Consider the following 56557-nt stretch of genomic DNA (forward strand, 5'->3'; position numbering starts at 1 on the left):
CTCTTCCGCTGCGCGCAGGATGCCGGTGATCATTTCGGAAGCAAAACGAGTCACGGTAACTTGATCAGAGATGAACCCCAGGGTGCGCGTCTTCCCGCTTCGCAAGGATTGGGCTGCCGCATTTGGCCGGTAACCCAGTTTCTTGGCGGCCGCGCGCACTCGTTCCGTGGCTTCGGCGGACAGTCGCGTGCCCGGCTTATTGTTCAGGATCATGCTGACGGCAGCCTTGGACATCCCCGAAGCTTCTGAAACGTCAGCAATTGTTATCCGCTTGGCTTTAGGCGATTCCACATTTCCCTCTTGAGACAGTTCGAATGCAATTATTCGACCCTAGCCTATTGCAGTGATTCGGCCACGCTGTTAGAGTCTTGTGCTAAATCCATTTAGCCAACTCATATCGAAGGATGGCAGCGTTGCCCGAAACTCAACAGGTCGCGGTGAAGCGACCACAGCTACATTTCACTGCGAAGAAAAACTGGATCAATGACCCCAATGGATTGTTCTTTGACGGAAAGCAATACCACCTGTACTTCCAGCACAATCCTCACGGCGTAGGCCACGGATTCATGTCTTGGGGCCACGCGGTCAGCACCGATCTGGTGAACTGGGAAGAACTTCCTATCGCGATTCTGCACGGCGACATGGCTGATATCTTCTCCGGCTCCATCGTGGTGGACCACGAAAATACCAGCGGCTTCGGCGACGGCACGGTTGCGCCGGTCGTTGCCATCTACACCGCGGCAGCCAAGGATGAGACCAACCAGTCCCAAGCCATCGCCTACTCGCTGGATGGTGGAATCACTTTCACCAAATACGGGCAGAATCCAGTTCTGGATCGAGGGTCCAAGGACTTCCGCGACCCAAAGGTCATCCGATACGAATCCGAGCAGGGTTCCTTCTGGGTCATGGTTGCTGTTGAAGCCATTGATCGCCGAGTGATGATCTACCGTTCTGAGAACCTCAAGGACTGGACCGAGCTCTCCAGCTTCGGACCCCAGGCTGCTGTTGCCGGAATCTGGGAATGCCCAGATCTATTCCAGCTACCAGTTGCCGGCACAGACCAGCTGAAGTGGGTTCTAATTGTTTCGCTGAACCCAGGCGGCGTGGCCGGCGGCTCAGGTACCCAGTACTTCATTGGTGAATTCAACGGCACCACCTTCACTCCTGATGAGACTCAGGAAACTTGGGATAGCTTCGGATACGAATCCTTGAAGCAGGGCGACTGGCTGGACTGGGGACGCGACTTCTATGCAGGTGTCAGCTTCCACGGCTTGCCACTAGACGAGCAAACTCTCATTGCCTGGATGAGCAACTGGGACTACGCCCGCGAGCTCCCCCACGACGGATGGCGCGGATCCATGAGCGCCGCACGCCGGCTGGATTTGGTGAAAGACTCCAACGGCAAGTTGGACATTCGCCAGCGCATTCTCGGATTGCCAAAAGCCGACGTTGCATCAAGCAAGGCCAACGCTGGCGAAAATCGTATTGAGCTGGGCTCCCCCGCTCTGGTTGAACTGACGTTTGCTACCAGCCCAACCGAACCAGCAGTCCTTTCCTTATTCCGCGCCGATGACACTCTTATCAGCGAACTCACCGTTGAATCCGCATTGATTCAGCACCGCCGCGAAGCAGGCAAGGTAGACCACGAGCTCTACGCCTCCAACCAGCGCATGCCTCTGCCCGCTGGTTCGGATGAACTAGATGTGAAAGTTCTCGTGGATCACGGATCTATCGAAATCCTAGCTGCTGGTGGTCGACGTTCCCTTACGGATCAGCTCACCGGTGAGGCAGCGCTGGCCTACGCGACCTTGCGCGTCGCAACTGGTGCGAATGCGTCTTTCAAAGTTCAAGAACTCTCTGATAACGCACTGGAGCCCAAGGCATGAGCCGCATTAGCGTAATGGGCGAATCCCTCGTCGACGTTGTTGAAGAAACTGCGCATCCTGGCGGATCACCGCTGAATGTCGCCGTCGGGCTTGCCCGGCTGGGACATGATGTTCAGTTCTATACGGAATTCGGTCAGGATTCCTACGGCATTCAAATTGCGGAGCACCTGGATCAGGCGGGAGTGCATGTTGCCGCCGGCTCAGTAACTGGGCATCCCACGTCCGTAGCCCAGGTAGTGATGGATGAGCACTTCAATGCTCGTTACACCTTCGACATCCACCAGCAGATTCCTGCTGTCCCCGCTGATGATTCCAGCGAATTGCTGCACACCGGTTCCATCGCTGCTTGGATTGAACCCTCGGGTCAAATCATTGTCGATGCTTTCAAGAATGCATCAGACGATTCACTTCGAAGCTATGACCCTAACCTCCGTCCGGATCTTGTCGAGGACAGGGACTCGGCTTTGCAACGCATTGAGCTGCTGATGGGCCTGAGCCACATCGTGAAGCTCAGCGACGTTGATGGTCAGTGGCTATACCCAGGCCTAGAGCCATGGGAGGTTCTGAAGCACGTAGCCAGCCTCGGCCCAGCCTTGGCGGTGATGACTCAGGGCGGCGATGGTTGCGTGGCGCTTTCCTCGGGACGGCAATTTGATGTCGCTGCCTCTCCCACCAATCTTGTGGACACCATAGGTGCCGGGGACGCCTTCATGTCCGGGCTGCTCTTTGGAGTGCTGGCTAATCCAGAATTCGCTCAAGCTCTTCGTCACGGCGCAACGGCTAAGTCTCAAGATGTTGAAGAGGCACTTCGTCAGGCCTTAACCTCAGCTGCACTGACAGTGGCACAAGCCGGAGCCAATCCCCCGTGGATTAAAGACTTCTCCCTCGCAATCGCTCAGTAACTACGCTTCGCAGCGTTCACGAAAGAATCCAGGACAAAGATGGCTGGCATTACGACTACTTACAAGAATCCTATTTACCTCCAGAGTTCCTTCTCGATGCTCCTGTTCTTCGCATCGTGGGGCATCTGGTGGTCCTTCTTCCAGATCTGGCTCACCAGCGAATCAGCAGGTCTAGGGCTCACCGGGGCACAGGTCGGCACGCTCTACTCGGTAAACTCGCTGGCAACGCTGATCCTGATGTTTGCCTACGGGACCATTCAGGATCGGCTTGGCGACAGAAAGCATCTGGCCACCATTCTTGCCTCGGTGACCGCCCTGATCGGGCCATTCTGCACGTGGGTCTACCAGCCACTATTGCAGTCCCAGTTCATGGCCGGCGTGCTCATTGGCGCCATTGTCTTGTCAACTGGTTTCCTAGCCGGAGTTGGGCTATTTGAAGCCTTGACCGAACGCTACAGTCGCCGTTTCAACTTTGAATACGGGCAGGCCCGCATGTGGGGGTCCTTTGGCTACGCTCTGGTCGCATTGGCGGCCGGCTTCCTGTTCACTATCAACCCCATGCTGAACTTCTGGATCGGGTCCGTTCTGGGCCTGGCCCATCTCCTGCTGCTGGTGCTGGGCCGTACCAATAGACAGCCAGTGATCGCCGCCGGTTCCGGCAGGAAAATTCTTTCCCCCGCAACTACACCGACAATTCGTGAAATGTTCAGGCTATTCCGGCTGCCGAGTCTCTGGCTGATCATCTTGTTCGTCATGCTATCTTGGACGTTCTACACCGTCTTCGACCAGCAGATGTTCCCCGAGTTCTACACCGGCCTATTTGAATCACCCGAGACCGGACAGCGGGTATACGGAATCTTGAACTCAGTTCAGGTGTTCGTTGAAGCGGCCATGCTTGGCATCATCCCCCTGGTCATGCGCCGGATAGGCATTCGTTCAGCATTGCTACTGGGAGTGGCCATCATGTTTGTCCGCATCATCGGCTGCGCTCTGGTTGACGATCCGGTGCTGGTCTCGGCAATCAAGATGTTGCATGCCATTGAGACACCGCTATTCATCTTGCCGATCTTCCGTTACTTCACGCTGCACTTCAATCCGGCACTGTCGGCAACCCTATACATGGTTGGGTTCCAAGTATCGGCACAGATTGGCAACGTCATTCTGTCCACTCCCCTCGGTGCGCTCCATGACCGTATGGGCTACCAGCAGACCTTCATCGTGATTTCTCTAGTTGTGCTATTAGCTGGGATCTACGGATTCTTCGCTCTCAAAAAAGATGATCAGCAGGTAGATGGTGACCCGTTCATGCGTCATTCAAAAGCTGCCATGAACTCATAGCTGACTATTAGGCGAAGCGGGGTGGGATGTTGTCGAATTCGACGACATCCCACCCCGCTCTCGTTTGAGTAAGGAATGTCAAAAATGCGCAACTTCTGCATTGGGTTTATTTATGTTGCACACCTATTGTCGATGACTTAATTTCATCATTTCGTCACTCTGGATTCCTACGATCTAAACATTGTCGCCACGATAATTACACGGCGAATCACAGAATCATTTTGAAAGGTCTCCATGAAAACATCGTCTTCTGTTCCACGTCGCGGGATATTGGTTGCCGGCACCGCAGCCGCTATCACCGGACTCTTCGCCGCCAACAGCGCCACTGCATCCCCAGCACCGGCTGAGAATCCGGGAACGGCTCCCAGGCCAAAACTGAAATTCGCGGCAGATGGCAAGTTCAAGATCGTTCAGTTCAATGACACCCAGGATGGACCGCGCACCGATCGTCGCACCATTGAGCTGATGGAGAAGGTTCTGGATGCCGAGAAGCCCGGCTTCGCCCTGATCAACGGCGATGTAATCAATGGCTCCTCTCAAACAGTTACCGAAGTCAAGCAGGCTATCAACAACGTCGTGCAGCCGATGGAGTCCCGCGGTATCCCTTGGGCACTTACCTTCGGCAATCACGATGAAGATTCAATGCCCAATGGCACAGGCATGGACGAGGCAAAGATCCTGAACTTCATTCGAGGCTATGAGTTCAATGCCAACTCGAAGAATGACAAGATTGTTGGCGAATCGAATTCCCAGTTGCTGATCGCTTCCTCGAAGACCGCCAAACCTGTCTTTGGCATCTGGCTGCTTGATTCGAACCGCTACGCTCCAAAGACTGTTGGCGGCCAGGACTTCGAGGGCCTCATGTCCTACGACTGGATCCGTCCCGAGCAGATCGCTTGGTATCGCGAGGCTTCCATAGCCACCGAAAACCGCTACGGCAAGGTTCAGTCGCTAATGTTCTTCCACATACCACTGTGGGAGCACAACCACATGTGGTACGGCGCCCAGTTCACCTCGAACGACGCTGACCACGAGAAGGCCATCAAGAAGCACTCTATCGTCGGAGTGAAGAACGAGGGCGTCTACACCGGCGCATTCAATTCCGGCATGTTCGCCGCGCTGCAGGAACGCGGAGATGTCCGGGGCGTGTACTGCGGCCACGACCACATCAACACCTACATGGGTGACTACTACGGCATCGAGCTCGGCTACGGTCCAGGTACCGGTTTCGGCACCTACGGCCTCGGTGGGACCGAGAACCATCACCTACGCGGCGCCCGGGTCTTCGAACTCGACGAGAACAAGAACAGCGTTTACGCCGGAACCCGCACCGTGTTCGCCAAGGATCTGGGTATCGACATGGGTACTCAGGGACAACCGATCGAAGGGCCACTGCCGCTTCCATAGCCAAGACAAGTTCTGAGCAAGACGAAACCGACCGACGAATGAGCGATTTCGTCTTGCCCAGACTTTTTTTACCGCAGCGAAACTGGTAACGGCAAATTATCGAACAGCTGGAAACCATGGCCGGCGTATTTGTAAAGCGTTCCAGACCTTCTACGAAGACGCCTCCATCCACGAGGAATCCAACCCGGCATCATCTTCGACATGATCATGAAACCGGACTCGATGGGGAGCTACAGCGACAAGGACGTGGACCAGGTCGCCACGAAGTGGGTAGCCCAACACAACCACAAGGGCTCGGACTCACACCTGCAACCTCCCATCGACGTATTCCACGACCGCCGCAGGAATGCCACGCAGGATAACAACACTCTGGAACCGGAACAACCAGTCGAATTCCGCAAAACCGCGGGCGCCTTCAACAAGTCCTACGACTTCTTCTCGCAGGTCATCGACTACGGCAGCACCCGAATCGAGAAATTCGCGATCTACCTGAAGCTACTGGCCAAGGCACTGCAGACCACAGCCGCCGGCAACAGCTTGGACCTTTCCGATGCGGCGCTCACCCACTATGCCCTGAGGTGCAAGAAGCACAGGACCTGGAGCTAGTGGGTGGGCAAGGCAAGGGAATCGAGAGGTGACTGCAGCCGATTCGGGCGTTGTGCGGGAGACGACCCTACGCACTTTCGACGGACAGATTAAGCAGATCAACGAGCTATTCGAAGACACCGGAATCAGCGACGACGACCAAATCAATGCCGTCGAATCGATCATGCGCACGCCGAACCACACGAGCAGTTACAACGTGAAGCGATTGCAAATGGACCGATAGATTTCAGTTCATCGCCAAGTCTTCCCGAGACTATTGACAAGATCACCTACACCTCGGGAGAAGGACGCAAAAGGCAATCAATGCCTAGCTAGAGGTGGATGCCCCGGACGAGATAGTTCATTTTCTTCTTGCGACTGGTTTGCAAGATCGGGCTAGGAAGCCTTCGCAACGTGATGCTATGACGAATCATTACCCTGAGACACATAGACGTACATAGGTGCAAGAGGTCTTGCTGTTCGCTTTTCCACTCAGTGGCTCATGACCCCGTTAGGAGTTTTGTTTAGTCTTGGACCGACAGATCTTGACTACGAATGCCGATTAGGATGGACAACCCTAGAAATTAGTTTGGGGTCCACCGCCTGTACGTGGTGGCCCCAAACTGAGGTTGCTCAGGTGTCTAGCTTCGAGAATTCAAAACGATGTTCGTTACCGGCTGCGAAGAGTCGGTTGCGAATTCCAGCCCAGACGGAGAAACGCCATCAGCAACCAGCTGCGCGCCGAGAGCTGCAACCATTCCGCCGTTGTCCGTGCACAAGCTAAACGGAGGAACCACCAAGGCTATGCCCGCAGAAGCACATCGGGCCGCCAGAAGTTCACGCAGTCGAGTATTCGCCGCCACTCCCCCGCCCAGAAGCAGAGTCTTCAGTCCCTGTTCCTGCATCGCCCGGACTGCCTTCGACGTGATCACGTCTACGACAGCTTCCTGGAATGAAGCGGCAATGTCAGCAACTGGGATCTCTCCGCCGTTGGCCTCGAAGTGCTCGACGCAACGGGCTACAGCAGTCTTCAGTCCTGAGAACGAGAAGTTGTTGCGGTGCTTGCCAGGATTCTCGGCACTGCCCACGAACTTCGGCAGCGACAAGCCGCGAGGGAATCGGAATGCCTTTCGGTCTCCATCCTTAGCCGCCTTGTCGATAGCCGGACCACCTGGATACCCGAGACCCAGCAAACGAGCAGTCTTGTCATAGGCTTCACCGGCTGCATCATCAATCGTGGAGCCCAACAGCTGCACGTCGTTAGTCAGCGAAGTGACCTTCAAGATTTCGGTGTGCCCCCCTGAGACCAGCAGTGCCCCGAAAGTTGGCGGCAATACGGTTCCTTCGAGAACGCCAACACCTACGTGAGCAACCAAGTGGTTGATCCCGTACAACGGCTTCCCTGTAGCCAACGCCAGAGCCTTGGCTGCCGAAACTCCAACCATCAGAGCACCGGCCAGGCCTGGACCGCTGGTCACGGCAATGGCGTCAATGTCATCAAGAGTCAGTTCCGCGGTGTCCAGAGCTGACTGCAGGGTGGGCACAAAGGCTTCCAAGTGAGCTCGCGCAGCGATCTCGGGAATCACTCCTCCAAAGCGTACGTGCTCATCCATGGAACTGGAGACAGCGTTAGCAAGCAGCCTATTGCCGCGCACGATGCCCACGCCGGTTTCATCGCAGGAAGACTCGATGCCCAGTACTACGGGTTCTGTGTTGCTCATGCGTTGCGTTCTTCCTCTTGTCCTTGCTGGACATCCAGCGGCAGTCTCATAATAAGCGCGTCTACCCCGCCCTTGTAGTAGCCCTTGCGACGGTGAATGGTAGTGAATCCCATGGATTCATACAGACCAATGGCACCGGGGTTATCAAAGCGAACTTCGAGCATCACATCCAATGCATTCTTCTCGCCTGCGGTCTGGATGAGCAATGCCAAAAGCTTGCGTCCCAAGCCTCGCCCTTGGTAGTCCGGGTGCATGGCAATAGTTTGCACATCGGCAATCGGCAAGACCACGCACAGGCCGGCATAGCCGATAACTCGACCAGAGTCTTCATAGACCCAGTAGGTGCGGGTGTCGCGCTGCGCTAGCTCGGATTCGAAACCAGCCAGTGGCCATGCATCCTCGGGAAACAGCTGCTGTTCCAGCTCGTGGACGGCCAGCAGATCCTCGGCAACCATGGGACGCAGGATGACCTGGTTCGCCTCGTTCATCACTTAGCCTGCTTCATGAACGCCGGAACCTGTGCATCGGATTCACGCAGGTACTGCGGCGAAGTGTCAGACAGATCCTTGCCCGCAGCCAGATCGCTTATGCCTCGGCGGACGAGGTAGCCAGCGTTTGCAATCCATTCAAAGGACTCAGGCATGGGCTTGGCCCCGGCTTCTTCCAATTGCTCGGCATAGATTCCGGCGCCAATGCCGTAGACCGGGAATGCAGGAAGGGCTGAAGCAGCTGAAACATGCGGGCCATCAACCATGGCTCCGTCCTGGTCGTAGCGAGCCCAGTACACTTCTTTGCGGCGCGCATCGGAAGCCACAATGAACTGTGCCGGAGCCTCGCCTGCATCCAGCACCTGTTCGGCGAGCGCATGCAAGGACATCACACCATGCACGGGTACCTGCCATACGAAGCCGAAGGTACGCGCGGCAACCAAGCCAACGCGCAGGCCGGTGAACGGGCCCGGCCCTACGCCAACGATAATGCCAGCAAGGTCTTGGCCTTTCTGTCCATGAGCGTCCAAGAGTTCCTTGACGTATGCCGACAGGGTTTCGGTCTGGTCGTTCCCCTTGGATGAAACCCGCTGGTCGACAACTAAACCGGTGGCATTGTCAACCAGTGCCACCGATGCGTTGGCGGAGGTGTCGATAGCTAAGTAGTTAGGCATGCTTCTCTTCCGTGTGCTGCGCAGTTACTGCAGACAGCAAAGTGTCTTTCAACTGGGCAAAGGTGTCCTCGTCCCAGCGCGGGCCGATCCCCTTCAGGCTAAACAACCGCGGCTCGTCCAGCTCTTCCTCCGATTCTTCCCACGGGTTGGCACTCGGTGCGGCCAGGGCTTCGCGGTCCAGCTGGATTTCCAGACGCGAGTCCGTGAGATGTTCCACCTTGCCCAGCCCCCACTCCACAACGGTGACTGAATCAGCCAGCGTTGATTCGAGATCCAGGGTGTCCACGTCGTCGTGGCCCTTCAAGCGGTAGGCATCCACGTGGATCAGTCCGGGGCCATCGCCTAGCGCCGGGTGCTGGCGGGCCAAAACGAATGTAGGCGAGATGATTCCCTCGCGTACATTCAGTCCCACGCCCAGTGACTGAGTCAGGGTCGTCTTACCAGCGCCCAAGGCCCCGGTAAGAATCACCAAGTCTCCGGCTTTGAGCTGGGCACCAAGAGCTTCCCCCAGCGCTTCGGTAACAGTGAGGTCATCTAGTTGGCAGGAGAATTCCCGCACCGGGTTACTCACCGGCTTCACCCCAGCTGCCTTCGATGTAGTAGCGGGGCACGCGCGGAGAAATGCGGGTTACCACTTCGTAGTTGATGGTGTTCGCCGCATAGGCCCAAGTGTTCACCGACTGCCCGCCTTTACCGAAGATAATCGCCTCGGCGCCGAGGAAGTCCTCAGGCTTGATGTCCGCGCCCAGATCAATGACGCACTGGTCCATGGCGATGCGTCCGCGTACCGGGTAGGTGCGTCCGTTAACTGTTACCGGCGCACCTGTTGCGATGCGCGGCAAACCGTCTGCATAGCCCATGGGGATCAGCCCGAGGTAGGTCTCCGCTTCAGTCTTGTAATTCAGGCCGTAGGACACGCCCTGCCCCGGATGGACCTTCTTGACGTTAGCCACGCGGGTCTTCACTGTCATGGCTGGACGCAGGCCGAAACTTTCTGGCGAGTCGGTTTCAAAGGGGCTCAGGCCATACAAGCCCAACCCCAAGCGCACCATGTCGTGGTGCGAATCAGGTCGCGAAAGGATACCCGGCGTATTGGCGATATGGCGCACTTCAAGATCGAAGCCGGCTGCTTCTACCAGTTCTATGGCCTTGTTGAAGATTTCCAGCTGCTCGTCCGTTTCGGGCCGCTCTGGCTCATCTGCGACCGCGAGGTGGGAGAAGATGCCAACTACGCGCAGCAGTCCTTCTTCTTGGAAGTCGCTGGCGCGGTTCAACAGATCAGGCAGGGCATCCATAGTTGAGCCATTGCGGCCAAGTCCTGTGTCCACCTTGATGTGGATACGTGCCGGTGTCTGCACGGCACGTGCTGCGGCGGCAACGTATTCCAGCTCCCAGCCTGAGACTCCCAGATCAAGACCGGCATCAATGGCGGCCTCGAATGGGGTGTCCTCGGTGTGCAGCCAGGCCATCATGGGAGCATCGATGCCCGCTTCACGCAGGGCGAGAGCTTCCGTGGCATGGGCACACCCGATCCAGCGGGCGCCGCCCTCCAAGGCGGCCTTGGCTACGGGGATAGCTCCATGGCCGTAGGCGTCTGCTTTGACGACGGCCATAACTGCAGCTGGGGCTACAACATCAGAAATCTGCTTGACGTTGTTGCGGATGGCCGACAAGTCAATGACTGCACGACGTTCAAATCCGATAGCCTGTGCACCGCTGGTGCTCTTTGTCAGGTTGCTTTCTTCAAGCGCTTCAGAGTTCACCTATTCATCTTCGCACTTTTCGGTTCCGCTTGCCTTGTTCACCCGTGCGCAGTTCGGCACATAGTGCGAGTTAAAGTCGGAAGGGGCGGACCCAAGCAACTGTGTTGCTGGGTCCGCCCCTTTGAGACGGATGTTTGTCAGGGCTTAGCGCAGAGTCTTCAGCTCGTCGCGGATCTGGGCGAGCAGCTCCAGCTGTGGATCTACTTCTTCCTCTGGCTCTTCTGCACCGGCAGCACGGCGTGCAGCCAGTCGCTCGTTGAGCTTGGTCATTGGCAGAACCAGCGCGAAGTAGACAGCTGCAGCAATCAGCAGGAAGTTGACCAGTGCAGTCAGGAAGACACCGAACTTGATGTCAACGCCGTCAATGGTTAGCAACAAGAAGCTGTCGAAGTTTGGAGATCCAACCAGGGCGGCGATCAATGGCATCAGCACATTATCGACCAAGGCGGTGACTACAGCGCCGAAGGCAGCGCCGATAACAACAGCAACGGCCAGATCGACAACGTTGCCCTTCATAATAAAATCGCGGAAACCTTTTAGCATGGTTAGAGCATACACAGGAAAATCACAGCACGACTACGAATTTTGGCTCCGATCTGTAATAGTTCGGCAAACTCACAGAAATCGTTTGCTTAAATATCAGCTGAAGAAGCCTAGATTTTCCTCAATAGCATCCTGCGCACCGAGTGATCCGCCGCCTTGCGCAGTACTAATTGCGCCCGCCCACGCGTAGGCAAGACGTTTTCCCTGAGGTTCGGCTCGTTAATGCGCTTCCAGATACCGTGAGCAGTTTCCCGTGCCTCGACATCAGTGAGCTGGGCATAGCGGTGGAAGTAGCTGGCAGGGTCGGAGAAGGCACCGGAGCGCAGACGCATGAACCGCTTGATGTACCACTCTTCGATATCCGCGGTACGCGCATCCACGTAGACGGAGAAGTCGAAGAAGTCGCTCAGGGCCAGGCCCACGGTCCCATCGGAACGGGTTCGAGCAGGCTGCAATACGTTCAGTCCCTCGACAATCAATACCTGCGGTGAGCGGATTACGTTGCGCTCCCCCGGGATGATGTCGTAGGTCAGGTGCGAGTAGACCGGAGCGCTTACTTCTGGGGCACCGGACTTTACCGCCGAGACAAAGCGCAGCAGCGCCCGCCGGTCATAGGATTCGGGGAACCCCTTGCGGTGCATGATCCCGCGGCGCTCGAGCTCGGCATTCGGGTACAAGAAGCCATCAGTGGTTATGAGCTGGACATCAGGCGTATGCGGCCAGCGGCGCAGCATTTCCTGCAGTACACGGGCAGTTGTGGACTTCCCCACGGCAACCGAGCCGGCGACGCCGATGACAAAAGGCGTGCGGCTGGTCTGCTCGCCCAAGAAGGTAGTGGTTGCCTGATGCGTCGCGCCGGCACCCTCGACATAAAGCGACAGCAGGCGGCTCAGTGGCAGGTAGACGTCCCGGACCTCTTGCAAGTCCAGCTGGTCGCCGAGGCCGCGTAGCCGCTCAATGTCCGAGTAGTTCAGCGGCTGTTCCATTTGATTGGACAGGCGCGCCCATGTCTCGCGCTCCAGTTCAACGAAAGGCGAGATAGGCGTTTCAAGTGTTCCGTGTGGTTCCACGAGGGTAAATTCTGCCAAGAATATGCTCCACATCCCAATTAACAACATCAACAAGGCAATTGGATTAGTCAAAAAACGGCCGACTGGTGATCTAAGACATAGGTAATTTTGAGTGCTCCGACACGATTATTCCCATCGATGGGCATTGAACCGGTAGGATTTTTCCCATGTGCGGAATTGTTGGATATGCAGGAACCTCGAGCCAGGTCGCCGATCATGGCGCCCTCGACGTTCTAATTGAAGGTTTGCGTCGGTTGGAATACCGCGGCTACGACTCGGCTGGTGTCGCTGTTGTTGCCGATGGCGCCATTCATTCTCGTAAGAAGGCCGGCAAGCTGGTCAATCTGGAAAATGAAATTGCCGAGTCCCCATTGCCTAAGTCGATGACCGGCATTGGGCATACCCGTTGGGCAACCCACGGTGGTCCGAGCGATCAGAACGCTCACCCACACCTGGCCGATGGTGGCAAGCTTGCCATGATCCACAACGGAATTATTGAAAACTTCGCCGGCATCAAGGCCGGCTTGGCAGCCGAGAGCGTTGAATTCCTCTCGGATACCGATACCGAGGTTGCCGCAGCTCTGCTGGGCAAGCTCTACAGCTCCGAGGCCGAAGGCGATTTGACCCGCGCCATGCAGCTTGCTGTTCAGCAGCTCGAAGGTGCTTTCACCCTCTTGGCAGTTCACCAGGACCACCCAGGTGTTGTCGTTGCGGCTCGCCGCAACTCCCCTCTGGTTCTCGGTCTGGGCGATGGCGAAAACTTCCTGGGTTCGGATGTCTCCGGCTTCATCGACTTCACCCGTCGTGCCGTAGAACTGGGCCAGGACCAGATCGTAACCATCACCCCGGATAACCATTCCATCACCGACTTCGACGGCAACCCGGCCGAAGGCAAGGAATTCACCGTTGACTGGGATGCAGCCAGCGCTGAAAAGGGCGGCTTCCCATCCTTCATGGAGAAGGAAATCTTCGACCAGCCTGCAGCTGTTGCCGACACCCTGCTGGGCCGCTCGGACGCTGATGGCCGACTGACCCTGGACGAACTGCGTATCGCTCCAGAGGAACTGGCCGAAATCTCCAAGATTGTTGTTCTTGCTTGCGGCACCTCGGCATATGCCGGCTCCGTGGCCAAGTACGCTATCGAGTCCTGGTGCCGTATCCCGGTAGAAGTTGAGCTCTCCCACGAGTTCCGCTACCGCGAGCCAATCGTGGACGAAAAGACCCTGATCGTTTCGATCTCCCAGTCCGGCGAAACCATGGACACCTTGATGGCTGTGCGTTACGCCAAGGAGCAGGGCGCCAAGACCATGTCGATCTGCAACACCAACGGATCGACCATCCCACGCGAATCGGATGCGGTGCTGTACACCCACGCTGGTCCGGAAATTGCTGTGGCTTCCACCAAGGCATTCCTGGCACAGATCACCGCAACCTACCTGCTGGGCCTGTATCTGGCGCAGCTGCGCGGCAACCTGTTCCAGGGCCAGATCAAGGACATCCTTGCCGACCTGGGCAAGATCCCTTCCAAGATCCAGGACGTCTTGGACCGCGCGGAAGAGATCAAGGATCTGGCACGCAACATGTCAGATGCCAACTCCGTGCTGTTCCTGGGCCGCCACGTAGGCTACCCGGTAGCAATGGAAGGCGCCTTGAAGCTCAAGGAAATCGCCTACATCCATGCTGAAGGCTTCGCCGCTGGCGAGCTGAAGCACGGCCCTATCGCCCTGATCGACGATGGCCAGCCAGTGTTCGTCGTAGTTCCTTCCCCTCGTGGTCGCGACTCGCTGCACTCCAAGGTTGTCTCCAATATCCAGGAAGTGCGCGCCCGTGGCGCTAAGACCCTGGTTATTGCCGAAGATGGCGATGCTGCGGTCAAGGACTTCTCCGAGTGGGTCTTCTACGTGCCAGAAACCCCAACCCTGCTGATGCCTCTGCTGGCCACCGTGCCACTGCAGATCTTCGCTTGCGAACTGGCATCCGCCAAGGGCTTCGATGTCGACCAGCCACGCAACTTGGCCAAGTCGGTGACCGTGGAGTAATCCACCGAGCACCAGAATTGCGGGCATTCCCTTTCCGGGAATGCCCGCAATTTTTATGCCCTGCAAGCACTGGATAAACTGATAGGCATGATTGCAGGAATTGGAGTGGACATCGTTGATGTGCCGCGTTTTGGCCGCCAGCTCGAGAAGACTCCACGCTTGCGTGAACGGCTCTTCACCGAAGAAGAGCGGGGCCTGCCCCTGCGATCCCTGGCGGCCCGCTTCGCGGCCAAGGAAGCCATCGCCAAGGCGCTGGGAGCTCCTGCGGGCATGAACTGGCAGGACTGCACTATCCGCAAAGATGAAGCCGGTGATCCCCAGGTTCACAACACTGGTTCAGTGGCCGCTGCCAGCGAGCTGCGTGGCATCAAATCATGGCATCTGACCATGTCCCACGATGGAGATATGGCTATCGCAATGGTGGTTGCAGAACGCTAGGCACCAACGCCACGACGAAAGAATAACGACACGCATCTCATTAAATAGGGCATCGCACAGGTGCCTTGAGTATTGTTTGTCTTATGATTCCTGTCTACAGTGTTGCGCAAATTCGTGCGGTTGAAGCCCAGGAGAACTCCAAGCGGGGCGAGACCAGCTTAATGAAGCAAGCAGCCGCCCATTTGGCTTCAACGGCAGTCGCCATGCTGACCGAGAATTCCAGCGCCGATCCGGCTTTCGTGGTGGCGCTTATCGGCCCGGGCAACAACGGTGGAGATGGCTTGTATGCACTGGCAGAGCTCCAACTGCAGAAGATTTCCACTCTGGCTCTGCAGTGCCACGAACAGATCCATGCCGAAGGTGCTGCAGCATATCAAGCTGCCGGCGGTACCGTGCTGGACCTCTCCGACGGTCAAGGCGAATTAGCTAATGCCTCGCTCATTATTGACGCCATCTACGGCCTTGGATACCGTGCCGGCTCTGATTTGCCGAAGCTTCCTGCTGGCGCACGGGTGCTGGCCTGCGATATTCCTTCAGGCCTGGATCCTGAAACGGGCGTTGCGCAGGACTCTGTTCTTCGCGCAGAACGCACGGTAACTTTCGGTGCCATGAAATCCGGTCTTCTGTCTGTAGACGGACCGCTGGTTACCGGTGACATTACCGTGGCAGATCTCGAATTCGACTTTTCTTCCGTCCAAGCTGGAACGCAGCTTGTGGACGAGGTGGCCACTCGCGAGCTGCTGGACCAGCACCGCTCTTGGCGGGATGCCGGACGGCACAAGTACCAGCGTGGAGTCCTGGGACTCATCGCCGGTTCCGGCCTTTATCCCGGAGCTGCTCAGCTGACCGCCAAGGCCGCTGTAGCCTGCGGCGTCGGATTGCTTCGCACCCACGTGCCAGAATCCATTCAGCCGCTCATGGCCGTCGCCGTGCCGGAGTCCGTGCCACTGGATGATGAGCAGATCAAGGAAGCGCTGTCTTCCTCCCGCCGTCAGATTCACGGCAAGGGCGCCAAGATCAAGGCTTGGGCCATTGGCCCGGGCTTGGATGGACGCACTCCCCCGACTGGCGCCATCGCTGATGTCTTTGCCAGCCCGCAGCCGGCCGTCATTGACGCGTCCGGATTGGAAGTCGTTCCTGCCGGCCCAAGCGAGCAGCCTCGCGTGCTGACGCCTCATGCCAAGGAACTGCGCATGCTGCTCAGCCGCGCTGGAGTGAAGATCACTCCCGATGAGATTTCCCAGGACCCGATTCGCTGGACCCGGTGGGCCGCCCTGGCATACAACGCCGTGGTCCTGCTCAAGGGACCAACCAGCTACATTGTGGCCCCCAATGGCGACAGCCTGATGGTGAGCCACTCGGCACCAGAATTGGCCACTGCAGGCAGCGGCGATGTCCTGACCGGCATCCTGGGCTACATGCTCTCCGACAGCTCGCTCACGGGCACCGAAGGCCTGCGAACCGTGCCTAACCGCCGCATGATGGAACTGACCGCGTGTGCCGCTTACATTCATGGCCACCTGGGCCGGGTGACCGCTTCAGAGGGAACTGTCAATGCTTCGCGCCTGATCGAGAACCTGCCTAAGGTCATGAAGCAGTTCGGCTTCTAGGCTCTGGGTCCCTCTAGAGGCCGCCAGAAACTTTGAGAACGCTGCCGGTGGTGTAGGCGGCTTCGCTAGACAATAGCCAAGCCACCGCACCGGCTACTTCTGTCGGCTTGCCTGCGCGTCCCATCGGGATCGTCTCGGCGATTTGCGCAGGGCGCTGTGGATCCTTATGGAATTCAGTCCAAAGCGTTCCCGGGCTAACCGCATTCACTCGGATGCCGTCCTTAGCCAGTTCCTTGGACAGTCCCACTGTCAAGGCTTCTACTCCGGCCTTGGCTGCAGCGTAATGCACGTACGTGAAGGGGCTTCCGGATTCAGCCGCCACCGATGAAATGTTCACGATTGCACCACCGCCATGTGACCGGAGCAGGGGCAGCGCATATTTAATGCAGGTAATTGGGCCCAGAAGGTTCACGTTCAGATCCGCGGCGATATCGGTCAACTCGTTGTCTGCCAGATTTCCGATGGCCGTCGCTGATCCCGCGTTGTTTACCAGTCCTTCAAGTTCCCCAATGTCCTTCACTCGGGCGAAGAACCTTGCCACTGATTCTTCATTGGCGCAGTCGATCTGCAGGACATGGCAAATCGCGCCGAGCTCACGGACTTTATCTGCCACTGCCTGCGCCGATTTCTCATCCTGCCTGTAGCCGATGATCAAGTTGCGGTCGGTGGCTAGACGCAGCGCAATCGCGGCTCCTAACCCACGACCACCGCCGGTGACCACAGTGTATGCCATGCGGCTCCCCCTCTCTTGCAGTTGCGGTCGCGTACCGCAGCTAGCTTCAGGAAGCCTGTACCGGAATCGAGGTAGTTGCCGGAGCCATGTTGCCCAGCTCGAAGTATTCACCCGGACCGGTAACAGTCCAGCCCTGATTCCGCCATTCAGGGCGGTCCAGGACGTTGCGCCCGTCAATCAGCTGCTTGTTGGCCACTAGATCCGCCAGATCCGACGGATTCAGTTCGCGGAATTCATTCCATTCGGTCAGCACCAAGGTCAGGTCCGCATCCTTCGCCGCTTCCTTGAAGGAATCAACGTAGTTCAAGCGCGGGAAACGGCCGGCAGCGTTGGCGTTGCCTTCTGGGTCGTAGACCGAGACTTCAGCGCCCTCGTTGTACAGGCGGACGGCTATATCCAGTGCTGGCGAGTCCCGCACATCATCGCTGTTCGGCTTGAAAGTCACGCCGAGTACGCAGACATGCTTGCCTGCCAGCTCATTGCCCAGCATGTGCGAGGCCAGCGAGACCACGCGGTCACGGCGTCGCAAATTGATCTGGTCGACTTCAGCCAAGAAGCCCATGGTCTGGCTCAGGCCAAGTTCGCTGACGCGTGCTTGGAGGGCTCGAATGTCCTTGGGCAGGCAACCGCCACCGAAGCCCACTCCAGCGTTCAGGAAACGGCGTCCAATGCGCTTATCGTGGCCAATGGCGTCGGCAAGGACCTTAATGTCGCCGCCTACGGTTTCAGTCACCTCCGCAAAGGCGTTGATGAAAGAAATCTTGGTAGCCAGGAAGGCGTTGGCTGCAACCTTGACCAGTTCTGCAGTCTCCAGGTCCGTGGCGATCTCCGGAGTATCCAAGGCAAGGATCGGTGCATAGACTTTGCGCAGCAGTTCCAGTCCGTGTTCATGCTCCAGGCCGTAGACCAGGCGATCGGGGCGCAGGGTATCCTGGACGGCGAAGCCTTCTCGAAGGAACTCCGGATTCCATGCCAGCGCGATGCTGCTTCCGTTCTTGGCGTCTTGGGCAATTTTCTCGCTCAGCCGGCGTGCGGTGCCTACCGGCACGGTGGACTTCCCGACAATCAGCGCTTCGCCGGTGATGTGCTCCAGCAGCGAATCCACAGCACCGTCTACGTAGGACATGTCTGCGGATTGCGAGTCGGCGCGCTGCGGGGTGCCCACGGTGATGAAGTGGATATCCGCGCCGGCAGCGACTTCTGCGTAGCTGTCGGTGAAGCGCAGGCGTCCGGAGGCCACATGCTTGCGCAGCAGTTCTGGCAGGCCTGGCTCGTGGAAGGGCAGAACGCCAGCGGCCAGTGCTTCCAGCTTGGCTTTGTCTACGTCCAGTCCAATGACTTCATAGCCCAGTTCAGCCATGCAGGCGGCATGGGTTGCACCGAGGTAGCCGGTGCCGATCACGCTGATGCGTAAAGTCACGAAAGTCCTTCTCTCCGAGAACGCGAACCGATATCAGTTTCTATTAGTTAGCATGCCACACCCCCGCAGCGTGTTCCGGCGTGGAACGCGCTGCGGGGGTGTGAGTTTTCTTGATATTTACGTGTTGGTTGCTGGGAAGCTACTGGGCCTAGAGGGCCAGATGCTCCTTGACCGATCCTGCCAGAGCTTCGGCTTCGGCCTGGGCCTGCTCGTGGGTAGCTGCCTCGACCATGACGCGAACTACTGGCTCGGTCCCCGATGGACGCAGCAGCACACGGCCGGTGGTGCCCAAGCGTGCCTCAGCAGCGGCAATTGCCCGCTGCAGCGGTTCGCATTCTGGAACGCTGGCCTTGTCTACGCCGCGTACGTTGATCAGCACCTGTGGCAGGACGGTCAGCACGGCAGCAAGTTCCTTCAGGGTCTTGCCGGTAGCCTTCACGCGGGCCGCGATCATCAGGCCGGTCAGCACGCCGTCGCCGGTGGTGGCGTGCTTGGAGAAGATCACGTGGCCGGATTGCTCGCCACCCAGGGAGTAATCGCCTTCGCGCATGCCTTCGAGCACGTAGCGGTCACCCACGCCGGTCTGCTTAACAGTGATGCCTGCTGCTTCCATGGCCAGGGTCAGGCCGAGGTTGCTCATCACGGTGGCAACCAGGGTGTTGTCCTTGAGTTCGCCGCGGTCCTTCATGTCCAGTGCCATGACGGCCATGATCTGGTCACCGTCGACGACGGTGCCTTCATGGTCTACTGCGAGACAGCGGTCAGCGTCGCCGTCGTGCGCGATGCCCAGGTCCGCGCCGTGCTCCAGCACAGCGGCCTGCAGCTTCTCCAGGTGGGTGGAGCCGTAGCCGTCATTGATGTTGATGCCGTCTGGATCTGCGCCAATCACGACGATCTCTGCGCCGGCAGCCTTGAACACCTCTGGGGAGCAGCCCGAAGCAGCGCCGTGGGCGCAGTCCAGAACTACCTTCATGCCATCCAGCCGGTTGGGCAGGGCCTGCAGCAGGTGCATGATGTAGCGGTCCTCAGCGTCGGCGAAACGCGAGACTCGACCTACCTCACCGCCGGTTGGACGTGGCTTTGGCATCTTCAAGCAGGCTTCGATGGCATCTTCCAGCGCATCGTCCAGCTTTTTGCCGCCACGGGCCAAGAACTTAATACCGTTATCCGGAGCCGCGTTGTGCGAAGCGGAGATCATGACACCGAAATCGGCGTTCAGGTCCCCTACCAGGAATGCCGCCGCAGGAGTCGGCAGCGTGCCGGCATCCATGACGTCTACGCCGGAGGCGGCCAGGCCGGCCTCAATTGCGGCAGACAGGAAGTCACCACTGATGCGCGGGTCCTTGGCAACCACAGCGACCGGCTTGTAGCCGTCCTCTGGCTGGCTCAAGCCCAGCACCACCGATGCCGCCTGCGCCAGTTCCAGCGCGAGCTCGGGAGTTAACAGTTCGTTTGCTTTTCCTCGGACCCCATCGGTCCCAAATAACCTTGCCATCGCCTTCAATCATATGCCCTCTGCATTGATTTATACGGCTTAAAGTCCCGCATTGGCAGTGAGATGAGAAAAGATTAATGGGATCTTGCAGTCTTCGGCGTTAAAAGTCCAAAGGCCCCGGCGTCCTTTGCAGGATGCCAGGGCCTTTGGAAAGACCTTGAAGCAAGGTTTAGCGCTTCGAGAACTGCGAAGCCTTACGTGCCTTCTTCAGACCAGCCTTCTTGCGCTCGATGACGCGTGCGTCACGAGTCAAGTAGCCAGCCTTCTTCAGGGTAGCGCGGTTTGCATCGCGATCGATCTCGTTCAGCGAGCGAGCGATACCCAAACGCAGTGCACCGGCCTGGCCGGAAATGCCGCCACCGTTGATACGAGCGATAACGTCGTAAGCACCCTCAAGACCAAGGATCTTGAAAGGCTCGTTGACGTCCTGCTGGTGCAGCTTGTTAGGGAAGAAGTTCTCCAGGGTGCGACCGTTAACGGTCCACTTGCCGGTGCCTGGTACCAGGCGAACGCGGGCGATAGCCTGCTTGCGACGGCCAACTGCTGCACCTGGAACGGTCAGCGGAGCGCGCTCGGTTTCGGCAACTACAGCCGAAGCAGAGGTCTCGGTGGTGTAAGTCGAAGGGGTCTCGCCTTCGAATTCAGTGGTTTCTTCAGCGTTCTGAGCCACGATAATCTCCTATTAAGTATTTCTTCTCGGGGCCAGGACTACTGAGCGACCTGGGTGATTTCCAGTGCCTTTGGCGACTGAGCAGCGTGTGGGTGCTCGGCGCCGCGGTAGACCTTCAGCTTCGACAGCTGGGCATCGGAAAGCTTGTTCTTAGGCAGCATGCCCTTGATGGCCTTCTCAACAGCCAGTACTGGGTTCTTTTCCAGCAAGTCTGCGTAGTTGATGCTCTTCAGGCCACCTGGGAAACCGGAGTGGCGGTAAGCGCGCTTGTTCAGCAGCTTCTTACCGGTCAGTGCAACCTTGTCTGCATTGATGATGATGACATGGTCGCCCATGTCCATGTGTGCAGCATAGGTTGGCTTGTGCTTGCCGCGCAGCAGGGTTGCGGCCTGGACGGCGAGACGGCCGAGTACTACGTCGGTGGCGTCAATGACAAACCACTGACGAGTCTGGTCAGCCGGCTTTGGGGTGTACGTACGCACAGTAATTGCCTTACGTTGATTCGTTTCTGGTCAAACAGTCGCTTGGCTGAAGGCGGTGAGATCCCCCAGTGACAGGCACTGTCGTGTTGTTCTTGTGTTTAGACCAGTACGCCAGGTGAGGACTGATGATAACCGGCCGTCCATATATTGTTCGCACACCCAGCAGACCAGCGACTATGCAACTAAGCCGTCACGCTTGGGCGTGTAGTGTCGAACGTGGACATACACAACTCATAAAAGTTTAGCGGATTAAAGTGTTTCCGGCCAAAAAAGCATGTACGTCGTGAGCAACAACACCCTTAAGATCCCGGGGATTATCGGTTAATCAGCTTTCCATGCAGGCTTCGTCAACTTCGGCTTCGGTTCGCCGTGCGCGGGTCAGAAGTGCTCGTTCTGCCAGTTCTTCAGCCTCTGGGTAGTAGACCTCTTCGAGGACCAGAGCCCGCGGGTGCGAAAGCTTGGTCTTGGAGTCGCGGACCATCTGTTCCAGCCGCTGGGCCAGGAACCCCGGTTGCTCACGCCCATCCCCCACCATCATCGCGGCACCGATTAGCGCACGGACCATGTTGTGGCAGAAGGCATCGGCCTTCAAATGGGCCAGCACCAAGCCGTCGGCTCCGCGGGTGAAGGTGAATTCCTGCAGGGTACGAATGGTCGTGGCATGCGGACGGGGCTTGCAGTAGGTCAAGAAGTCGTGGCGGCCCAGCACGCTTTGCGCCTCGCGATTCATCGCCTCGACATCCAGCTCTTCACGGTGCCACGTGGTCAGGTGGCGGGTCAGTGGATCCCAGCGCTGCTGCCCATCGGCAATCCGGTAGGAGTAGCGGCGGGCCAGCGCAGAGAAGCGGGCATCGAAGCCTTCTGGTGCGCGTTCGGCTTCATGCACCCAAACGGCACCATCTTGACGGCCAAGGATGCCGTTGATGCGGCGTACGAGCGCAGGACCGGGAGCCAAGGGCGCCTTGCGTGGCAGTCCCGCGTATTCTTCCTCGGTCAAATCGAAGTGCACCACCTGGTGGCGGGCATGCACACCTGCATCGGTGCGTCCGGCAACAACCACGCGCACGCGGCGCCGGATCATCATTTCCAGGGCCTCTTCAACCAGCTGCTGCACGCCCAAGACATTGGGCTGGCGAGCCCAACCGCTATAGGCGGCACCGTCGTATCCGAGCACCATGCGCATGCGGATCCATGCTGGTGCTGCAGTGGCCCCCAATGCGGTGGTGCCCATTGGATCGATGCTTTCTGGCTGAGTACTCATGTATTCAATTATGCGTAAGCAGACGCGCAACCGTCGAATCAAGTGCCCGCCTTCACGCCGTTATCCACAGGCGCCAAAACGAGAGCTGCTGCCGGGAGTAGCCTATGTGCATTCCACGGACCTGCCGCGCAGGCGGCTGGTTCACTAGCAACGTTCTAAGGACTCGCCATGTTCAGGAATGCAGTTAGCTTTATCGCGATATCAGTTGCTGTCCCGCTCTGCTTAAGCGGCTGCAGTTCGGGACAGCTGAGCACAAAGCAATCATGCGCCCTCATTAATGAACTGGCCGTAGAACATTCCATCGAGGAAAAGTGGGCCCTGGCATATATGGGAATTCTTGCGCAGAATTCACAACCTGCGATTGAGGCTATGGAAACAGCCATCGGCATCCACCGGGAAGTCTCCGAGCAAACTGGCAATAGGCACTTGCGCACTGCATTGCGGTCCGAAATCGAAAACTACCAAGACTTCATTGACCTCATTGCCAATCGCTACTTTGACGATCCAACGCTCGCGTCAGACGTTGAGGCAACCGAGGGCGGACTGCAAGATCAATACACCGACTATGTGCGTGAAACGTGCCCAGCTTCCGCTTCTGAACCTGATCCGTCCGCTTCTTAGGAACCCGCTGCTTGCCGATCCGCTCATGTCATACACTGCCTGCAATAACTCCTGATTATAGAATAAACAGGTACTTATCGGTGCCTCACGTGCTGGGCCATCGGATCATCATCGTCTAAGGATCTCCATGTTGAAAAAGTTCGCGGCATCTTCCGCTGCGCTCACCCTTGCATCTGTCATGCTCACTGGTTGCAGTGCAGGCAAAATGTCCACCGAGGAAACCTGCGTTTACATCAACGACCAGGTGGCTGAACGCGAACTGCAGAAGAAGGCGGAGGACTCCAGCGCTGAGCTCTTGGCTGGCGATACATCGGCTTATGCCGAGATCATGAACGAGTTTGATTCCATCCTGGGCGAAGCCGCTGAGAACACGAAGGACAACAAGCTTGCCACGTCCTTGAATGCGGCATCGGAGCAGACCAAGAAAATGGCTGGCCTGATGGCTGAGGGCAACAGCAGCAACATGATGGAAATTTCGCAGAAGATCGCCGAACTGGATACGACTGAAGCTTCCGAGGCTACCGAATACCTGAATACGGCTTGCCCGGACATGGATTCGTTCAGCTAGGCAATTCCAAGATGCGGATGCCCCTGCCCTCCAACTGACGGGCAAAATCACCCGCGTCTTCACGCAAACAGGCATAAAAAAGATTCCCGTTGGTTCCTTGCGGATCCAACGGGAATCTTTTTCGGCTTTGCAGGCAGAGAGCATTAGCTCGAAGGGGCTTAGGCCTCTTCGGTCTCAGCAGCCTTCTCGGCAGCCTTGGTGGCTTCCTTGACGACAGCCTGCTTTGGCGAAACTGGCTCCATCACGAGCTCGATAACAGCCATAGGAGCGTTGTCGCCCTTGCGGTTACCGATCTTGGTGATGCGGGTGTAGCCACCCTCGCGGTTTGCCATTGCTGGTGCGATGTTCTCGAACAGTTCGTGAACGATCGACTTGTTGGTGCGCGAACGCGAAGCGATGACGGCCTGGACGCGGCGACGCGAAGCCAGGTCTCCGCGCTTAGCGAAGGTGATCAGGCGCTCTGCGTGTGGACGCAGACGCTTGGCACGGGTCAGGGTGGTGGTGATCTTCTTGTTCTCGAAGAGCTGTGCCGACATGTTAGCGAAAATCAATCGCTCATGTGCTGCACTGCCGCCGAGACGCGGACCCTTGGTAGGGGTAGGCATTGTGGTTCTCCTAGATGAATAACCCGTACTGGACGAATATTTCGTTCAGTCGGATGAAGTAGTGTGTCGCTAGACGCGGGTCTTACAGACCTTCGTCGTATTCGTCGCCATCGTCGATGGCGCTACGAGCGGCCAGATCGAAGCCTGGAGGGGAATCCTTCAGGGCCAGACCCAGTTCAACCAGCTTGGCCTTGACTTCGTCAATGGACTTCGCACCGAAGTTGCGGATGTCCATCAAGTCGGCCTCGGAGCGGGTTACGAGTTCACCCACAGAGTGGATGCCCTCACGCTTCAAGCAGTTGTACGAACGAACGGTGAGTTCCAGATCCTCGATCGGCAGCGCCATGTCAGCAGCCATAGCTGCATCGGTTGGCGATGGACCGATTTCGATACCTTCAGCCTGAGTGTTCAGTTCGCGGAACAAACCGAACAGCTCAACCAGGGTGGTACCTGCGGATGCAACTGCATCGCGCGGGGTGATCGATTCCTTGGTCTCCACGTCAACGATCAAACGATCGAAGTCGGTGCGCTGCTCGACACGGGTTGCTTCCACGCGGAAGGTCACCTTCAACACTGGGGAGTAGATCGAATCAACTGGGATTCGACCGATCTCGCCATCAATGTTCTTGTTCTGAGCGGCAGACACATAGCCACGGCCGCGCTCAATGGTCAGTTCCATGTCGAACTTGCCATTGGCGTTGAGGGTGGCGATGTGCAGATCAGGGTTGTGGAACTCCACACCTGCTGGAGGGGTGATGTCCGCTGCAGTAACGATGCCCGGGCCCTGCTTGCGCAGGTAGGCAACGACTGGCTCGTCGTGCTCGGAAGATACCGACAGGTTCTTGATGTTCAAGACCAGTTCGGTGACATCTTCCTTGACACCGGCTACGGTGGTGAACTCGTGCAGTACACCGTCAATTCGAACACTGGTGACAGAAGCACCAGGAATCGAAGAGAGCAGAGTACGGCGGAGCGAGTTACCAAGGGTGTAGCCAAAGCCTGGCTCCAGTGGTTCGATAACGAACCGGGAGCGGTTTTCGGCAACTACTTCTTCGGTCAGGGTTGGGCGCTGCGTAATGAGCACTTACATTTCCTTTCAGCGAGCGTCCGCTATATGACGCCTCACGGGGGTGGAAACGACGGTAGCCTGAGGTGGCCGTTCGTCTTTTTGCAGGCTAATAAGTCCAAGATAGTCACCGGAGCACCCACGAGTGAATGCTTCGGTGACTTCTTAGGCTAAGCCTAGCGAATCAATTAGACGCGGCGACGCTTCGATGGGCGGCAACCGTTGTGAGCGCTTGGGGAAACATCCTGGATGGATCCAACCTCAAGGCCAGCAGCCTGCAGCGAACGGATCGCGGTTTCGCGTCCCGAGCCTGGGCCCTTGACGAAAACGTCAACCTTGCGCATGCCGTGCTCTTGAGCGCGCTTTGCAGCGGACTCAGCAGCCATCTGGGCAGCGTATGGGGTCGACTTGCGCGAACCCTTCATGCCTACCTCGCCGGCCGAAGCCCACGAGATAACAGCGCCAGTCGGATCGGTGATCGATACGATGGTGTTGTTGAAGGTGCTCTTGATATGCGCCTGTCCCTGCGCAATATTCTTTTTGTCCTTGCGACGCGGCTTACGTACCGCTCCACGAGTCTTTGGGGGCATTTCTTCTCCTACGAAAAAAGTATTTGAACTAGATCGCTAAGATTTAGCGAGTCTTCTTCTTACCTGCGACGGTACGCTTCGGGCCCTTACGGGTACGTGCGTTGGTCTTGGTGCGCTGACCGCGGACCGGCAGGCCCTTACGGTGACGAATACCTTCGTAGGATCCGATCTCAACCTTGCGGCGAATGTCAGCCTGAACCTCACGGCGCAGGTCACCTTCAACCTTGTAGGTGCCTTCGACGAAGTCGCGCAGCTGCACGAGCTGGTCATCGGTGAGATCCTTGACGCGAGTGTCCGGGCTGATGCCGGTCGCTGCGATGGTCTCTTCTGCACGGGTCTTGCCCACGCCGTAGATGTAAGTCAGCGCGATAATTACGCGCTTCTCGCGTGGAATGTCCACGCCTGCTAAACGAGCCAAGTGGCTACCTTTCAACGAACGGAGGTCTGGAGCAGTACCTTCCGTGATTGCTCACGGCCCCGGCCTCCGAATCCGGGGGTACACCAGGACTTTCGTCCTAGCTGATACTGCCTAATTGACTACGCGTGGGAATCCCGTAAAAACGGAATTAGCCCTGACGCTGCTTGTGGCGTGGGTTCTCGCAGATCACCATGACCACGCCGTTACGACGGATCACCTTGCACTTGTCGCAGATCGGCTTCACGCTAGGGTTAACCTTCAAGGCTTTGTCCTTTTGCGGTTGCAGTTAAATGTGGAGCAGTAAAAAGCTTTGTCCAAGAACATCCTTCAGCGGCCGTAGCACAAGATTGCGCTTCGCACGCTGGGAAAGTCTTGGATTCTGCAGATTTACTTGTAGCGGTAAACGATGCGACCTCGGTTGAGGTCGTATGGGCTCATTTCAACCTGCACTCGGTCCTCTGGGAGGATTCGAATGTAGTGCTGACGCATCTTACCCGAGATAGTGGCGAGCACTACGTGTCCATTCGGCAGCTCCACGCGGAACATCGCGTTCGGCAGTGCTTCCGAGACGGTGCCCTCTACCTGGATGACGCCTTCCTTCTTGCCCATTTTCCCCGCTAACTTTTTTTGTTGGCAATTTCCACCAACAAGTAATTGGTTCTGGTCCTTGATCCCTGTACCGAAAACCCGAGGGTTTTAGGCGCAATTAAATCAGGAACCAACAAACAACGATACGGCATTAGTCCACACAGTGCCAATCGTTCATTGACATTTAAAATGTTAGATCCAGCACGCCACAGCCATGTGGCGTACTGGATCCGATGATTTCCAGGCTGGTGCTAGCCCTGGATCGGCGATGGGGTGACGCCGAATGGGGCCAGCCCGGCCGCTCCCCCATCGTGCGCGGTCAATACCCAGATGCCGCCCATGTGGAATGCCACGGTGTGCTCCCACTGCGAGGCGTTGGACTTGTCGTTGGTGACAACAGTCCAGTCGTCTTCCAGCACGGAGGTTTCGATACCACCGCGAACCAGCATTGGCTCGATGGCCAAGCACATGCCCGGCTTGATGCGCGGGCCTCGGTGCCCGGAGTTGTAGTTCAGCACATCCGGTGCCATGTGCATCTGCGAACCGATGCCATGGCCGCAGTAATCCTCGAGGATGCCCAGCTCGTCGCCTGGCTGGCTGGTGACGAAGTCATCGATGGCCTGGCCGATCTGGCCGATGAAGCGTGCGTTGGCCGCCGCGGCGATGCCGGCCCACATGGCCTGCTCGGTGATGTCGCTCAGGCGCTGGTCAGCTGGGTCGATGTTCTCGCCCACCAGCACGGTGCGTGCCGAGTCGGAGTGCCAGCCGTCGATGATGGCGCCGCCATCGATCTTCAGCACGTCGCCGTCCTTCAGCTCGTAGTCCGATGGGAAGCCGTGGACTACCTCGTGATTGACCGAAGCGCAGATGTTCGCTGGGAAGCCATGGTAGCCAAGGAAGTTGCTGGTCGCGTTGTGGCGTTCGAGCACCTTGCCAAAGGCCTGGTTGATCTCTTCGGTCCGCACCCCGGGCCGAGCCATCGCAACGGCTTCGTCCAGCGCTTCAGCCAGCACCAATCCGGCCTGGCGCATCTTCAGGATCTCGGAGTTGGATTTGTACTCGATTTTCGGCTGTCCTAAAGCCAATGTGATTCCCCTGCCTCAAAGTGTGATGTCCTTGCCGCGTGCCGCTGCCGGCAACCGCAAGGTCCATCAATGCAAAAAGTGCGCAGGGACCGGGCTGCAACATCCATTGTTGCTGCACGGTCCCTGCGCGTTGTAACGCTTGTGTCTAGGCGTTGACGTTCAACGCTGCAAGAACACGCTCGGTGACTTCGTCGATAGCGCCCAGGCCGTCGACCTTGCGCACGATGCCGCGTTCCTCGTAGCGCTCCACAACGACGCGAGTCTCGTCGTTGTACAGGCCCAGGCGGTGGCGGATGACCTCTTCGGTGTCATCGGCGCGGCCTTCGATCTGCGCACGCTTCAGCAGACGGGCTACCAGCTCGTCGTCATCAGCGGTCAGCTGCAGCACTGCGTCCAGGGCAATGCCCTTGTTGGCCAGCATCGCATCCAGCGCGTCCACCTGCGCACTGGTGCGCGGGTAGCCATCGAGCAGGAAGCCCTTGGCGACATCGTCCTGGTTCAGGCGGTCTTCAACCATGTTGTTGGTGACCGAATCAGGTACAAAGTCTCCGTTGTCAATGTACTTGCTGGCTTCGAGACCCAGCGGGGTGCCGCCCTTGACGTTGGCACGGAAGATGTCGCCGGTCGAGATGGCGACAATGTCCAAGCGCTCGGAGATCTTTACGGCCTGGGTGCCTTTGCCGGCACCGGGTGGTCCAATAATAAGCAGTCGACTCATCGCAGAAGCCCTTCATAGTTCCGTTGCTGCATTTGAGCATTGATTTGCTTGACGGTTTCCAAACCCACACCAACCATAATCAGGATCGATGTACCGCCAAATGGGAAGCTTTGGTCAGCGTTGAACAGCACGAAGGCAATCAGCGGGATCAACGCAACGAACGCAAGGTACAACGCGCCCGGGAAGGTAATACGGGAAATCACGTACTGCAGGTAATCGGCGGTCGGACGACCAGCACGAATGCCCGGAATGAATCCGCCGTACTTCTTCATGTTGTCGGCGACCTCTTCAGGGTTGAAGGTAATCGCAACATAGAAGTAGGTGAAGCCGATGATCATCAAGGTGTACACCAGCATGTACCACGGCGATGAAGTCGCCGAGTGCTCCTGCAGCCACATCGCCCACTGGGGCAAGGTGCCATCATCGTTCTGGTTGAACTGAACGATCATCTGCGGCAAAGCCAGGATGGAGCTGGCGAAGATCACTGGGATCACGTTCGCCATATTCAGCTTCAAAGGAATATAGGTGGAGGTGCCGCCCACGGTGCGGCGTCCCACGGTGCGCTTGGCGTACTGCACCGGAACACGTCGCTGGGACTGCTCGACGAAGACCACCAGAGCAACAATCAACAAGCCCACCAGCAGCACGCCAATGAAGGTCATGATGCCCTGCGCCTGGAAGATGGCGCCCATCGAGGATGGGAAACCCGAAGCGATGGAGATGAAGATCAGGATGGACATGCCGTTGCCGATGCCGCGCTCGGTGATCAACTCGCCCATCCACATGATCAGGCCGGTGCCTGCGGTAAGGGTGATGATCATCAGCAGGATGACAATCAACGAGTCATCCGGGACCAGCGGAAGGGTACAGCTTGGGAACAGGCTGCCGGTACGGGCCAGGGTGACCAAGGTGGTTCCCTGAAGCAGTGCCAAGGCGATGGTCAGGTAACGCGTGTACTGCGTCATCTTGGCCTGGCCGGCCTGGCCTTCCTTGTGCAGGGCCTCGAAGTGCGGGATCACCACACGCAGCAACTGGACGATAATTGCCGCAGTAATGTACGGCATGATTCCCATTGCGAAAACCGAGACCTGCAACAGGGCGCCGCCGCTGAACAGGTTCACGAATGAATAAAGTCCACCGGTGGTTTCACCCATTGCCAGACACTGCTGAACGTTGCTGTAATCAATGCCCGGAGCGGGAATGAATACACCGACACGATAGATCGCAATGATCCCAAGCGTGAACAGCAACTTGTTGCGCAGATCAGGCGTCCGAAAAACTCGGGCTATGGCGCTGAACAAGCGTCCTCCTGAAGTAAGTGCTTGAGCCTGAGGAAGAGATTCTTCCCAGACCTAACGATTCTAGCGGTCTGTTAGGCAATCCTGCCAAATGCGCCACACGAAATGCACACAAATGTTTGCAGGAATGATCCTAAACCGACTAATCAGCCAAGCAATTATAAGAAATCTTAGAATGTTTCGCCGAGAGAAAAAGAAAGTCCCGGTTCACGTTGATTGCTCAACGCGAACCGGGACCATTCAAAGGCTTGACCCTGTATTAGAGGGTGTTTGCCGAGCCGCCAGCAGCAGCGATCTTCTCGGAAGCGGAAGTCGAGAAGGCGTTAACCTTCACGTCAACCTTAACCGTGATGTCGCCGGTGCCCAGCACCTTGACAGGCTGGTTCTTGCGAACGGCGCCCTTGGCAACCAGTGCCTCGACGGTGACTTCGCCACCTTCTGGGAACAGTTCCGAGATCTTGTCCAGGTTTACAACCTGGAACTCGACGCGGAATGGGTTCTTGAAGCCGCGCAGCTTTGGCAGACGCATGTGCAGCGGAAGCTGACCACCTGCGAAGCCTGCCTTCACCTGGTAACGAGCCTTGGTACCCTTGGTACCGCGACCTGCGGTCTTACCCTTGGAGCCCTCACCGCGACCCACGCGGGTCTTAGCGGTCTTGGCACCCTCAGCTGGGCGCAGGTGGTGAACCTTAAGTGCTTTTTCTTCAGCCATCTCTACTTCGCCTCCTCGACCTTCAGCAGGTGTGGGACCTTGTTGACCATGCCAACAGTCACAGGATCGGCGGTGCGAACAACGGTGTGACCGATGCGCTTCAGACCCAGCGAGCGAACAACGTCGCGCTGGCTCTGGTTTCCACCAATGATGGACTTGACCTGGGTGATTGCCAGCTTGGCATCGCTTGGAACAATGTTCTTAGCCATTGATTAAGCACCTGCCTTCTGGGCCTGGATGTGACGCAGCATTGCTGCTGGTGCAACCTCGTCCAGCGGAAGACCGCGGCGAGCTGCAACAGCTTCAGGCTCTTCCAGAGCCTTCAGTGCAGCAATGGTGCCCTGAACGATGTTGATCTGGTTCTGCGAACCCATCGACTTCGACAGGATGTCGTGGATGCCTGCGCATTCCAACACGGCGCGCACTGGGCCACCGGCGATAACACCGGTACCAGGAGCTGCTGGACGGAGCAAGACAACGCCAGCGGCGGCCTCACCCTTGACCAGGTGTGGAATGGTGGTGCCAACGCGTGGAACGCGGAAGAAGGACTTCTTGGCCTCTTCTACGCCCTTTGCGATAGCAGCAGGAACTTCCTTGGCCTTACCGTAGCCAACGCCGACCATACCGTTGCCGTCGCCAACGACCACAAGTGCGGTGAAGCTGAAGCGACGACCACCCTTGACGACCTTGGAGACGCGGTTGATAGCTACAACGCGCTCAAGGAACTTGTCCTTGTCTTCGTTGCGGCTATCCTTCTGGTCACGACCACGACCGCGGCCTTCGCCACGTCCACGGCCTTCACCACGACCGCGGCCTTCGCCGCGACGGGATCCTGCGTTCTCGGTAGCGGGAGCCGATGCAGTCTCGACTGCTTCAGTAGCTTCAGACACCTGAGTTTCCTTCTTGTTAGTTGCTTCGCTCACAGTGCCAGCCCACCTTCACGTGCGCCGTCAGCAACAGCAGCCACGCGACCGTGGTACTTGTTGCCACCGCGGTCGAAGACAACTGCTTCGATGCCAGCAGCCTTGGCGCGCTCTGCAACGAGCTCACCAATGCGCTTGGACTTTGCGGTCTTGTCGGCATCGCTTGCGCGAAGATCTGCTTCCATGGTCGATGCGCTGGCCAGGGTGATACCCTGCGAGTCGTCTACGATCTGTACGAAGATGTGACGAGCCGAGCGGTTGACAACCAGGCGTGGACGAACGGAGGTACCAACGATGTGCTTGCGCAAACGCTGATGACGACGACCGCGCTGAGCGGACTTGCTCTTGCCCTTGATTCCGATAGCCATGATTACTTACCAGCCTTTCCGACCTTGCGGCGGATGATCTCGCCAGCGTAGCGAATGCCCTTGCCCTTGTAAGGCTCGGTCTTGCGCAGCTTGCGGATGTTAGCGGCAACTTCACCGACGTGCTGCTTGTCGATACCGGCAACGGTGATCTTGTTGTTGCCCTCGACCGAGAAGGTGATGCCCTCAACGGCAGCAACCTTCACTGGGTGCGAGTAGCCCAGAGCAAGCTCCAGCTCGGCACCCTTAGCCTGTACGCGGTAACCGGTACCGTGGATTTCGAGCTTCTTCTCGTAACCATCGGTTACACCAGTGATCATGTTGCTGATCAAGGTACGGGTCAGACCGTGCAGCGAACGAGCCTCGCGGGAGTCGTTCGGGCGGCTGACGGTAACAGTGTTCTCGTCCTTGGCAACGGTGATTGGAGCCTTAACGGTGATCGAAAGTTCACCCTTAGGACCCTTGACGGCGACCAGCTGGCCGTCGACGTTCAACTCAACGTTGGCAGGTACGGAAATCGGAAGACGTCCAATACGTGACATTGTATGTTTCCCCTTTCCCGTTACCAGACGTAGGCGAGGACTTCCCCACCCACGCCCTTCTTTGCAGCCTGACGGTCAGTAAGCAGACCGGAGGAGGTGGACAGGATAGCGATACCAAGACCACCGAGCACGTGAGGCAGGTTGGTGGACTTTGCGTAAACGCGAAGACCTGGCTTGGAGATACGGCGTACGCCAGCGATCGAACGCTCGCGCGATGGGCCGTACTTCAAAGTGATAGTCAGAGTCTTGCCGACTTCTGCTGCTACTTCCTCGAACGAGGCGATGTAGCCCTGTTCCTTGAGGATGTTAGCAATGCGCACTTTCAGCTTGCTCGACGGCATCGACACAGTGTCGTGGTAAGCCGAGTTGGCGTTGCGCAGACGAGTCAGCATATCTGCGACTGGATCTGTCATAGACATGTGGGCTTCAGCCCTTCCTCGTTACGGTTTCCTTAGCGGACCTGTAACGTAGTGAGATTAGTTGTTGGTCTTGAATGGGAAGCCCAGAGCCTTAAGCAAGGCACGGCCTTCGTCATCAGTCTTGGCGGTGGTAACGACAGTGATGTCCATACCACGTACGCGGTCAACCTTGTCCACATCGATTTCATGGAACATCGACTGTTCGGTCAGACCGAAAGTGTAGTTGCCATTGCCATCGAACTGGCGGTCGCTCAAGCCGCGGAAGTCGCGGATACGAGGCAGTGCCAGGGTGATCAGGCGGTCGACGAATTCCCACATGCGATCGTTACGCAGGGTGGTGTGGGTACCGATTGGCATGCCTTCGCGCAGCTTGAACTGTGCGATCGACTTGCGGGCCTTGGTAACCACTGGCTTCTGACCGGTAATTGCGGTCAGGTCGCGTACGGCGCCTTCAATGAGCTTCGAGTCCTTGGCTGCTTCGCCAACACCCATGTTCACGACAACCTTGGTCAGGGATGGTACCTGCATTGGGTTGGCGTAGTTGAACTGCTCCTGCAGGGCAGGGCGGATGTCAGCTGCGTACTTAGCCTTCAGACGTGGCTGGATCTTGGTGGCTGCTTCAGTCATTACAGATCCTTTCCGGAAGCCTTGGCGTAACGAACGCGTACAGTCTTGGACACGCCGTTCTTTTCTACGGTTTCCTCGCGGAAGCCGACGCGGGTTGGCTTCTTGGTCTCTGGGTCAACCACTGCAACGTTGGAAACGTGCACTGGAGCCTCGACAACCTCGATGCCGCCGGTGGTCGAACCGGATTCGGTCTGACCTGCCTTGGTGTGCTTGGTGACGCGGTTAACGCCTTCGACCAGCACGCGGTTGGACTCGGTAATGACCTTCAGGACCTTGCCCTGCAAGCCACGTTCCTTGCCAGCGATGACCTGAACCAGGTCACCCTTCTTGATCTTTGCGCCCATGGTTACAGCACCTCCGGAGCCAGCGAAACGATCTTCATGAACTTCTTGTCACGAAGCTCGCGGCCCACTGGGCCGAAAATACGAGTACCACGAGGATCGGCAGCGTCACCCTTGAGGATAACTGCAGCGTTCTCGTCGAACTTGATGTAGGAACCGTCTGCACGACGGATTTCCTTCTTGGTGCGAACGACGACTGCCTTTACGACGTCGCCCTTCTTTACGTTGCCGCCAGGAATTGCATCCTTGACGGTAGCGACAATGGTGTCGCCAATGCTTGCGTAGCGACGCTTCGAGCCACCAAGAACACGAATGGTAAGGATTTCCTTAGCACCAGTGTTATCGGCAACCTTAAGTCGCGACTCCTGCTGAATCACTTCTTACTCCTGTCGTCTCGCTGGTTCTCATGAATGAGCCTTGCGGAACGGATATGGTCTCCACGATACGTATCGCTTACCCCCACTGGCGCGGGCGCACCGAATGCTGATCCCAAATGCCGGCAGGGCCGAGGCGTAAAATATCGAGGCTGCACTTGCGCGGCCAAACGGATTTGGACCGCACTGCATTATGTCGAAGGTGGATAGTCCCCGGGCATGATGCGCACAGATTCTTAAGTCTAGCCTAGAGTGGCGCGAATCCGAAATGGTGTGGTAAGAGAAAAGCGAGCGTCGTTCGTCACACCAAGGACACCGCAGATTCGCTGAATTTCGGGGTTTTGGTACTGCCATCCAGCTGGGCAACTGGTCGCTTGCGGTGGCATCAGAGTGTCATTCGAGGTAGCCCATGCGCCACAGAAGATAAAAAGCGGCTGAATCGCCAAAAGTGAAATTATTTTTCGGTCAGCCCTGGGCAGCTCCAGCATCCGGCCGTCACCGGCAGGAATCATTGCTCAGCGACGGAATTCGACCGTGGCGCTCACCGCAAGATGATCCGAGCCGTCGATGATGTGAGAAGAAGAGCCCGTGATGGACAGGCCCTTCGCCACGATATGGTCAATGCCGATCAATAGCGGGAAGCTCCGGCTGGCTGGCCAGGTCGCGCGGGGCCAGATTCCATCAGCCTGCGCATACCCGTCCCCCAGGGCACGGAATCCTGGATGGGAGCGAACTGAGTTGAAGTCGCCAGCAAGGATAACGGGATGATCACGCTGCTGATTCGACCAGTCGATGACTGCTTCCAAGCCCTGGCTCCATCGTTGCGCAACGCCAACCGGCGGATAGACATGGATGCCGGCCACCCGCACGATCCCACCGGGTGCCTGCACATCGGCAACCGGCAAGGAGTACCAACCGGTGTCCGCTGAATCCAGATCGGTGGAGCGTTCCTGCAATGGGTACTTTGAGAAAATCACGGTATCCCGTTCTCCCCCGGCGGGTGCCTCTTGGCTCCGATAGCCAAATCCATCCAGCGCGTCCAGCCCTGCGAGTTGCTGGTGCATTGGTTCGCTGGTTTCAACAAGGACGAGAATCTGCGGATCCGTGTCCCTGATCAGTTCAGCGAGCTGCGCCGGATTCGCTCCTGCCTTCAGGGCATTGAACGATAGGAGAACCAGCTCGGAGCTGCCGTTTCCGGTCTGGCCAGCGGGAGAGCTCCATTGCACGTTGGGCAGTGTACCGCAGAGCAGGAACACCAGCACGAACCCGCTGATGAGCCATTGCTTGCGCAGTAGCCCGATAACCAGAACCACTGCCGGGAAGAGCAACAGATATGGCTGGAATGCCTGAAGCTTGGGAATCAATCCTGCACCGGGGAAACCCAGATACGGGAGTATGCCAATAGCTAGGGAAGCAACAAGAAGCGTACCCATAGGCCATCCCAGGGAAGGTTTTCGGGCACGCGTCATCGTCATCATCATCCGAGCCTATTCGAAGCAGATGACAATTCCGGCAAGGACACTTCCGCCTAGGTACGATAGCGGCTCGATGCGATTGCGACTGCCCTTGGCTTCTTCATCACTGCTGCGAGGCCCACTGCGCGACGCGCTGGGCGCTCTCTTCCAGCGACAGGTCTTCCACCCTGGACATGATGGACCAGCGCACACCGAAGGGATCCAGAATCGAAGCGAAGCGGTCACCCGAGACGAAGTTGCCCAGTGGTTCTCGGATACTGGAACCGGCAGCCTCGGCCCTGGCCACCACCTCATCTGCGTTTTCGCAGTAGAAACCCAAGGAATAGCAGGCATTCGGCGCAGCTGGCGGGCTGACTAGTCCGTAGGCCGGCGAAGGTTCCCCGATCTGCAAACGGCCATTGCCGAATGCAATTTCTGCATGCACGACAACGCCTCCCATTTCGGTGGAATCTACCACTGTCGCACCGAATACTTCTTCATAGAACCCCAGCGCTGCCCTTGCGTTGGGCACAGCCAAGAATGGCGTCAGACTGGTGAATCCATGAGGGACACCGGCAGTTGTATGCATTCCCGTCACACCTTGCGTGACTTCATCTTGATTTTCCATGTCCCTAGGCTAGTCCGTGTGGCACGCTGGTTCTTGTAGATATGCGACAACCTGCACGGGTGGTAGAGGCCATGGAATCAGCACCGGATCCGCGAGGCGTTCTCTATCCTGCCCGGCTACCGGCAATCGAGCGATTCTCCCCCGGTCCAGGACTGCAGGAATTGGTCTCCTGGTTTTGGCTGGTGGATTGGAACATCGCGCCCGGACGTACCTCACGGCAAGAACTCCTGCCCTTTCCGCAAATGAATCTGGTCATTGAGCCAGAAGGCATTACGCTATCCGGCCCGGCCAGCGGCGCTTCGCACCGCGACCTGGCCGGGAGCAGTTGGGCAGTCTCCGCCTTGTTGCGCCCAGCGGCTGCGCAGGCTCTCAATGTGTCCCCCGCAGAGTTGCTGGACCAGGAAATCCAGTTCAGCGCACCTGGGCTGCTGGCCTCGATAACAAGGATGAAGACTCAACCCGGCCACGGGAACTCCGGTTCGGCCTGTGCCGAGCTCTTCGATTCGTGGCTCACCGCTCACCTTCCAGCAGCCACAAGTTCTGGCCTCCAAGCTAATAAGCTGCTCGACACCGTCGCAGCGGAGCGCGGAATCGTAAGGGTCTCCCAACTGGCCCATCGCTTGTCGCTCAGTACACGCAGTCTGCAACGGATTTCGGAAAGGTATTTGGGACTGGCTCCGCTGGCGGTGATTCGGCGGTACCGTTTGCAAGAGGCAGCTCATCGGCTGCGCGCGGACACTGCAGTTTCTATCGCTGGCATCGCAGCGGAAATGGGGTATGCGGATCAAGCCCATCTAGCGGCAGACTTCCGCAAAGTCTTGGGCTACTCCCCTGATACCTATCGAAAGGGCCGGAGCTAGTCTGGCAGTACCGTCGCCACGGCACTGATTTCAACCAGCGCACCTGGCACACCGAGCTTCGCAACGAAGGCTGCAGACACCAGGGGTGGTTCAGTGGCTGCCAACTGTTCACCTAAGGCTCCATAGACGCTGTTGACGTCGGTTCCTTCCACCAGCAGCACGTTCCACTGCACTACATCCTGGAATCCCGCGCTGGCCGCCGCCAGTGCGAGCTTGGCGTTTCCCAGTGCCTTGGTCGCCTGCGTTGCGGCATCCCCGGCTCCGATCAGCTGCCCTGTGCCGTCTACGGCGTTCTGCCCGCCAACATAGATAGTCGTGGCACCCGGCGGGACGATGGCTACGTGGCTGAAAGCTGGGGAGTTGACAAGGCCAGCGGGACGCAGTTTCCTGATCTGTTCCATAGTCCAGTGTGGCATTTTATTCACTGCTTTTTAAGACAGAAATGCCCCGAACTCTTCTTGCGAAGTGTTCGGGGCATTCTTCAATCACGAGATCCGTGAAATCGAAGCGAAAGCTTACTTAGCCTTCTCCACGATCTCAACGAGACGCCAGCGCTTGTCAGCAGACAGCGGGCGGGTCTCAGCGATGACAACCAAGTCGCCGATGCCGGCGTCGTTGTTCTCGTCGTGAGCCTTCACGTTCTTGTTGCGACGCATGACCTTGCCGTAAAGGGCGTGCTTAACACGGTCCTCAACGTCTACGACGATGGTCTTCTGCATCTTGTCAGATACCACGTAACCACGGAGGGTCTTGCGGTCGTTACGCTCGGTAGCGTTATCCACACCGTTCTCCTTCTCGCTCATTACTTGGAATCCTTCTTGGTTTCTTCAACCGGAACAACGACATCCTGACGAATGCCCAGCTCGCGCTCGCGCAGCACAGTGTAAATGCGTGCAATATCGCGCTTGATGGTCTTCAGGTTCCCGTGGGAATCCAGCTGGCCGGTAGCCGACTGGAAACGCAGGTTGAACAGTTCTGCCTTGGCCTTCTTCAATTCCTCGTTCAAACGAGCGGTATCGAAGCCGTCCAGGGACTCAATGCTAAGGTCTTTCGAGCCGATAGACATCCCTATTCACCACCTTCACGACGCACGATGCGTGCCTTCATTGGCAGCTTGTGGATTGCAAGACGCAATGCCTCTTTAGCTACCTCTTCACTGACGCCACCGAGTTCAAACATGACTCGTCCTGGCTTTACGTTGGCGACCCACCACTCCGGCGAACCCTTACCGGAACCCATGCGGGTTTCGGCAGGCTTCTTGGTAAGCGGACGGTCTGGGTAGATGTTGATCCAGACCTTACCGCCACGCTTGATGTAACGGGTCATGGCGATACGAGCGGCTTCGATCTGACGGTTAGTCACGTAAGCCGGGGTCAACGCCTGGATGCCGTACTCACCGAAAGCAACGGTGGTACCGCCCTTGGCAGCACCCGAACGCTTTGGGTGGTGCTGCTTGCGGAACTTCACACGACGTGGGATAAGCATTTAAGCCTGTCCTCCTTCCGCAGCCGGAGCTGCAGCGCCCTTGCGATCGTTACGACGACGGCGTTCGCCGCCACGTGGACGGTCGTTGCCGCCACCGCGGCCGCCACGAGCTGGAGCAGCAGCTTGCTGTGCAGCCAGTTCCTTGGCGGTTACGTCACCCTTGTAGATCCAGACCTTCACGCCGATACGGCCGAAGGTGGTCTTGGCTTCGAACTTGCCGAAGTCGATGTTCGCGCGCAGGGTGTGCAGTGGCACACGGCCTTCGCGGTAGAACTCCTTGCGGGACATTTCTGCGCCGCCAAGTCGACCGGAGCACTGAACGCGGATGCCCTTGGCACCAGCGCGCATTGCCGACTGCATTGCCTTCTTCATCGCACGGCGGAAAGCCACGCGTGAAGCAAGCTGCTCGGCGATGCCCTGGGCGACCAGCATGGCCTCCATGTCAGGGTTCTTGACCTCGAGGATGTTCAGCTGAACCTGCTTCTTGGTGAGCTTTTCCAGCTCGCCACGAATACGGTCAGCTTCTGCGCCGCGACGACCAATGACGATACCTGGACGTGCAGTGTGGATATCCACACGTACGCGGTCACGGGTACGCTCGATCTCGACGCGGGCGATGCCAGCGCGATCCATGCCGTTAGACAGCAGGGCGCGGATCTGGACATCTTCCTTCACGTAGTCAGCGTAACGCTGGCCTGGCTTGCTGGAATCAGCGAACCAGTGGGAAACGTGATCGGTGGTGATGCCGAGACGGAAACCGTTCGGGTTAATCTTCTGTCCCATTTAGTTCTCCCCACCCTTCTGCGTGGTTGAAACAACCACAGTCACGTGGCTGGTGCGCTTCTTGATCTGGAATGCGCGACCCTGTGCACGCGGCTGGAACCGCTTCATGGTCGGACCTTCGTCAACAAACGCTTCGCTGATAAACAGCTCGTCCTCATTGAATGCTTCACCTGCGCGGTCCGCGGCGGCACGGGCGTTAGCCACTGCCGATGCGACAACCTTGTATACCGGCTCCGAAGCTGCCTGTGGGGCAAACTTCAAGATGGCCAGTGCTTCGTTGGTCTGCAGACCACGAACAAGGTTGACGACGCGCCGGGCCTTCATAGGCGTTACGCGGATGTGACGCGCAATTGCCTTGGCTTCCATTGCTATCCTTCTCTCGTCTATCGAAGAAGTGCTAAGCGATACTAGTACCCTTGCGGGGCCTAGCGGCGCTTGCCCTTCTTGTCGTCCTTCACGTGGCCACGGAACGTACGGGTTGGGGCAAACTCTCCGAGCTTGTGTCCAACCATCGATTCGGTTACGAACACAGGAATGTGCTTGCGACCGTCGTGTACGGCGATGGTGTGTCCCAGCATGTCCGGGATGATCATCGAACGGCGGGACCACGTCTTGATGACGTTCTTGGTGCCCTTATCGTTTTCAGCAACGACCTTTAGGAACAGGTGCTGATCGACGAAGGGGCCTTTCTTCAGGCTGCGTGGCATGTTTCCAGGCTCCTATCGCTTGTTCTTGCCGGTCTTGCGGCGACGCACAATGAGCTTGTCGCTTTCCTTGTTTGGACGACGGGTGCGTCCCTCACGCTTACCGTTAGGGTTGACCGGGTGACGACCACCGGAGGTCTTGCCCTCACCGCCACCATGTGGGTGGTCAACTGGGTTCATGACAACACCGCGAACGGTTGGGCGTACGCCCTTCCAGCGCATACGGCCGGCCTTGCCCCAGTTGATGTTGATCTGCTCAGCGTTGCCAACTTCGCCGATGGTTGCGCGGCAGCGCACATCAACGTTGCGGATTTCACCCGAAGGCAAACGCAGCTGGGCGTAGCGGCCCTCACGGGCTACCAGCTGGATCGATGCACCAGCGGAACGAGCCATCTTAGCGCCGCCGCCTGGGCGAAGCTCAACAGCGTGAATCACGGTACCAACCGGGATGTTACGCAGTGGCAGGTTGTTGCCTGGCTTGATGTCGGCGCTTGCGCCGGCCTCAATTGGGTCACCCTGCTTGAGGTTGTTCGGTGCGATGATGTAGCGCTTGGTGCCGTCCACGTAGTGGAGCAGTGCGATACGAGCGGTACGGTTCGGGTCGTACTCGATGTGAGCGACCTTTGCCGGAACGCCGTCCTTGTCGTGACGACGGAAGTCGATAACACGGTAGGCGCGCTTGTGTCCGCCACCCTTGTGACGGGTGGTGATCTTACCGGTGTTGTTACGGCCGCCTGACTTGGTCAGGGGACGAACCAACGACTTTTCCGGAGTCGATCGGGTGATTTCTGCGAAGTCGGCTACCGACGAGCCGCGAAGGCCCGGGGTAGTCGGCTTGTACTTACGAATTCCCATTATTAATATTCCTCGTTAAAGTGGTCTCCGCTTAGGAAAGCGGACCGCCGAAGATGTCAATCGAGCCGTCCTTCAAGGTGATGATGGCGCGCTTGGTGCTCTTGCGCGATCCCCACCCGAAGCGGGTGCGCTTGCGCTTACCAGCTCGGTTGATGGTGTTTACGGAGTCAACCTTGACGTTGAAGATCGCTTCAACGGCGTACTTGATTTCCGACTTGTTGGAGCTTGGTGCCACCTCGAAGGTGTACTGACCTTGATCGATCAGACCGTAGCTCTTTTCCGATACGACAGGTGCGATGACCACGTCGTGTGGAGCCTTTGAGAACGCGCTCACTTGGCTTCCTCCTTCTGGACCAGGGCATCGAAGGCAGCCTTGGTGAAGACTACGTCATCCGAAACCAGAACATCGTAGGTGTTCAGCTGGTCGACGTACAGAACGTGCACATTGACGAGGTTGCGAACCGAAAGGGCTGCAACATCGTTGGCGCGATCGATGACGACAAGCAGGTTCTTGCGCTCGGTGAGCGAACGCAAGGTAGCCAGAGCATCCTTGGTCGAAGGCGTTTCGCCAGCAACCAAGTTCTCAATCACGTGAACGCGATCGAAGCGTGCGCGATCAGACAGGGCGCCGCGCAGTGCAGCAGCCTTCATCTTCTTCGGGGTACGCTGCGAGTAATCACGTGGGGTTGGACCGTGGACAATGCCACCGCCGGTCATGTGCGGAGCACGGATCGAACCCTGACGGGCGCGGCCGGTACCCTTCTGCTTGAACGGCTTGCGACCTGCACCCGAAACCTCGGAGCGGTCCTTGGTCTTGTGGGTACCCTGGCGGGCAGCAGCAAGCTGTGCAACGACAACCTGGTGCAGCAGCGGGACGTTGGTCTGTACGTCGAAGATCTCTGCAGGCAGTTCGACGTTAAGTGCCTTAGTCATTTACTTATGCTCCCTTCACGGCGTTGCGTACGAGAACGACGCGGCCGCGGGCGCCTGGAACGGCACCCTTGATCAGCAGGAGGTTCTTCTCAGCGTCGATAGCGTGAATGGTCAGGTTCTGAGTGGTAACACGCTCAGCACCCATGCGACCAGCCATCTTCTGTCCACGGAAAACGCGACCTGGGGTCGATGCGCCGCCGATGGAACCTGGCTTACGGTGGTTCTTGTGAGCACCGTGCGATGCGCCAACACCGTGGAAGTTGTGACGCTTCATAACGCCGGCGAAGCCCTTACCCTTCGAGGTGCCTACGACGTCGACCTTCTGGCCGGCTTCGAAGACCTCTACGGAAAGTTCCTGGCCTGCGGTGTACTCGGCAGCGTCTGCAGTGCGCAGTTCTACCAAGTGGCGACGTGGGGTGACGCCAGCAGCCTCGAAGTGACCAGCCAGTGGCTTGGTGACCTTGCGAGGATCGATCTGGCCGTAGCCGATCTGAACTGCGGTGTAGCCATCGCGCTCTTCGTTGATGAGCTTGGTGACAACGTTGCTATCAGCCTGCACGACGGTGACAGGGATCAGGTTGTTGTTCGAATCCCAAACCTGGGTCATGCCGAGCTTCGTGCCCAGCAGGCCCTTGAAATTACGGGTTGCGGTCATAGTTTTCTCGCCACCTCCCCTTAAAGCTTGATTTCGATGTTGACATCCGCTGGCAGGTCGAGACGCATCAGCGAATCAACAGCCTTCGGGGTCGGATCGACGATGTCGATCAGACGCTTGTGCGTGCGCATTTCGAAGTGCTCACGGCTGTCCTTGTACTTGTGTGGCGAACGGATAACGCAGTACACGTTCTTCTCCGTTGGCAGCGGCACTGGGCCGACTACGGTTGCGCCTGCGCGCGTGACCGTCTCAACGATCTTCCGGGCCGAAACGTCAATGACCTCGTGGTCATACGACTTCAGCCGGATGCGGATTTTCTGTCCCGCCATGGCGTCATGCCTCTTTCTGTTAGCACTATCTAAAGTTTCTGTGCCTATATACGGGTCCTTGCAGACCGGCACGCCTTGCTCTGCGGCTGAATCCGGATCAGATCCGGGTTCCTCACCCGCAGGAGGCTCCGACCCCCGCGCTCGGGCGTGTCGTGAAATTTTCAGTCACAACACTCCCACAAAGTTTTCACTTTATCGAAGGGCCTTATAGTTTGAAGCAGTCGTATCGATCCCGAACCCCAGGCATTATCCTGCGTGAGAGTCGATCCCGGTCGTTCAAACCAGACCGGTTACCCCATAAATGGGGACCGGGTTGCATTGAAGCAACTTATCTAGTCTGACAGGTCGGCAACGATCGCGCAAATCTTTTATGCCTATCCGCGCCCGTGATCTTGACCTCACACCTGGCGCGGCCCGTCCTGCCCGGACGGCTCCTGCCCCGCGGGGATCGGTGGATCAACAGGGTTTTGCGGCCTCACCGGCAGCGAATTCTGCTTGTCGACCTTCACCAGCTTGAAGACCGCGGCCGCAATCAGCCCCAAGCCAATGACCACCAGCCAGAGGAATGCCAAATCGCGCAGGAACCACAAGACGGACAAGGTGATAGCCGCCGCACCCCACCAAATGAACAGCCGCTCCCCCAGCTTCAAGCCCCAGGCCACCAATCCACCGAAGAAGACCAGGCCGATCGCCTGCGCAACACCATTGGATTGGACCAGTGCGGCGAGCAAGGCCAGGCTGCCGGCCACCGAGGCGGCCAGCAGGTATGTCCTCTCCAATCGCGCGTTGGCCCTGATATTGCGCCACGCGACCAGCACTACTGCAACAATGCAGGCGTAGGCCGCCAGGTTGCTGGCCCGCGGTGTGCCAAGGATCTGGGCATAGCTGCCCAGCGCCAGCAGCGCTCCCACGAGGATGAAGCCGTCCACCGCGTAGGGCACCAGCCGCCGCGGAAGTTCAAAGAGCCGCACCAGCACCGCAACGCCGAAGACCAGCAGCGCTCCGCCGGCCACCTGCCAAATCGCACCGCCATCCAGATGGGCGATGCCACCGGCCAGCAACAGGGCCAGGAGCATTGCCGCGAAGTACAAGCGCGAGGCGCTGCCGGGCGGATCGGCATGGAGGTAGCCGAATTCCGGATAGCCGGGAATTGGGTCCTTCATTCGCCCGTGGAAGATTGCGAGCAGGTACAGCGCGAGGCCCGCGCCAACCAGCGCCCATGCGGCATCCATCGGTGCTAGCACCACTGCCCCACCGGCTTGCCGCACCTCGAAGACTGCACGCAGGATAGCGACGCACAGCATGATGGCGGCTCCGGCCGCGTACCAGGCGCTCTTTCGCGTGTGCACCAGCAGGATGAAGCCGAGGGCCAGCAGCAGGTGCGCACCCACTGCCCACCACGACCCCGCCTGCCACGCGGCGGCCCACGCCGCCGGAAGGAAGATGGCCAGGCCCAGGGCTATCGAGTACGACTTGTTGGCGCGCAACCGCCATTCAAGCACGAGTGCCGCCAGGCTCAGGGCCAGCAGCATGGCGCAAGCAACCTGGGAACTCCACCACGTAGAGCGGACCCATCCGGTCGCATCTTCCATGGCCAGTGCCGGAATGCTGATCAGCAGGATCAGTGCCAGGATCGGGGCAAATAGATAGAGCTGTCGCTTGGCCACCGTCAAGCTGGTCTCGGCCTTGAACGCGGCCAGCCCGTGCAGCCCGAAAAATAAGCAGGCCAAGAGGATCGTTCCCCGATCCATGCCGCCCGCGAACTGCCCGTAGGCCAGCGTCGCCAGTGGAATGCCAGCCAGCAGTCCCACTGCCATCCAGCGCAATTCCCGGCGCAGTGCTTTGCCGTCGCGGATGCTAGCCAGCAAGCGGAGCAGCTGCGGGACGGCTATCGAAACCAGCAGCAGGCAGAACCGGCCGTGGATGTCGAATTCCATGCTGTAGGCAATCCACCACACCATGGAACTGAAGAGCACTTGGGCCAACGCTGCATAGAGGATCTTCCACCGCGCATTGGTGCTGCGGCGCAAGCTCCAGATGAAATAGCCCAAGGTTGCCGCCCCGATGAGGATTGCCAGCGGCCAGATCTCCTTGCCGAAGCTGAGCGCATAAAGCCCGATCAGCAGGCAGGCCGCAATGACATTGATCGGCTGTTCCAGCTCGGGGCGCTGTGCAGGAATATCGCGAAGCCGCCAACCCGAGGCAATGACCAGGCCAACTGCGAGCACAAGGCCAGTGATGAACCACGCCAGGCCGCCGATACCCAGGAACACCACGGTGCTTTCGCTGGCGTAGGAATAGTCGTCAGCGGTTGTCAGCAGGCGCAGGCTGAAGAGCAGCACCACGCCAAGCAAAGCCGAAGCGCCCACCAGTCCCAGCCGGTGCCCCTGCGCCATGCCGGAATCCAGCACGGCACGGCTCGCCAGATTCGCCGCCCACAAGATGAACAGCACGAAGAGCACCGCAATCAACGGGGATGAGCCGTCAGGATTTCCATAGTCCCCAGCCGTGAGCTCATCAAGCGCAGCACCAAGCACGCCTGCGCCAACCAGGGTAACGACCCAGCGCGCATGGAGCGTCATTTCCCTGCGCAGGTTCCGGGCGTTGCGCTGAGCCAGCGAAAGCCCGAGCAGGGCCAGGGCGAATACCACCAGCGGGCGCCAACTGTGGTTCTGCATATCTACCAGCGCCACCAGGGGAAGAACCGCGATGACTCCAACTTCCAGCTTGGCGCTGCGCAGCAAGCCGGGAATGCCCAGCGCCATGAAGATCGGAACCGCGATGTAGCTGAGCACGAAGGCCTCGAAGCCCTGCGCGTAGAGAAACGCGCCGATCACCGAAGCCACCGCTAAGCACCACAGCACCGCACGTTCACTTTGCAGGTGCCTGCGCGCCAATCCCAGCCTCTGCTGGTAGCCGGTGGAGCAGAGCAATACCGCTACGGCTTGGAGCCCGAAGGCGAAGGCGAGCACCAGCCAGCTGCTCGTTGCGGAGAAACCGAGGTAGTTGCAGCCGGCCACGAGCATCGCCATGAAAGCAGCGCGGGCAGCGTAGGAGCGCAGCAGCCGCAGGTTGGGCAACAGCCTGACGCTGAGCAGCGACTGGGCGGTGAGCAACGCGAAAATCCAGAACAAATCCCGGCTGGCGAGCATCTCCAAGAGGATCACCGACAACGCAAAGACAAACGCAGGCAGCAGCTGCGCGGTGCCGTGCAGGGCCCGGAAGAAGATTGAGTGGCGGATCCTTTCGCTGCGTACCGCCAAGAGCATCAGCGCAATAGAGAGCACCAGCAGGATCAGCATGTAGTACAGGACGCCACGCTGCATCGCGGCCGCGCCGGCCATGGCGGTGCTGACCAGAATCAGCACGGCAACCCACGCCAGAACACGGGACTTGAACGTCAGTGTTGCGTAGCCTACGGCTAATGTGCCGATGGCTGAGAAAACCAGCCAGGTCGCCGGGCCGGATATGTTCACCGTGCTGTAGGTAGCGATGGCGCACAGCGGCAACAAAGCCAGCCCGGTGCCGGCAAAGGCGGCTCCTGCCGGACGCAAGGACGGTTTCACTGCGAAGGTGACCAGGCCTCCGCCGTAGAAAGCGGCAGACAGCAGGAATAAGGCGATGAGCTTTGACAGTGGCGGAAGCGCGAAGCTCAGGAAGAGTGCGCCGGCGGCAACGATCATCAGGGCCGCGACGTACAGCGTGATGTTGATGTTGCGCAGTTCGCGCTCGCGTTTGGTGAGCACCTTGATTGGCTTAACCGGTGCAGCAGGCTGGAGGGTGGCCGTGGGGAGCGGCGCGCGGTACGCGGGGGCAGCACCGGCCGCCGCTGGCTGGAGGTATGGCTGGCTGGAAGGTGCCATCGATGCGGCCGGCGCTGCATCTTTGCGGCTTGCAGGCTGCGCTTCGAGCGGATGTGCGGGGACCCCCGGCGCTTGGGCAGCAGCCGGTGCCGCGGCACCCGGCGGCCCGGGTTGCCCCAGATACTTCACTGCCTCGTCGTAGCCTTGCTGCCACGCTTCGCCCAGCGCATCAAGCTGCTGCTGGCTTTGCGATTTATCCCGACTCCCCTGGCGCCGGCCGAGGCCGAAAGCCAACAGAACCAAGATGATAGAAACGATGATCCAGCCCATCATTGATGCCACTCCCCCACTTAGCGAATTGTCGCGCCCTCCAATTAGACCACCTTCTAGATATATTCACTAGCTGGGGCTCGTATTTAACGAAAAAATCCCCCAGCACAAAAGTGCTGGGGGATTCTTTTCAGTTCACTAGGGAACTACCTCATCAAGTAGAGACTACTTGGTGATGGTGGTTACCTTGCCCGAACCAACGGTGCGGCCGCCTTCGCGAATTGCGAAGCCGAGGCCCTCTTCCATGGCGATTGGCTGGATCAGCTCAACCGACATTTCGGTGTTGTCGCCAGGCATAACCATTTCGGTGCCCTCTGGGAGGGTGATAACGCCGGTTACGTCGGTGGTGCGGAAGTAGAACTGCGGACGGTAGTTCGAGTAGAACGGGTTGTGACGTCCGCCTTCGTCCTTCGACAGGATGTAGACGTTAGCTTCGAAGTTGGTGTGTGGGGTGATCGAGCCTGGGGCTACGATAACCTGGCCACGCTCAACATCGTCGCGCTTCAGACCGCGAAGCAGCAGACCACAGTTCTCGCCAGCCCATGCTTCGTCGAGCTGCTTGTGGAACATCTCGATACCGGTAACGGTAGTCTTCTGGATTGGGCGGATGCCAACAATCTCAACTTCCGAGTTGATAGCCAGGGTGCCACGCTCGGCGCGACCGGTAACAACGGTACCGCGGCCGGTGATGGTGAAGACGTCTTCAATTGGCATCAGGAATGGCTTGTCGCGGTCGCGAACTGGGTCTGGAATGAAGCTGTCAGCTGCATCCATCAGTTCCTCGATAGCTGCAACCCACTTTGCGTCGCCTTCCAGAGCCTTCAGGCCCGAAACGCGGATCACTGGAGCGTCATCGCCATCGAAGCCCTGCGAGGACAGAAGTTCGCGAACTTCCATCTCCACGAGCTCGAGCAGCTCTTCGTCATCAACCATGTCCGACTTGTTCAGTGCAACCATCAGGGTTGGAACACCAACCTGGCGGGCCAGCAGAACGTGCTCGCGGGTCTGAGCCATCGGGCCATCGGTAGCGGCAACAACGAGGATTGCGCCGTCCATCTGAGCAGCACCGGTGATCATGTTCTTGACATAGTCAGCGTGACCTGGAGCGTCTACGTGTGCGTAGTGGCGCTTCTCGGTCTGGTACTCGATGTGCGAGATGTTGATGGTAATACCGCGCTGGCGCTCTTCCGGTGCCGAGTCGATGTTAGCGAAGTCGCGCTGTTCGTTCAGGTCTGGGTACTTGTCAGCCAGAACCTTGGAGATTGCCGCGGTCAGAGTGGTCTTACCGTGGTCAACGTGACCGATGGTACCAATGTTGACGTGCGGCTTGTTGCGCTCGAACTTTGCCTTTGCCACAAGTTCCTCCTAGAAACATTTACAGAAGACATTCTTCGTCTGCGCGGTTCGCAAACGAACTAGAAATAGTCTACTGGGGGCTTGGATAATTTAGGAAATTCCGGTCCTCTGCGGGGCCTGCATTGTGATGCAAATCCCTCGTTGGCCGTTTGCGGTGCCGGCTCCGTTTTTCAACGGAACCGGCCCGCGATCGGCCACTTCCCCGCTAAGGGGGTCACGGCCAGGTTTTTATACCGAGACGATTACTCGCCGCGGGACTTCTGGATGATCTCGTCGGCAACTGCCTTCGGGACCTCAGAGTAGCTGTCGAAGGTCATCGAGTAAACTGCGCGACCCTGGGTCTTCGAACGCAGGTCACCAATGTAACCGAACATTTCCGACAGTGGCACACCAGCGCGGATGACCTTGACGCCAGCAGCGTCGGACATCTCGCTGATCGAACCACGACGGGAGTTCAGGTCGCCGATAACGTCGCCCATGTACTCTTCCGGGGTACGGACTTCAACAGCCATCAGCGGTTCAAGCAAAACAGGGTTAGCGCGGCGTGCGCCTTCCTTGAATACCTGCGAACCAGCGATCTTGAAGGCCATTTCCGAGGAGTCGACATCGTGGTAAGCACCATCGATGAGGGTAGCCTTGACACCGACCAGTGGGTAGCCTGCGAGGATACCGTACTGCATTGCGTCCTGGATACCAGCGTCAACGGATGGGATGTACTCACGAGGAACACGACCACCGGTCACGGCGTTCTTGAACTCGTAGGTGACGCCGTCAACAACTTCCAGAGGCTCGAACGAGACCTGGACCTTTGCGAACTGACCCGAACCACCGGTCTGCTTCTTGTGGGTGAAGTCAACCTTCTCCACAGCCTTCTTGATGGTTTCGCGGTATGCAACCTGTGGCTTGCCAACGTTTGCTTCCACACGGAATTCGCGCTTCATGCGGTCAACCAGAATGTCCAGGTGAAGCTCACCCATACCGCCAATGACGGTCTGGCCGGTGTCTTCGTTCAGGGACACGGTGAAGGTTGGATCTTCCGCCGACAGCTTCTGGATAGCAGTCGACAGCTTTTCCTGGTCACCCTTGGTCTTTGGTTCGATGGCCACAGAGATCACTGGATCCGGGAAGCTCATCGATTCGAGAACGATTGGGTGGGCTGGATCACATAGGGTGTCACCGGTGGTGGTGGCCTTCAGGCCGATCACAGCGTAGATGTGACCTGCGTGGATCTCGTCTACCGGATTCTCCTTGTTGGAGTGCATCTGGAAGAGCTTGCCTACGCGTTCCTTCTTGCCCTTGGTGGAGTTCAGCAGCTGTGCGCCGGACTCTGCCTTGCCGGAGTAAACGCGGATGAAGTTCAACTGGCCGAAGAACGGGTGAGCGGCGATCTTGAACGCAAGTGCCGAGAACGGTGCGTCCTCCGAAGGCTCGCGGGTCAGCTCAACTTCTTCGTCCTTCGGATCGTGACCGATGGTGGCGCCAACGTCCAGTGGGTTCGGCAGGAAGTCGATGACTGCATCCAGCATTGGCTGAACGCCGCGGTTCTTGAAGGCCGAACCACAGAATACTGGGTAAGCTTCCGAGTTCACGGTCAGCTTGCGGATGCCAGCCTTGAGTTCCTCAACGGAGATTTCTTCACCTTCGAGGTACTTCTCCATGAGCTCTTCGGATGCCTCAGCGACATCTTCAACCAGCTTGGCGCGGTACTCTTCAGCACGCTCAACCAAGTCGGCAGGGATTTCGCGGGTTTCGTAAGCAGCGCCCATGGTGACGTCACCCTTGGAGTCGCCTTCCCAAACGAATGCCTTCATGGACAGCAGGTCAACGACACCGGTGAACTCGGACTCGGAGCCGATTGGCAGCTGCATAACCAGCGGCTTGGCACCAAGGCGCTGGATGATGGTATCTACGGTGAAGTAGAAGTCAGCGCCCAGCTTGTCCATCTTGTTGACGAAGCAGATACGTGGAACGTCGTACTTGTCAGCCTGGCGCCAAACGGTCTCGGACTGAGGCTCAACGCCTTCCTTGCCATCGAAGACGGCAACGGCGCCATCGAGCACGCGCAGCGAGCGCTCCACCTCAACGGTGAAGTCAACGTGGCCCGGGGTGTCGATGATGTTGATCTGGTTCTTGTTCCAGAAGCAGGTAACAGCAGCGGAGGTAATGGTGATACCGCGCTCTTTTTCCTGTTCCATCCAGTCGGTGGTCGAAGCACCGTCGTGGGTTTCACCGAGCTTGTGGTTCACACCCGTGTAGAAAAGGATGCGCTCAGTAGTAGTGGTCTTACCGGCATCGATGTGAGCCATGATGCCGATATTGCGGACCTTGTTAAGGTCAGTAAGCACGTCCTGTGCCACGTTGTCTCCCTATAAGGTGAGGCCGGAATTGCTGGGCATCGGTTGATGCCCAGCTTTTCCGAGCGGTTCTTACCAGCGGTAGTGTGCGAAGGCCTTGTTGGACTCGGCCATCTTGTGAGTGTCTTCGCGACGCTTCACAGCGGCACCCAGACCGTTCGATGCGTCCAGGATCTCGTTCATCAAACGCTCGATCATGGTCTTCTCGCGGCGAGCCTTCGAGTAGCCAACCAGCCAGCGCAGAGCCAGTGCGGTTGCACGGCCTGGCTTGACCTCAACAGGAACCTGGTAGGTAGCGCCACCGACGCGGCGGGAACGAACCTCGAGGGCTGGACGGATGTTGTCCATAGCCTTCTTGAGGGTCGAAACAGCGTCGGCGCCGGACTTTGCTGCGGCACCTTCGAGTGCACCGTAAACAATGCGCTCTGCAGTGGACTTCTTGCCGTCTACGAGAACCTTGTTGATCAGCTGGGTGACCAATGGGGATTCGAAGACTGGATCAGAAACTAGTGGGCGCTTTGGCGCCGGACCCTTACGAGGCATTACTTACCATCCTTCTTTGCACCGTAGCGGGAACGAGCCTGCTTACGATCCTTCACACCCTGGGTATCCAGAGCACCACGAACAATCTTGTAGCGAACACCTGGAAGGTCCTTTACACGACCACCGCGAACGAGCACGATGGAGTGTTCCTGCAGATTGTGTCCGACACCTGGAATGTAAGCGGTCACTTCGACGCCACCGGCAAGGCGCACACGTGCGACCTTACGCAGAGCCGAGTTTGGCTTCTTCGGGGTGGTGGTGTACACACGGGTGCACACGCCACGGCGCATTGGGTTGCCCTTAAGGGCAGGGGCCTTGGTCTTGACGACCTTAGGCGAGCGGCCCTTGCGGACCAGCTGCTGAATAGTAGGCACTTTCGTGTCCTTCCATTGTCTAAGTTCTTCGGCAACACGACGAAAACGCCTAAGCCTAGAAAAGTTTTAGCGCTTCGCAATGTAGCTAGCTGCTTGCTTTACCGCGCACTCAGAATCAAAAGTCCCTAGGCGTGCGAAAGTGTGGCATTCGTTGCGCAACCTACCCGCAACCCGGACGGAGTCCATTTTGCCACACATAAAACAATTGATCTCAGTCTAGCATTAATCCACCGAGCCACCATGTACAGTAAGCTATCTCACCGACCAGGCCACTCTTGGCCCCCGCCGCCATCGAGACGGTTTGGGTAGTGACTACGCTATCGACCCCAGCTGAACGCCACGGGACCGCCAGATGAAAACCACCTGAATCCGCGGATGTCCGCTGCCGGCTTGCCAGCGGATCCGCATCAAGGCGAATACTAGTTCCTAAATCTCCCAGTGGATTCATCGACTACTATTTTCACCCCGTGTTGCGCGCAGGCCCCGGAACGCAGACCACTGGGAACTGTGGCGGTTAAACGCCCAATGCCTGCCCGCACAGTGTGCGGGCAGGCATTGGGTCAAACTACCTTACGGTGACAGTGCTTCCGGTTTAGCGGAAGTCCGAGCCGTGGTCGTAGTCGTCCATCGAGATGGCACGGAATTCAGGCGACAGCCCGCCTTCCAGCGCATCGTCGTACAGGCCCGAAGAGAAGGCCGAGGTGCCGGTGAACAAAGTTGCCTTTGCTTCATCGGTTGGCTCGACGTTGACCTGGGTGTAGCGATCCAGACCGGTACCGGCCGGGATCAGCTTACCGATGATCACGTTTTCCTTCAGACCGCGCAGTGGATCTTCCTTGCCTTCCATCGCAGCCTGGGTCAGGACGCGAGTGGTTTCCTGGAAGGAAGCAGCCGACAGCCACGAATCGGTGGCCAGCGATGCCTTGGTGATGCCCATCAGCTCGTCACGGCCGGCAGCTGGACGCTGGCCTTCCGAAACGGCCTTGCGGTTCGCAGCGGTGAAGCGCGAACGATCGGCCAACTCGCCTGGCAGCAAGTCGGTCTCGCCGGACTCGATGACGGTGACGCGGCGCAGCATCTGGCGGACGATGACTTCCACGTGCTTATCGTGGATGCCTACACCCTGGGACTGGTACACATCCTGGACCTCGCGGACCAGGAACTTCTGTGCCTCACGTGGGCCGAGGACTCGAAGAACCTGCTTCGGATCCAAGGTACCGCTGGTGAGCTGGGTACCGGCAACGATGCTTTCGCCCTCTTCAACCAACAGGCGAGCACGGCGCAGAACCGGGTAGGCCTGCTTCTCGTCGCCGTTGTCTGGAGTAACTACAACACGCAGCTGCTTCTCGTCGTCTTCGATCGACACGCGACCGGCAACCTCGGACATCGGAGCCACACCCTTAGGGGTACGGGCTTCGAACAGTTCCTGGATACGAGGCAGACCCTGGGTGATATCGTCAGCCGACGCTACACCACCGGTGTGGAAGGTACGCATGGTCAGCTGGGTACCAGGCTCGCCGATGGACTGCGCGGCGATAATGCCAACAGCCTCGCCGATGTCCACGGTCTTGCCGCTGGCCAGCGAACGGCCGTAGCACAGAGCACAGGTTCCAACAGCCGAGTCGCAGGTCAGCACGGAGCGAACGCGGATTTCATCCACGCCTGCAGCGTACAGCTCGTCGATCAGCACGTCGCCGACATCCGAACCGGCGGTAGCCAGCACGGTGCCTTCAGCGTTCTTGACGTCGGTAGCCAGCGTACGGGTGTACGCCGAGTTCTCCACGGTCTCGTGCTTGACGCGGATGCCGGCAGAGTTATCTGCAATGGCAACGGTCAAGCCGCGCTTGGTGCCGCAGTCCTCTTCGCGAACGATAACATCCTGCGAAACGTCCACCAGACGACGGGTCAGGTAACCCGAGTTAGCGGTCTTCAGCGCGGTATCCGCCAGGCCCTTACGGGCACCGTGGGTCGCGATGAAGTACTCCAGAACCGACAGGCCTTCACGGTAGGAAGACTTGATCGGGCGAGGAATAATTTCACCCTTAGGGTTGGACACCAGACCACGGATACCCGCGATCTGACGCAATTGCAGGTAGTTACCACGAGCCTTGGAAGTCACCATTCGGTTAATGGTGTTCAGCTCTTCCATGCCGTTCTTCATTGCCTCGGCTACCTCGTCGGTAGCCTTGGTCCAGATGTCGATCAGGTCCTGGCGGCGCTCGGTATCTGCAATCAGGCCCTTGTCGTAGGAAGCCTGGACCTTGGCGGCCTTTACCTCGTAAGGAGCCAAGATGGCTGCCTTATCCATGTTCGAGGTAATGTCCGAGATCGCCACGGTGACACCCGAGCGGGTCGACCAGTAGAAACCGGCGTCCTTCAGGTTATCCAGGGTAGCTGCGGCAATGATCTTCGGGTAGCGCTCTGCCAGATCGTTGACGATCTCCGAGAGCGCATCCTTGCCCGCTACGGTGGCTACCCATGGGTAGTCCGCAGGCAGGGTGTCGTTGAACAGCACCTGGCCAAGCGAGGTATCCAGCAATGCCGGGGTACCTGGCTCCCAGCCCTCAGGGGCTGGCTGGTCTGCGGAAGGAACGAAGTTCTCCACGCGGACCTTGATCGGTGCGTTCAGGTGCAGTTCGCCCAGATCCTTGGCCATGATGGCCTCGGATACGGTAGCGAACACGCGGCCGGCGCCCTTTTCGGTTGCACGCTTGGTGGTCAAGTGGTGCAATCCGATGATCATATCCTGCGAAGGCTGTGCCACTGGGCGGCCATCGGAAGGCTTCAAGATGTTGTGCGAGGACAGCATCAAGATACGGGCTTCAGCCTGTGCTTCTGGGCTCAGCGGCAGGTGAACTGCCATCTGGTCACCGTCGAAGTCAGCGTTGAACGCGCCGCAAACCAATGGGTGCAGCTGCAGGGCCTTGCCTTCGATCAGCTGTGGTTCGAAGGCCTGGATACCCAAGCGGTGCAGGGTAGGTGCACGGTTGAGCAGTACCGGGTGCTCGGTGATGATCTCTTCGAGAACATCCCAAACCTGCGGGCGGTAACGCTCGACCATGCGCTTAGCCGACTTGATGTTCTGTGCGTGGTTGAGGTCAACCAGGCGCTTCATCACGAAAGGCTTGAACAGCTCCAGGGCCATCTGCTTTGGCAGACCGCACTGGTGCAGCTTCAGCTGCGGGCCGACAACGATGACCGAACGGCCCGAGTAGTCAACGCGCTTGCCCAGCAGGTTCTGGCGGAAACGACCCTGCTTGCCCTTGAGCATGTCGCTCAGGGACTTCAGCGGGCGGTTGCCTGGCCCGGTCACCGGACGGCCACGACGGCCGTTATCGAACAGCGAGTCAACAGCTTCCTGCATCATGCGCTTTTCGTTGTTCACGATGATCTCTGGCGCACCGAGATCAAGCAGGCGCTTGAGGCGGTTGTTGCGGTTGATCACGCGGCGGTACAGGTCGTTCAGATCCGAGGTAGCGAAACGGCCACCGTCGAGCTGGACCATCGGGCGCAGTTCTGGCGGGATCACCGGAACGGCGTCAAGGACCATGCCCTTAGGCGAGTTGCCGTTGACAAGGAACGCGTTGACGACCTTCAGGCGCTTGAGCGCACGAGCCTTCTTCTGGCCCTTGCCGTTTTCGATGATGGTCTTCAGCTCTTCAGCTTCAGCCGCCAGATCGAAGTTCTCAAGGCGCTTCTGGATAGCTTCTGCACCCATGGAGCCTTCGAAGAACAGTCCGTACTTCTCACGCATGGTGCGGTACAGGCCTTCGTCGCCTTCGAGGTCGGCGACCTTCAGGTTCTTGAAGCGCTCCCAGACCGCACGCAGGCGCTCGGCTTCGGCCTTGGCGCGCTTGTCGATCTGCAGAACAGTCTTCTCGGCCAAGGTGCGGGCCTTGTTCAGCTCGGCATTCTTGGCGCCGTCAGCTTCCATGCGCTCCAGCTCGGCTTCCAGGTCGGCTGCAACAGCCTTCTTGTCAGCTTCCGAGTTGTTCGCAAGGTTGCGCAGTTCCAGGTCGTGCTGGGCCTGCAGGTTAGGCATTTCGGCGTGGCGGCGTGCTTCGTCGACACCGGTGATCATGTAGGCAGCGAAGTAGATGACCTTTTCGAGGTCCTTCGGAGCCAGATCGAGCAGGTAGCCCAAGCGCGATGGAACGCCCTTGAAGTACCAGATGTGGGTCACAGGAGCTGCCAGCTCGATGTGGCCCATGCGCTCACGGCGTACGTTCGCGCGGGTCACCTCGACGCCGCAACGCTCGCAGATGATGCCCTTGAAGCGCACGCGCTTGTACTTGCCGCAGTAGCATTCCCAGTCGCGGGAAGGGCCGAAGATCTTTTCGCAGAAAAGACCGTCCTTCTCCGGCTTCAGGGTGCGGTAGTTAATGGTTTCCGGCTTCTTGACCTCGCCGTAGCTCCATCCACGGATTTCATCCGCGGTGGCAAGGTTGATTCGCATGAGGCCGAATGAGGAATCGCTGGACATATGGTCCTTTTCTCTCTTCTGTGGTGTCTGAAGTCGATACGAATGAGGGTGGGAATTTGCCGCCGCTGCCTGCAGGTCCTGCAGGCAGGGCGCCAGATTACACTTCCTCTACGGAGTTCGGCTCCGACCGTGAAAGGTCGATGCCCAGCTCTTCAGCGGCGCGGAACGATTCCTCGTCCGACTCACGCATTTCGATAGTGTTGCCGTCGGTACCGAGTACCTCGACGTTCAAGCACAGCGACT

64 protein-coding genes and 1 pseudogene (2 of these 65 cut by a window edge) are annotated in these 56557 nt (G+C 58.3%); 12 read left to right on the forward strand and 53 right to left on the reverse strand.

The window, feature by feature from the left end; genetic code table 11:
• Positions 1-291 carry the 5' portion of a LacI family DNA-binding transcriptional regulator gene (locus CQ012_RS05295; RefSeq protein ID WP_286134199.1) on the reverse strand. The gene continues 738 nt to the left of window position 1, outside the view, so the window shows 291 of its 1029 coding nt (coding positions 1-291); the start codon lies at positions 289-291; its stop codon lies beyond the left edge, outside the window.
• 122 nt (positions 292-413) lie between these two features.
• Between CQ012_RS05295 and CQ012_RS05300 the strand changes: the two genes are divergently transcribed.
• From CQ012_RS05300 to CQ012_RS05325, 6 genes are all read left to right on the forward strand, one after another.
• Positions 414-1886, forward strand: coding sequence for a glycoside hydrolase family 32 protein (locus CQ012_RS05300; protein WP_286134200.1), 1473 nt, complete (start codon positions 414-416; stop codon positions 1884-1886).
• Positions 1883-2788 (forward strand): carbohydrate kinase family protein, encoded by a 906-nt coding sequence (locus CQ012_RS05305; protein WP_105657627.1) that lies wholly within the window; start codon positions 1883-1885, stop codon positions 2786-2788. The genes CQ012_RS05300 and CQ012_RS05305 overlap by 4 nt, the downstream gene beginning before the upstream one ends.
• A gap of 39 nt (positions 2789-2827) precedes the next feature.
• Complete coding sequence (locus tag CQ012_RS05310; protein ID WP_105657628.1) at positions 2828-4126, forward strand: MFS transporter; 1299 nt, start codon at positions 2828-2830, stop codon at positions 4124-4126.
• A gap of 234 nt (positions 4127-4360) precedes the next feature.
• Positions 4361-5533 (forward strand): metallophosphoesterase family protein, encoded by a 1173-nt coding sequence (locus CQ012_RS05315; protein ID WP_105657629.1) that lies wholly within the window; start codon positions 4361-4363, stop codon positions 5531-5533.
• Positions 5534-5734: 201 nt separating this feature from the next.
• On the forward strand, positions 5735-6139 hold the full coding sequence (locus CQ012_RS05320; protein WP_105657630.1) for a hypothetical protein: 405 nt from the start codon (positions 5735-5737) through the stop codon (positions 6137-6139).
• Between the two features lie 28 nt (positions 6140-6167).
• Positions 6168-6362, forward strand: a complete 195-nt coding sequence (locus CQ012_RS05325) for a hypothetical protein (RefSeq protein WP_105657631.1) — start codon at positions 6168-6170, stop codon at positions 6360-6362.
• Positions 6363-6759: 397 nt separating this feature from the next.
• On the opposite strand, the gene tsaD is transcribed toward CQ012_RS05325, so the two are convergent.
• The 7 genes from tsaD to coaA all read right to left on the reverse strand — a co-directional run bounded on the left by tsaD (position 6760) and on the right by coaA (position 12377).
• Positions 6760-7839: a tRNA (adenosine(37)-N6)-threonylcarbamoyltransferase complex transferase subunit TsaD gene (gene tsaD, locus CQ012_RS05330; protein WP_105661537.1), complete on the reverse strand. Its 1080-nt coding sequence runs from the start codon at positions 7837-7839 to the stop codon at positions 6760-6762.
• The gene (gene rimI / locus CQ012_RS05335) at positions 7836-8327 is read right to left on the reverse strand and encodes a ribosomal protein S18-alanine N-acetyltransferase (RefSeq protein WP_105657632.1); all 492 of its coding nucleotides are present in this window, start codon (positions 8325-8327) and stop codon (positions 7836-7838) included. Before rimI ends, tsaD begins: the two co-directional genes overlap by 4 nt.
• Entirely contained in the window at positions 8327-9001 is a 675-nt protein-coding gene (tsaB, locus tag CQ012_RS05340; protein WP_105657633.1) for a tRNA (adenosine(37)-N6)-threonylcarbamoyltransferase complex dimerization subunit type 1 TsaB, read from the reverse strand. The genes rimI and tsaB overlap by 1 nt, the downstream gene beginning before the upstream one ends.
• Positions 8994-9572, reverse strand: coding sequence for a tRNA (adenosine(37)-N6)-threonylcarbamoyltransferase complex ATPase subunit type 1 TsaE (gene tsaE, locus CQ012_RS05345; protein ID WP_105657687.1), 579 nt, complete (start codon positions 9570-9572; stop codon positions 8994-8996). The genes tsaB and tsaE overlap by 8 nt, the downstream gene beginning before the upstream one ends.
• On the reverse strand, positions 9565-10764 hold the full coding sequence (gene alr / locus CQ012_RS05350; protein ID WP_105657634.1) for an alanine racemase: 1200 nt from the start codon (positions 10762-10764) through the stop codon (positions 9565-9567). The genes tsaE and alr overlap by 8 nt, the downstream gene beginning before the upstream one ends.
• A gap of 144 nt (positions 10765-10908) precedes the next feature.
• Complete coding sequence (mscL, locus tag CQ012_RS05355; protein WP_105657635.1) at positions 10909-11307, reverse strand: large conductance mechanosensitive channel protein MscL; 399 nt, start codon at positions 11305-11307, stop codon at positions 10909-10911.
• 110 nt (positions 11308-11417) lie between these two features.
• Entirely contained in the window at positions 11418-12377 is a 960-nt protein-coding gene (coaA, locus tag CQ012_RS05360; protein WP_105657688.1) for a type I pantothenate kinase, read from the reverse strand.
• Positions 12378-12544: 167 nt separating this feature from the next.
• Here coaA and glmS point away from each other — a divergent pair, with 167 nt between their 5' ends.
• The 3 genes from glmS (at position 12545) to CQ012_RS05375 (ending at position 16464) form a co-directional block, all read left to right on the forward strand.
• Positions 12545-14416: a glutamine--fructose-6-phosphate transaminase (isomerizing) gene (gene glmS, locus CQ012_RS05365; RefSeq protein ID WP_105657636.1), complete on the forward strand. Its 1872-nt coding sequence runs from the start codon at positions 12545-12547 to the stop codon at positions 14414-14416.
• Between the two features lie 87 nt (positions 14417-14503).
• Positions 14504-14854 carry a holo-ACP synthase gene (locus CQ012_RS05370; protein WP_105657637.1) on the forward strand — a complete coding sequence of 117 codons (351 nt, stop codon included), beginning with the start codon at positions 14504-14506 and terminating at the stop codon, positions 14852-14854.
• A gap of 161 nt (positions 14855-15015) precedes the next feature.
• A complete protein-coding gene (locus tag CQ012_RS05375; protein WP_166650718.1) occupies positions 15016-16464 on the forward strand; it encodes an NAD(P)H-hydrate dehydratase in 1449 nt (482 codons plus the stop codon).
• Between the two features lie 13 nt (positions 16465-16477).
• On the opposite strand, the gene CQ012_RS05380 is transcribed toward CQ012_RS05375, so the two are convergent.
• The 6 genes from CQ012_RS05380 to truA all read right to left on the reverse strand — a co-directional run bounded on the left by CQ012_RS05380 (position 16478) and on the right by truA (position 22525).
• Positions 16478-17185, reverse strand: coding sequence for an SDR family NAD(P)-dependent oxidoreductase (locus tag CQ012_RS05380; protein WP_219844124.1), 708 nt, complete (start codon positions 17183-17185; stop codon positions 16478-16480).
• Between the two features lie 58 nt (positions 17186-17243).
• On the reverse strand, positions 17244-18617 hold the full coding sequence (locus tag CQ012_RS05385) for a UDP-glucose dehydrogenase family protein (RefSeq protein WP_105657640.1): 1374 nt from the start codon (positions 18615-18617) through the stop codon (positions 17244-17246).
• Between the two features lie 148 nt (positions 18618-18765).
• A complete protein-coding gene (glmM, locus tag CQ012_RS05390) occupies positions 18766-20112 on the reverse strand; it encodes a phosphoglucosamine mutase (protein ID WP_105657641.1) in 1347 nt (448 codons plus the stop codon).
• A 169-nt stretch (positions 20113-20281) separates the two neighbouring features.
• Positions 20282-20782: a 30S ribosomal protein S9 gene (gene rpsI, locus CQ012_RS05395; protein WP_060702200.1), complete on the reverse strand. Its 501-nt coding sequence runs from the start codon at positions 20780-20782 to the stop codon at positions 20282-20284.
• Between the two features lie 38 nt (positions 20783-20820).
• Positions 20821-21264 (reverse strand): 50S ribosomal protein L13, encoded by a 444-nt coding sequence (rplM, locus tag CQ012_RS05400; RefSeq protein WP_105657642.1) that lies wholly within the window; start codon positions 21262-21264, stop codon positions 20821-20823.
• A 325-nt stretch (positions 21265-21589) separates the two neighbouring features.
• Positions 21590-22525: a tRNA pseudouridine(38-40) synthase TruA gene (gene truA, locus CQ012_RS05405; RefSeq protein WP_286134203.1), complete on the reverse strand. Its 936-nt coding sequence runs from the start codon at positions 22523-22525 to the stop codon at positions 21590-21592.
• 168 nt (positions 22526-22693) lie between these two features.
• On the opposite strand from truA, the gene CQ012_RS17380 reads away from it, so the two are divergent.
• Together CQ012_RS17380 and CQ012_RS05415 are read left to right on the forward strand one after the other, a co-directional pair.
• Positions 22694-23146: a hypothetical protein gene (locus CQ012_RS17380; protein ID WP_146112909.1), complete on the forward strand. Its 453-nt coding sequence runs from the start codon at positions 22694-22696 to the stop codon at positions 23144-23146.
• Between the two features lie 127 nt (positions 23147-23273).
• Positions 23274-23714 (forward strand): hypothetical protein, encoded by a 441-nt coding sequence (locus tag CQ012_RS05415; protein WP_105657645.1) that lies wholly within the window; start codon positions 23274-23276, stop codon positions 23712-23714.
• 164 nt (positions 23715-23878) lie between these two features.
• On the opposite strand, the pseudogene rplQ reads toward CQ012_RS05415, so the two are convergent.
• The 20 genes and pseudogenes from rplQ to CQ012_RS05515 all read right to left on the reverse strand — a co-directional run.
• Positions 23879-24319, reverse strand: a pseudogene (rplQ, locus tag CQ012_RS05420) (50S ribosomal protein L17); the annotation flags it as partial.
• A gap of 82 nt (positions 24320-24401) precedes the next feature.
• On the reverse strand, positions 24402-25403 hold the full coding sequence (locus CQ012_RS05425; protein ID WP_105657647.1) for a DNA-directed RNA polymerase subunit alpha: 1002 nt from the start codon (positions 25401-25403) through the stop codon (positions 24402-24404).
• A 170-nt stretch (positions 25404-25573) separates the two neighbouring features.
• The gene (gene rpsK, locus CQ012_RS05430) at positions 25574-25975 is read right to left on the reverse strand and encodes a 30S ribosomal protein S11 (protein ID WP_038992179.1); all 402 of its coding nucleotides are present in this window, start codon (positions 25973-25975) and stop codon (positions 25574-25576) included.
• Between the two features lie 43 nt (positions 25976-26018).
• The gene (gene rpsM, locus CQ012_RS05435; protein ID WP_105657648.1) at positions 26019-26393 is read right to left on the reverse strand and encodes a 30S ribosomal protein S13; all 375 of its coding nucleotides are present in this window, start codon (positions 26391-26393) and stop codon (positions 26019-26021) included.
• A gap of 148 nt (positions 26394-26541) precedes the next feature.
• Positions 26542-26655: a 50S ribosomal protein L36 gene (gene rpmJ / locus CQ012_RS05440; RefSeq protein WP_013349661.1), complete on the reverse strand. Its 114-nt coding sequence runs from the start codon at positions 26653-26655 to the stop codon at positions 26542-26544.
• 125 nt (positions 26656-26780) lie between these two features.
• Positions 26781-27002 (reverse strand): translation initiation factor IF-1, encoded by a 222-nt coding sequence (gene infA / locus CQ012_RS05445; protein ID WP_013349662.1) that lies wholly within the window; start codon positions 27000-27002, stop codon positions 26781-26783.
• A 230-nt stretch (positions 27003-27232) separates the two neighbouring features.
• On the reverse strand, positions 27233-28066 hold the full coding sequence (gene map, locus CQ012_RS05450; protein ID WP_105657649.1) for a type I methionyl aminopeptidase: 834 nt from the start codon (positions 28064-28066) through the stop codon (positions 27233-27235).
• Between the two features lie 145 nt (positions 28067-28211).
• On the reverse strand, positions 28212-28784 hold the full coding sequence (locus CQ012_RS05455) for an adenylate kinase (protein ID WP_105657650.1): 573 nt from the start codon (positions 28782-28784) through the stop codon (positions 28212-28214).
• Positions 28781-30085, reverse strand: coding sequence for a preprotein translocase subunit SecY (secY, locus tag CQ012_RS05460; RefSeq protein WP_105657651.1), 1305 nt, complete (start codon positions 30083-30085; stop codon positions 28781-28783). Before secY ends, CQ012_RS05455 begins: the two co-directional genes overlap by 4 nt.
• A 256-nt stretch (positions 30086-30341) precedes the next feature.
• Entirely contained in the window at positions 30342-30794 is a 453-nt protein-coding gene (gene rplO, locus CQ012_RS05465; protein ID WP_105657652.1) for a 50S ribosomal protein L15, read from the reverse strand.
• 2 nt (positions 30795-30796) lie between these two features.
• Positions 30797-31003, reverse strand: coding sequence for a 50S ribosomal protein L30 (gene rpmD / locus CQ012_RS05470; protein ID WP_073705901.1), 207 nt, complete (start codon positions 31001-31003; stop codon positions 30797-30799).
• Between the two features lie 3 nt (positions 31004-31006).
• Positions 31007-31684: a 30S ribosomal protein S5 gene (rpsE, locus tag CQ012_RS05475; RefSeq protein ID WP_181148849.1), complete on the reverse strand. Its 678-nt coding sequence runs from the start codon at positions 31682-31684 to the stop codon at positions 31007-31009.
• A 29-nt stretch (positions 31685-31713) separates the two neighbouring features.
• Entirely contained in the window at positions 31714-32085 is a 372-nt protein-coding gene (gene rplR, locus CQ012_RS05480) for a 50S ribosomal protein L18 (protein ID WP_105657654.1), read from the reverse strand.
• 2 nt (positions 32086-32087) lie between these two features.
• Entirely contained in the window at positions 32088-32624 is a 537-nt protein-coding gene (gene rplF / locus CQ012_RS05485) for a 50S ribosomal protein L6 (RefSeq protein WP_105657655.1), read from the reverse strand.
• A gap of 20 nt (positions 32625-32644) precedes the next feature.
• Positions 32645-33043, reverse strand: coding sequence for a 30S ribosomal protein S8 (gene rpsH / locus CQ012_RS05490; RefSeq protein WP_013349671.1), 399 nt, complete (start codon positions 33041-33043; stop codon positions 32645-32647).
• A gap of 57 nt (positions 33044-33100) precedes the next feature.
• On the reverse strand, positions 33101-33670 hold the full coding sequence (rplE, locus tag CQ012_RS05495; RefSeq protein ID WP_038992189.1) for a 50S ribosomal protein L5: 570 nt from the start codon (positions 33668-33670) through the stop codon (positions 33101-33103).
• Positions 33670-34014 carry a 50S ribosomal protein L24 gene (rplX, locus tag CQ012_RS05500; protein ID WP_013349673.1) on the reverse strand — a complete coding sequence of 115 codons (345 nt, stop codon included), beginning with the start codon at positions 34012-34014 and terminating at the stop codon, positions 33670-33672. Before rplX ends, rplE begins: the two co-directional genes overlap by 1 nt.
• A gap of 2 nt (positions 34015-34016) precedes the next feature.
• Entirely contained in the window at positions 34017-34388 is a 372-nt protein-coding gene (gene rplN, locus CQ012_RS05505) for a 50S ribosomal protein L14 (RefSeq protein WP_013349674.1), read from the reverse strand.
• Positions 34389-34900: 512 nt separating this feature from the next.
• Positions 34901-35818: an endonuclease/exonuclease/phosphatase family protein gene (locus CQ012_RS05510; protein ID WP_181148850.1), complete on the reverse strand. Its 918-nt coding sequence runs from the start codon at positions 35816-35818 to the stop codon at positions 34901-34903.
• A gap of 145 nt (positions 35819-35963) precedes the next feature.
• On the reverse strand, positions 35964-36467 hold the full coding sequence (locus CQ012_RS05515) for a VOC family protein (RefSeq protein WP_105657657.1): 504 nt from the start codon (positions 36465-36467) through the stop codon (positions 35964-35966).
• A 71-nt stretch (positions 36468-36538) separates the two neighbouring features.
• On the opposite strand from CQ012_RS05515, the gene CQ012_RS05520 reads away from it, so the two are divergent.
• The gene (locus CQ012_RS05520; protein WP_105657658.1) at positions 36539-37327 is read left to right on the forward strand and encodes a helix-turn-helix domain-containing protein; all 789 of its coding nucleotides are present in this window, start codon (positions 36539-36541) and stop codon (positions 37325-37327) included.
• Here CQ012_RS05520 and CQ012_RS05525 read toward each other — a convergent pair.
• The 19 genes from CQ012_RS05525 to rpoB all read right to left on the reverse strand — a co-directional run.
• Positions 37324-37743: a RidA family protein gene (locus tag CQ012_RS05525; protein WP_402741110.1), complete on the reverse strand. Its 420-nt coding sequence runs from the start codon at positions 37741-37743 to the stop codon at positions 37324-37326. The two genes, CQ012_RS05520 and CQ012_RS05525, sit on opposite strands and share 4 nt — an antisense overlap.
• A gap of 99 nt (positions 37744-37842) precedes the next feature.
• Positions 37843-38130 carry a 30S ribosomal protein S17 gene (gene rpsQ / locus CQ012_RS05530; protein ID WP_105657660.1) on the reverse strand — a complete coding sequence of 96 codons (288 nt, stop codon included), beginning with the start codon at positions 38128-38130 and terminating at the stop codon, positions 37843-37845.
• A complete protein-coding gene (gene rpmC, locus CQ012_RS05535) occupies positions 38130-38393 on the reverse strand; it encodes a 50S ribosomal protein L29 (RefSeq protein WP_105657661.1) in 264 nt (87 codons plus the stop codon). The genes rpsQ and rpmC overlap by 1 nt, the downstream gene beginning before the upstream one ends.
• Positions 38394-38395: 2 nt before the next feature.
• Entirely contained in the window at positions 38396-38812 is a 417-nt protein-coding gene (rplP, locus tag CQ012_RS05540; protein ID WP_105657662.1) for a 50S ribosomal protein L16, read from the reverse strand.
• Complete coding sequence (gene rpsC, locus CQ012_RS05545; protein WP_013349682.1) at positions 38813-39595, reverse strand: 30S ribosomal protein S3; 783 nt, start codon at positions 39593-39595, stop codon at positions 38813-38815. It lies immediately after the preceding gene.
• Positions 39596-39961, reverse strand: coding sequence for a 50S ribosomal protein L22 (rplV, locus tag CQ012_RS05550; protein ID WP_013349683.1), 366 nt, complete (start codon positions 39959-39961; stop codon positions 39596-39598).
• Between the two features lie 59 nt (positions 39962-40020).
• Entirely contained in the window at positions 40021-40302 is a 282-nt protein-coding gene (rpsS, locus tag CQ012_RS05555) for a 30S ribosomal protein S19 (protein WP_013349684.1), read from the reverse strand.
• Between the two features lie 12 nt (positions 40303-40314).
• Positions 40315-41154: a 50S ribosomal protein L2 gene (gene rplB / locus CQ012_RS05560; protein ID WP_105657663.1), complete on the reverse strand. Its 840-nt coding sequence runs from the start codon at positions 41152-41154 to the stop codon at positions 40315-40317.
• A 31-nt stretch (positions 41155-41185) separates the two neighbouring features.
• Positions 41186-41488 (reverse strand): 50S ribosomal protein L23, encoded by a 303-nt coding sequence (gene rplW / locus CQ012_RS05565; RefSeq protein ID WP_013349686.1) that lies wholly within the window; start codon positions 41486-41488, stop codon positions 41186-41188.
• Positions 41485-42087, reverse strand: a complete 603-nt coding sequence (rplD, locus tag CQ012_RS05570; protein ID WP_105657664.1) for a 50S ribosomal protein L4 — start codon at positions 42085-42087, stop codon at positions 41485-41487. The genes rplW and rplD overlap by 4 nt, the downstream gene beginning before the upstream one ends.
• Before the next feature lie 4 nt (positions 42088-42091).
• Positions 42092-42742, reverse strand: a complete 651-nt coding sequence (rplC, locus tag CQ012_RS05575; protein ID WP_013349688.1) for a 50S ribosomal protein L3 — start codon at positions 42740-42742, stop codon at positions 42092-42094.
• Between the two features lie 20 nt (positions 42743-42762).
• A complete protein-coding gene (gene rpsJ / locus CQ012_RS05580; RefSeq protein WP_013349689.1) occupies positions 42763-43071 on the reverse strand; it encodes a 30S ribosomal protein S10 in 309 nt (102 codons plus the stop codon).
• Positions 43072-43469: 398 nt separating this feature from the next.
• On the reverse strand, positions 43470-47216 hold the full coding sequence (locus CQ012_RS05585; protein WP_146112910.1) for a hypothetical protein: 3747 nt from the start codon (positions 47214-47216) through the stop codon (positions 43470-43472).
• A gap of 153 nt (positions 47217-47369) precedes the next feature.
• A complete protein-coding gene (gene tuf, locus CQ012_RS05590; RefSeq protein ID WP_105657666.1) occupies positions 47370-48560 on the reverse strand; it encodes an elongation factor Tu in 1191 nt (396 codons plus the stop codon).
• A gap of 242 nt (positions 48561-48802) precedes the next feature.
• Positions 48803-50917 carry an elongation factor G gene (gene fusA, locus CQ012_RS05595; RefSeq protein WP_105657667.1) on the reverse strand — a complete coding sequence of 705 codons (2115 nt, stop codon included), beginning with the start codon at positions 50915-50917 and terminating at the stop codon, positions 48803-48805.
• 69 nt (positions 50918-50986) lie between these two features.
• Positions 50987-51457, reverse strand: a complete 471-nt coding sequence (gene rpsG / locus CQ012_RS05600) for a 30S ribosomal protein S7 (protein ID WP_096256908.1) — start codon at positions 51455-51457, stop codon at positions 50987-50989.
• Entirely contained in the window at positions 51457-51831 is a 375-nt protein-coding gene (rpsL, locus tag CQ012_RS05605) for a 30S ribosomal protein S12 (protein WP_013349694.1), read from the reverse strand. The genes rpsG and rpsL overlap by 1 nt, the downstream gene beginning before the upstream one ends.
• Before the next feature lie 592 nt (positions 51832-52423).
• Positions 52424-56314 carry a DNA-directed RNA polymerase subunit beta' gene (locus CQ012_RS05610; protein ID WP_105657668.1) on the reverse strand — a complete coding sequence of 1297 codons (3891 nt, stop codon included), beginning with the start codon at positions 56312-56314 and terminating at the stop codon, positions 52424-52426.
• A gap of 97 nt (positions 56315-56411) precedes the next feature.
• Positions 56412-56557, reverse strand: the end of a protein-coding gene (gene rpoB / locus CQ012_RS05615; RefSeq protein ID WP_105657689.1) for a DNA-directed RNA polymerase subunit beta. The gene runs 3361 nt beyond the window's last position; only the last 146 of its 3507 coding nucleotides appear in the window; its start codon lies beyond the right edge, outside the window; its stop codon occupies positions 56412-56414.

Source organism: Arthrobacter sp. MYb214 (genome assembly GCF_002979865.1).
GTDB lineage: Bacteria > Actinomycetota > Actinomycetes > Actinomycetales > Micrococcaceae > Glutamicibacter.

Bases quoted from the DNA above. Each gene is read 5' to 3' on its own strand.
- rpsK (WP_038992179.1), bottom strand. From the start codon at position 25,975: ATGCCCCCAAAGACTCGTGGAGCGGTACGTAAGCCGCGTCGCAAGGAC.
- CQ012_RS05375 (WP_166650718.1), top strand. From the start codon at position 15,016: ATGAAGCAAGCAGCCGCCCATTTGGCTTCAACGGCAGTCGCCATGCTG.
- rpmC (WP_105657661.1), bottom strand. From the start codon at position 38,393: ATGTCTATCGGCTCGAAAGACCTTAGCATTGAGTCCCTGGACGGCTTC.
- rpsS (WP_013349684.1), bottom strand. From the start codon at position 40,302: ATGCCACGCAGCCTGAAGAAAGGCCCCTTCGTCGATCAGCACCTGTTC.
- rplR (WP_105657654.1), bottom strand. From the start codon at position 32,085: ATGGCTATCGGAATCAAGGGCAAGAGCAAGTCCGCTCAGCGCGGTCGT.
- CQ012_RS05515 (WP_105657657.1), bottom strand. From the start codon at position 36,467: ATGGAAAATCAAGATGAAGTCACGCAAGGTGTGACGGGAATGCATACA.
- CQ012_RS05455 (WP_105657650.1), bottom strand. From the start codon at position 28,784: ATGAGTCGACTGCTTATTATTGGACCACCCGGTGCCGGCAAAGGCACC.
- rplX (WP_013349673.1), bottom strand. From the start codon at position 34,014: ATGGGCGCAAAGATCAAGAAGGGTGACCTGGTTCAGGTCATCGCTGGC.
- CQ012_RS05320 (WP_105657630.1), top strand. From the start codon at position 5,735: ATGATCATGAAACCGGACTCGATGGGGAGCTACAGCGACAAGGACGTG.
- rpsQ (WP_105657660.1), bottom strand. From the start codon at position 38,130: ATGAGCGAGAAGGAGAACGGTGTGGATAACGCTACCGAGCGTAACGAC.
- infA (WP_013349662.1), bottom strand. From the start codon at position 27,002: ATGGGCAAGAAGGAAGGCGTCATCCAGGTAGAGGGCACCGTCTCGGAA.
- CQ012_RS05370 (WP_105657637.1), top strand. From the start codon at position 14,504: ATGATTGCAGGAATTGGAGTGGACATCGTTGATGTGCCGCGTTTTGGC.
- rpmD (WP_073705901.1), bottom strand. From the start codon at position 31,003: ATGGCTAAGAACATTGTTCCAAGCGATGCCAAGCTGGCAATCACCCAG.
- CQ012_RS05610 (WP_105657668.1), bottom strand. From the start codon at position 56,314: ATGTCCAGCGATTCCTCATTCGGCCTCATGCGAATCAACCTTGCCACC.
- CQ012_RS05305 (WP_105657627.1), top strand. From the start codon at position 1,883: ATGAGCCGCATTAGCGTAATGGGCGAATCCCTCGTCGACGTTGTTGAA.
- CQ012_RS05310 (WP_105657628.1), top strand. From the start codon at position 2,828: ATGGCTGGCATTACGACTACTTACAAGAATCCTATTTACCTCCAGAGT.
- CQ012_RS05525 (WP_402741110.1), bottom strand. From the start codon at position 37,743: ATGCCACACTGGACTATGGAACAGATCAGGAAACTGCGTCCCGCTGGC.
- rplV (WP_013349683.1), bottom strand. From the start codon at position 39,961: ATGGAAGCCAAGGCAATTGCGCGTCACATCCGCGTAACGCCTATGAAG.
- rpsH (WP_013349671.1), bottom strand. From the start codon at position 33,043: ATGTCTATGACAGATCCAGTCGCAGATATGCTGACTCGTCTGCGCAAC.
- tsaD (WP_105661537.1), bottom strand. From the start codon at position 7,839: ATGAGCAACACAGAACCCGTAGTACTGGGCATCGAGTCTTCCTGCGAT.
- CQ012_RS05315 (WP_105657629.1), top strand. From the start codon at position 4,361: ATGAAAACATCGTCTTCTGTTCCACGTCGCGGGATATTGGTTGCCGGC.
- truA (WP_286134203.1), bottom strand. From the start codon at position 22,525: ATGAGTACTCAGCCAGAAAGCATCGATCCAATGGGCACCACCGCATTG.
- glmM (WP_105657641.1), bottom strand. From the start codon at position 20,112: ATGGCAAGGTTATTTGGGACCGATGGGGTCCGAGGAAAAGCAAACGAA.
- glmS (WP_105657636.1), top strand. From the start codon at position 12,545: ATGTGCGGAATTGTTGGATATGCAGGAACCTCGAGCCAGGTCGCCGAT.
- rplP (WP_105657662.1), bottom strand. From the start codon at position 38,812: ATGCTTATCCCACGTCGTGTGAAGTTCCGCAAGCAGCACCACCCAAAG.
- mscL (WP_105657635.1), bottom strand. From the start codon at position 11,307: ATGCTAAAAGGTTTCCGCGATTTTATTATGAAGGGCAACGTTGTCGAT.
- rpsG (WP_096256908.1), bottom strand. From the start codon at position 51,457: ATGCCTCGTAAGGGTCCGGCGCCAAAGCGCCCACTAGTTTCTGATCCA.
- rplO (WP_105657652.1), bottom strand. From the start codon at position 30,794: ATGGCTGAAGAAAAAGCACTTAAGGTTCACCACCTGCGCCCAGCTGAG.
- rplD (WP_105657664.1), bottom strand. From the start codon at position 42,087: ATGACTAAGGCACTTAACGTCGAACTGCCTGCAGAGATCTTCGACGTA.
- rplC (WP_013349688.1), bottom strand. From the start codon at position 42,742: ATGACCGCAACCCGTAATTTCAAGGGCCTGCTGGGCACGAAGCTCGGC.
- rplB (WP_105657663.1), bottom strand. From the start codon at position 41,154: ATGGGAATTCGTAAGTACAAGCCGACTACCCCGGGCCTTCGCGGCTCG.
- CQ012_RS05510 (WP_181148850.1), bottom strand. From the start codon at position 35,818: ATGGGTACGCTTCTTGTTGCTTCCCTAGCTATTGGCATACTCCCGTAT.
- rpsC (WP_013349682.1), bottom strand. From the start codon at position 39,595: ATGGGACAGAAGATTAACCCGAACGGTTTCCGTCTCGGCATCACCACC.
- tsaB (WP_105657633.1), bottom strand. From the start codon at position 9,001: ATGCCTAACTACTTAGCTATCGACACCTCCGCCAACGCATCGGTGGCA.
- rpsJ (WP_013349689.1), bottom strand. From the start codon at position 43,071: ATGGCGGGACAGAAAATCCGCATCCGGCTGAAGTCGTATGACCACGAG.
- CQ012_RS05415 (WP_105657645.1), top strand. From the start codon at position 23,274: ATGTTGAAAAAGTTCGCGGCATCTTCCGCTGCGCTCACCCTTGCATCT.
- rimI (WP_105657632.1), bottom strand. From the start codon at position 8,327: ATGAACGAGGCGAACCAGGTCATCCTGCGTCCCATGGTTGCCGAGGAT.
- CQ012_RS17380 (WP_146112909.1), top strand. From the start codon at position 22,694: ATGTTCAGGAATGCAGTTAGCTTTATCGCGATATCAGTTGCTGTCCCG.
- rplE (WP_038992189.1), bottom strand. From the start codon at position 33,670: ATGACTGAAGCAGCCACCAAGATCCAGCCACGTCTGAAGGCTAAGTAC.
- CQ012_RS05520 (WP_105657658.1), top strand. From the start codon at position 36,539: ATGGAATCAGCACCGGATCCGCGAGGCGTTCTCTATCCTGCCCGGCTA.
- rplF (WP_105657655.1), bottom strand. From the start codon at position 32,624: ATGTCACGTATTGGACGTCTTCCGATTTCCGTACCTGCCAACGTTGAG.